This is a genomic window from Flavobacterium xylosi (assembly GCF_042787345.1).
GTDB classification, from domain to species: domain Bacteria; phylum Bacteroidota; class Bacteroidia; order Flavobacteriales; family Flavobacteriaceae; genus Flavobacterium; species Flavobacterium xylosi.
Genome location: NZ_JBHZPZ010000015.1, coordinates 1 through 57,671 on the forward strand (window position 1 = coordinate 1; position 57,671 = coordinate 57,671).

The 57,671-nt window shown below is 35.3% G+C and carries 43 protein-coding genes, 2 tRNA genes and 2 pseudogenes (1 of these 47 running past the window's edge); 28 read left to right on the forward strand and 19 right to left on the reverse strand.

Annotated features, from left to right (window positions below):
* The 4 genes and pseudogenes from ACFX5E_RS16260 to ACFX5E_RS12420 all read left to right on the forward strand — a co-directional run.
* Positions 1–109: pseudogene (locus tag ACFX5E_RS16260) on the forward strand (IS30 family transposase); the annotation flags it as partial.
* A 115-nt stretch (positions 110–224) separates the two neighbouring features.
* Positions 225–1,052 (forward strand): alpha/beta fold hydrolase, encoded by an 828-nt coding sequence (locus tag ACFX5E_RS12410; protein ID WP_379855465.1) that lies wholly within the window; start codon positions 225–227, stop codon positions 1,050–1,052.
* Positions 1,053–1,244: 192 nt separating this feature from the next.
* Positions 1,245–1,589: pseudogene (locus tag ACFX5E_RS12415) on the forward strand (MerC domain-containing protein); the annotation flags it as partial.
* Positions 1,590–1,640: 51 nt separating this feature from the next.
* On the forward strand, positions 1,641–1,859 hold the full coding sequence (locus ACFX5E_RS12420; RefSeq protein WP_379855545.1) for a GDCCVxC domain-containing (seleno)protein: 219 nt from the start codon (positions 1,641–1,643) through the stop codon (positions 1,857–1,859).
* Positions 1,860–2,022: 163 nt separating this feature from the next.
* On the opposite strand, the gene ACFX5E_RS12425 is transcribed toward ACFX5E_RS12420, so the two are convergent.
* Positions 2,023–3,831, reverse strand: a complete 1,809-nt coding sequence (locus ACFX5E_RS12425; RefSeq protein ID WP_379855466.1) for a hypothetical protein — start codon at positions 3,829–3,831, stop codon at positions 2,023–2,025.
* A 188-nt stretch (positions 3,832–4,019) separates the two neighbouring features.
* On the opposite strand from ACFX5E_RS12425, the gene ACFX5E_RS12430 reads away from it, so the two are divergent.
* Complete coding sequence (locus ACFX5E_RS12430) at positions 4,020–4,490, forward strand: hypothetical protein (RefSeq protein ID WP_379855467.1); 471 nt, start codon at positions 4,020–4,022, stop codon at positions 4,488–4,490.
* A gap of 66 nt (positions 4,491–4,556) precedes the next feature.
* Here ACFX5E_RS12430 and hemL read toward each other — a convergent pair whose 3' ends face one another.
* From hemL to ACFX5E_RS12455, 5 genes are all read right to left on the reverse strand, one after another.
* Complete coding sequence (hemL, locus tag ACFX5E_RS12435) at positions 4,557–5,843, reverse strand: glutamate-1-semialdehyde 2,1-aminomutase (protein WP_379855468.1); 1,287 nt, start codon at positions 5,841–5,843, stop codon at positions 4,557–4,559.
* Positions 5,844–5,911: 68 nt separating this feature from the next.
* Positions 5,912–6,835: a glucosaminidase domain-containing protein gene (locus tag ACFX5E_RS12440; RefSeq protein WP_379855469.1), complete on the reverse strand. Its 924-nt coding sequence runs from the start codon at positions 6,833–6,835 to the stop codon at positions 5,912–5,914.
* Positions 6,828–7,706 (reverse strand): 1-aminocyclopropane-1-carboxylate deaminase/D-cysteine desulfhydrase, encoded by an 879-nt coding sequence (locus ACFX5E_RS12445; protein ID WP_379855546.1) that lies wholly within the window; start codon positions 7,704–7,706, stop codon positions 6,828–6,830. The genes ACFX5E_RS12440 and ACFX5E_RS12445 overlap by 8 nt, the downstream gene beginning before the upstream one ends.
* Before the next feature lie 447 nt (positions 7,707–8,153).
* Positions 8,154–9,989, reverse strand: coding sequence for a T9SS type A sorting domain-containing protein (locus ACFX5E_RS12450; RefSeq protein WP_379855470.1), 1,836 nt, complete (start codon positions 9,987–9,989; stop codon positions 8,154–8,156).
* Between the two features lie 1,200 nt (positions 9,990–11,189).
* The gene (locus ACFX5E_RS12455) at positions 11,190–11,528 is read right to left on the reverse strand and encodes a hypothetical protein (protein ID WP_379855471.1); all 339 of its coding nucleotides are present in this window, start codon (positions 11,526–11,528) and stop codon (positions 11,190–11,192) included.
* A gap of 400 nt (positions 11,529–11,928) precedes the next feature.
* Here ACFX5E_RS12455 and ACFX5E_RS12460 point away from each other — a divergent pair, with 400 nt between their 5' ends.
* The 10 genes from ACFX5E_RS12460 to ACFX5E_RS12505 all read left to right on the forward strand — a co-directional run bounded on the left by ACFX5E_RS12460 (position 11,929) and on the right by ACFX5E_RS12505 (position 32,196).
* Positions 11,929–16,707: a DUF8202 domain-containing protein gene (locus ACFX5E_RS12460; protein ID WP_379855472.1), complete on the forward strand. Its 4,779-nt coding sequence runs from the start codon at positions 11,929–11,931 to the stop codon at positions 16,705–16,707.
* A 564-nt stretch (positions 16,708–17,271) separates the two neighbouring features.
* Complete coding sequence (locus ACFX5E_RS12465) at positions 17,272–22,866, forward strand: GEVED domain-containing protein (protein ID WP_379855473.1); 5,595 nt, start codon at positions 17,272–17,274, stop codon at positions 22,864–22,866.
* A gap of 243 nt (positions 22,867–23,109) precedes the next feature.
* Complete coding sequence (locus ACFX5E_RS12470) at positions 23,110–23,298, forward strand: DUF5522 domain-containing protein (RefSeq protein ID WP_379855474.1); 189 nt, start codon at positions 23,110–23,112, stop codon at positions 23,296–23,298.
* A 17-nt stretch (positions 23,299–23,315) separates the two neighbouring features.
* On the forward strand, positions 23,316–25,352 hold the full coding sequence (locus ACFX5E_RS12475) for a urocanate hydratase (protein WP_379855475.1): 2,037 nt from the start codon (positions 23,316–23,318) through the stop codon (positions 25,350–25,352).
* 49 nt (positions 25,353–25,401) lie between these two features.
* Positions 25,402–25,938, forward strand: coding sequence for a DUF4136 domain-containing protein (locus ACFX5E_RS12480; protein ID WP_379855476.1), 537 nt, complete (start codon positions 25,402–25,404; stop codon positions 25,936–25,938).
* Positions 25,939–26,065: 127 nt separating this feature from the next.
* A complete protein-coding gene (locus ACFX5E_RS12485) occupies positions 26,066–26,461 on the forward strand; it encodes a group III truncated hemoglobin (RefSeq protein WP_379855477.1) in 396 nt (131 codons plus the stop codon).
* A 59-nt stretch (positions 26,462–26,520) separates the two neighbouring features.
* Complete coding sequence (locus ACFX5E_RS12490; RefSeq protein WP_379855478.1) at positions 26,521–27,651, forward strand: esterase-like activity of phytase family protein; 1,131 nt, start codon at positions 26,521–26,523, stop codon at positions 27,649–27,651.
* A 194-nt stretch (positions 27,652–27,845) separates the two neighbouring features.
* Positions 27,846–28,418, forward strand: a complete 573-nt coding sequence (locus ACFX5E_RS12495) for a helix-turn-helix domain-containing protein (RefSeq protein ID WP_379855479.1) — start codon at positions 27,846–27,848, stop codon at positions 28,416–28,418.
* Positions 28,419–28,524: 106 nt separating this feature from the next.
* Complete coding sequence (locus ACFX5E_RS12500) at positions 28,525–30,003, forward strand: serine hydrolase (protein ID WP_379855480.1); 1,479 nt, start codon at positions 28,525–28,527, stop codon at positions 30,001–30,003.
* Positions 30,004–30,438: 435 nt separating this feature from the next.
* On the forward strand, positions 30,439–32,196 hold the full coding sequence (locus ACFX5E_RS12505; protein ID WP_379855481.1) for an aromatic amino acid hydroxylase: 1,758 nt from the start codon (positions 30,439–30,441) through the stop codon (positions 32,194–32,196).
* Positions 32,197–32,293: 97 nt separating this feature from the next.
* On the opposite strand, the gene ACFX5E_RS12510 is transcribed toward ACFX5E_RS12505, so the two are convergent.
* The 4 genes from ACFX5E_RS12510 to alaS form a co-directional block, all read right to left on the reverse strand.
* The gene (locus ACFX5E_RS12510; protein ID WP_379855482.1) at positions 32,294–32,914 is read right to left on the reverse strand and encodes a DUF4230 domain-containing protein; all 621 of its coding nucleotides are present in this window, start codon (positions 32,912–32,914) and stop codon (positions 32,294–32,296) included.
* A 2-nt stretch (positions 32,915–32,916) separates the two neighbouring features.
* Positions 32,917–33,873, reverse strand: coding sequence for a GSCFA domain-containing protein (locus ACFX5E_RS12515; protein ID WP_379855483.1), 957 nt, complete (start codon positions 33,871–33,873; stop codon positions 32,917–32,919).
* Positions 33,874–34,018: 145 nt separating this feature from the next.
* Complete coding sequence (locus tag ACFX5E_RS12520) at positions 34,019–34,783, reverse strand: hypothetical protein (protein WP_379855484.1); 765 nt, start codon at positions 34,781–34,783, stop codon at positions 34,019–34,021.
* A 379-nt stretch (positions 34,784–35,162) separates the two neighbouring features.
* Complete coding sequence (alaS, locus tag ACFX5E_RS12525) at positions 35,163–37,805, reverse strand: alanine--tRNA ligase (protein ID WP_379855486.1); 2,643 nt, start codon at positions 37,803–37,805, stop codon at positions 35,163–35,165.
* 194 nt (positions 37,806–37,999) lie between these two features.
* Between alaS and ACFX5E_RS12530 the strand changes: the two genes are divergently transcribed.
* The 9 genes from ACFX5E_RS12530 (at position 38,000) to ACFX5E_RS12570 (ending at position 46,059) form a co-directional block, all read left to right on the forward strand.
* Positions 38,000–38,977 (forward strand): M23 family metallopeptidase, encoded by a 978-nt coding sequence (locus ACFX5E_RS12530; RefSeq protein ID WP_379855487.1) that lies wholly within the window; start codon positions 38,000–38,002, stop codon positions 38,975–38,977.
* Between the two features lie 99 nt (positions 38,978–39,076).
* Positions 39,077–39,409 (forward strand): MerR family transcriptional regulator, encoded by a 333-nt coding sequence (locus ACFX5E_RS12535; RefSeq protein ID WP_379855489.1) that lies wholly within the window; start codon positions 39,077–39,079, stop codon positions 39,407–39,409.
* Between the two features lie 60 nt (positions 39,410–39,469).
* A complete protein-coding gene (locus ACFX5E_RS12540) occupies positions 39,470–40,063 on the forward strand; it encodes a LemA family protein (protein ID WP_379855490.1) in 594 nt (197 codons plus the stop codon).
* A gap of 148 nt (positions 40,064–40,211) precedes the next feature.
* A complete protein-coding gene (locus ACFX5E_RS12545) occupies positions 40,212–40,649 on the forward strand; it encodes a TPM domain-containing protein (RefSeq protein WP_379855491.1) in 438 nt (145 codons plus the stop codon).
* On the forward strand, positions 40,649–41,464 hold the full coding sequence (locus tag ACFX5E_RS12550) for a TPM domain-containing protein (RefSeq protein WP_379855492.1): 816 nt from the start codon (positions 40,649–40,651) through the stop codon (positions 41,462–41,464). Before ACFX5E_RS12545 ends, ACFX5E_RS12550 begins: the two co-directional genes overlap by 1 nt.
* A gap of 113 nt (positions 41,465–41,577) precedes the next feature.
* Complete coding sequence (locus tag ACFX5E_RS12555; RefSeq protein WP_379855493.1) at positions 41,578–41,991, forward strand: RrF2 family transcriptional regulator; 414 nt, start codon at positions 41,578–41,580, stop codon at positions 41,989–41,991.
* A gap of 244 nt (positions 41,992–42,235) precedes the next feature.
* Positions 42,236–44,779, forward strand: coding sequence for a TonB-dependent receptor (locus tag ACFX5E_RS12560; RefSeq protein ID WP_379855494.1), 2,544 nt, complete (start codon positions 42,236–42,238; stop codon positions 44,777–44,779).
* A gap of 186 nt (positions 44,780–44,965) precedes the next feature.
* The gene (locus ACFX5E_RS12565; RefSeq protein WP_379855495.1) at positions 44,966–45,709 is read left to right on the forward strand and encodes a DUF2490 domain-containing protein; all 744 of its coding nucleotides are present in this window, start codon (positions 44,966–44,968) and stop codon (positions 45,707–45,709) included.
* Between the two features lie 113 nt (positions 45,710–45,822).
* The gene (locus tag ACFX5E_RS12570) at positions 45,823–46,059 is read left to right on the forward strand and encodes a hypothetical protein (protein ID WP_379855496.1); all 237 of its coding nucleotides are present in this window, start codon (positions 45,823–45,825) and stop codon (positions 46,057–46,059) included.
* Between the two features lie 102 nt (positions 46,060–46,161).
* Here ACFX5E_RS12570 and ACFX5E_RS12575 read toward each other — a convergent pair whose 3' ends face one another.
* Positions 46,162–46,953, reverse strand: a complete 792-nt coding sequence (locus tag ACFX5E_RS12575; protein ID WP_379855497.1) for an SDR family oxidoreductase — start codon at positions 46,951–46,953, stop codon at positions 46,162–46,164.
* A gap of 79 nt (positions 46,954–47,032) precedes the next feature.
* Positions 47,033–48,343: a ribosome biogenesis GTPase Der gene (gene der, locus ACFX5E_RS12580; RefSeq protein ID WP_379855498.1), complete on the reverse strand. Its 1,311-nt coding sequence runs from the start codon at positions 48,341–48,343 to the stop codon at positions 47,033–47,035.
* Positions 48,344–48,450: 107 nt separating this feature from the next.
* Here der and ACFX5E_RS12585 point away from each other — a divergent pair, with 107 nt between their 5' ends.
* On the forward strand, positions 48,451–48,948 hold the full coding sequence (locus ACFX5E_RS12585; RefSeq protein WP_379855499.1) for a hypothetical protein: 498 nt from the start codon (positions 48,451–48,453) through the stop codon (positions 48,946–48,948).
* 215 nt (positions 48,949–49,163) lie between these two features.
* On the opposite strand, the gene era is transcribed toward ACFX5E_RS12585, so the two are convergent.
* The gene (gene era / locus ACFX5E_RS12590; RefSeq protein WP_379855500.1) at positions 49,164–50,045 is read right to left on the reverse strand and encodes a GTPase Era; all 882 of its coding nucleotides are present in this window, start codon (positions 50,043–50,045) and stop codon (positions 49,164–49,166) included.
* A 117-nt stretch (positions 50,046–50,162) separates the two neighbouring features.
* On the opposite strand from era, the gene ACFX5E_RS12595 reads away from it, so the two are divergent.
* Positions 50,163–50,235, forward strand: a tRNA-Met gene (locus ACFX5E_RS12595).
* 32 nt (positions 50,236–50,267) lie between these two features.
* Positions 50,268–50,340: transfer RNA gene (locus ACFX5E_RS12600), tRNA-Met, on the forward strand.
* 502 nt (positions 50,341–50,842) lie between these two features.
* Here the strand turns inward: ACFX5E_RS12600 and ACFX5E_RS12605 are convergent.
* The 3 genes from ACFX5E_RS12605 to ACFX5E_RS12615 all read right to left on the reverse strand — a co-directional run bounded on the left by ACFX5E_RS12605 (position 50,843) and on the right by ACFX5E_RS12615 (position 53,083).
* Entirely contained in the window at positions 50,843–51,790 is a 948-nt protein-coding gene (locus ACFX5E_RS12605) for an ABC transporter ATP-binding protein (protein ID WP_379855547.1), read from the reverse strand.
* A 105-nt stretch (positions 51,791–51,895) separates the two neighbouring features.
* On the reverse strand, positions 51,896–52,591 hold the full coding sequence (locus tag ACFX5E_RS12610) for a YiaD family glycine zipper/OmpA-like lipoprotein (RefSeq protein ID WP_379855501.1): 696 nt from the start codon (positions 52,589–52,591) through the stop codon (positions 51,896–51,898).
* 18 nt (positions 52,592–52,609) lie between these two features.
* On the reverse strand, positions 52,610–53,083 hold the full coding sequence (locus ACFX5E_RS12615; protein ID WP_379855502.1) for a lipocalin family protein: 474 nt from the start codon (positions 53,081–53,083) through the stop codon (positions 52,610–52,612).
* 179 nt (positions 53,084–53,262) lie between these two features.
* Between ACFX5E_RS12615 and htpG the strand changes: the two genes are divergently transcribed.
* Entirely contained in the window at positions 53,263–55,164 is a 1,902-nt protein-coding gene (gene htpG / locus ACFX5E_RS12620) for a molecular chaperone HtpG (protein ID WP_379855503.1), read from the forward strand.
* 144 nt (positions 55,165–55,308) lie between these two features.
* On the opposite strand, the gene ACFX5E_RS12625 is transcribed toward htpG, so the two are convergent.
* The 3 genes in view from ACFX5E_RS12625 to ACFX5E_RS12635 are tightly spaced (at most 36 nt apart) and all read right to left on the reverse strand, a layout consistent with a single transcriptional unit that may run on beyond the window.
* Positions 55,309–56,274, reverse strand: a complete 966-nt coding sequence (locus ACFX5E_RS12625; RefSeq protein ID WP_379855504.1) for a sodium-dependent bicarbonate transport family permease — start codon at positions 56,272–56,274, stop codon at positions 55,309–55,311.
* Between the two features lie 36 nt (positions 56,275–56,310).
* Positions 56,311–57,663, reverse strand: a complete 1,353-nt coding sequence (locus tag ACFX5E_RS12630) for a dihydroorotase (protein ID WP_379855506.1) — start codon at positions 57,661–57,663, stop codon at positions 56,311–56,313.
* 3 nt (positions 57,664–57,666) lie between these two features.
* Positions 57,667–57,671, reverse strand: partial view of an L-threonylcarbamoyladenylate synthase gene (locus ACFX5E_RS12635; RefSeq protein ID WP_379855507.1) — the 3' end only. It continues 955 nt past the right edge of the window; the window shows 5 of its 960 coding nt (coding positions 956–960); its start codon lies beyond the right edge, outside the window — the gene reads right to left on this strand; the stop codon is at positions 57,667–57,669.

Consider the following 57,671-nt stretch of genomic DNA (forward strand, 5'->3'; position numbering starts at 1 on the left):
TGAGAAAATTATAGAAATACAAGAGAAATTAAACAATAGACCAAGAAAAAGATTTAATTTTGAAACACCTAATTATATGTTTAATCAAAAAGTTGCATTTATAACTTGAATCCTGCTGTTATAAAGTATAATTCAAATTGACACTCCATCGGTAATTGGCCTGGATTTTTGAATTGGATAAATGTTGATTGATTGGAATATGCAAGTAATCTGACAAAGCAAAAATGAAATTAAAATTATTACCATTATTACTGACAATATTCTTATCTATAAATGGGATTTCGCAAATTAAATATGGTTCAAATAATGGAAAATATTTGACAATTCGTGGAACTAAACTTTATTATGAAGAATATGGAAAAGGAATTCCTTTACTTCTACTTCACGGAGGTTTAGGAAGTATTACTGATTTTAAAAAGTGTATTCCTAATTTATCAAAAAAATATAAAGTAATTGCTTTTGATGCACCTGGACTTGGGCGTTCAGAGTTCGCTGATAGCACAATGACTTATAAACTTATGGCTCATTATTATTCTGAAGCAATAGATTTATTAAAATTAGATAGCACTTATGTAGTTGGTTGGAGCGATGGTGGAAATGTGGCATTACTTCTTGCAAAAATTAGACCTGACAAGATTAAGAAAATTGCTGTTTCTGGTGCAACTTATAAACTTGAAGGAACAACAAAAGAATCATTAGAAGAAATTAATAAATTTTCAGATACAACTTGGGTAATAAAAGAACTAAAACCATGGATAAAACAATATAAAGAAAAATCTCCAACAGGAAATTGGAAAAAATACATAACTGAGGCAAAAAGAATGTGGTTTGAAGAAATTTACTTCCAAAAATCAGTTTTAGTTGAAATAAATACACCAACATTACTTGTTTATGGAGACAGGGATATGTACACAACCGAACTTGGATTAGAATTACACAGAGCAATCAAAAAATCACAATTGTGTATTTTACCAAATACTTCTCACGACGTCTTTTGGGAAAAACCTGATTTAATAAATAAAATATTGATAGACTTTTTTAATAAAAGATAGTAATAAAATCAATACCCATGTCACGGATTTAATTGCGGATTTGCAATCCGTGACATCAAACATAAGCCACAACAAGAATTAATTAAAGTTAATATTTCTTAATATTTTTAAAATAAAAAATAACTTTACGGGCACGGATTGCAAATCCGCGCTCTCGGTTCTGGAGCGACAGAAACATTAAAAATAAAAAAAATGAAATTTAAAATAAACGATAATATTGACATTGTAGGAACTGTTGGACTTTTCCTTACTGCCATTTTTTCTCCTTGTTGTTTTCCTCTTTTTGCATTTGGTGCTTCAGCACTTGGTTTTGGTAGTTTAGAATTATTTGGAGGTTGGACATTGTGGATTTTCCAAGCAATGGTTCTTATTTCAATTGGAGGACTTTATGTTTCTTATCGAAAACATCTTTGTTTATATCCCCTACTAATTGCTATTCCCAGTGGAATTTTGATATTCTTCGCTTACTATTTTAGTAAATACGAAAATTCAACTTATCTAATTTACGCGGGCATGTTTGGACTTTTCATAGCGACAATTGTAAATTATTACCAAAATAAACTTCACGGAAATTGTAAAACTTGCGGAATATATGACGGAAAAACTGTCGAACTAAAATCAACAATTACCTGCCCAAATTGTGGACATAAGAAAGCGGAGATAATGCCGACAAATGCATGTGAATTCTTCTATGAATGTGAAAATTGCAAAACAAGATTACGACCACTAGAAGGAGATTGTTGTGTATATTGTAGTTATGGAACAGTAAAATGTCCTCCAATTCAAGTTGGCTCGAGTTCTTGTTAAAAAAAATAGTTCTTGTAACTAAAGGCAGTGCTTCAGATGTGGATGTCAGTTTTTAATTTAAAGTTGACTTAAAACTGACTAACCATACATGAAAAGCCCTCTCCACCTTTCAATAAACGAATGTGAAGAGGGCTTGTTTTTTTAAACTGCATTGAAATATGTTTTATGCCAATTCCGGAATTTTAATACCAAACAATTCCTCTTTGTAAAAATGCAATAAAGATTGTGTATTTTGATGCTTGTTCTCCGCAGCATCTGATAAAGAGAATAACGATTGATAATACGCGATTCCTTCGGCTAAATTATTCTTGAACAAGTTCCATTTTTTTATTTGCGGCGCCGTAATTTCGGCAGAAACCGTTGCAATTTCGTTCTTCAAATAATCCAGATACATTTTCAATTCTTTGACAAATAAATGAGGACGATTTGTGACCGTCAACACCGAAGTGTTTCCATAAATGTGTCGCACCATTTCAGAAAGTGAAACTTCATGGTCAAAATACGCCATATTAGGCCCAGGACAAATGACAACACCTTGCGCCTGCCCTTTTATCTTAATATCATTTTCCAAATAAGAAGCATTGGCTAAACCAACACAAAGACAGGATTTTTCAGTGATTTTGATTTTGGCATTTTCGAACATTTCAGCCGTTAACGTATCTTTCTTACCAACTAATTCCTCTAATTTTAAATCTTGGAATTTTTTGGAAGCAGAACAAATTCCTTTAGCACCATATTCTTTGCTTAATGCCAAAAACTTTTTCGGGCAAGAACTTCCCGCATTATTATCGTGAATACGTTTTTGTTTCAAGTGCTCATTGGTTGTTCCTCTCAAGGTATTAAAAGGAATTCCCAACGGAGAAATATGGCTCAGGTACAAATCTTCTTCTTTGGCTTTTGCCAATAATTTACGCGTGGCTTCATCTACAGAAGTGGCTTCGGGAACCAATAAAAACGGTGATCCCCAACCCACAGAATCCACCTCATAATAATCCAATAAAAAGTTGTGTTCTTCGGCTGTCCCTACTCCGCCCTGAACCGTTATTTTTAAATCCAACGGCTGCTCCGGAACGTGCATTCCCTTTTGCGCTAAAGCTTTTACCATCAAATCATGTGCGGACTGAATCAATTGTTCTTTTTTCTGTTTGAATTCTTCCAAAATAGGACCTAACAAATACCCATCAGTCGCAAAAGCGTGTCCGCCACAGTTCAATCCGGATTCAATTCGGTATTCTGAAACCCAAAGTCCTTTTTTGGCCAAGAAGTTCCCTTGAATCATTGCCGAACGGAAATCACTCACTTTTAGAATAATTTTCTTCTTTAAAGTGTTATTGCTATCCGGGAAAAAGACCTCGAAATTTTCGAAATAACTGTACAATCTCGGATTCATCCCTGCCGAAAGTACAACTGATGAAGTTAATTTGCTATTAGCAAAACCACGAAGTGAAGCATGAGCGTCATTAAAAGCTGCTGGTAATTGTTCGTCTTTAATGAAATTATCCTTGTCGATTTTGGTCATGATATTTACATCAATCTCACCGGCGCTCAGGTTATTTTCAAGATAATTTTTGATATTTTCCTTAAAGGCAATTCCGTCATCCAGTAGATTTTTAAGTCCTTTTTTAATTTCCGACTTGTTGGGCAACATGGCAATATAATTCTCTAATGCCAATTTACTTTCAGCCAGTTCATTCTTGAAATTTTCGAATTTGTCTTTTACGATTTTATCTACTAAATTCAGGTACGACGTAATGCGCTCTGCACGATAATCGTGCATTTTTTGAGAAATCTCCTGATACGGAAGGCTGAATTTTTCGCTGTAAAAAGCGTTCATTTTTTCTATAAGATCATCATCTATAATCGAAATCACAGAGGATATCCCATACTTTGCCACTCGAATCGGACTGTCTATCGTGTAAGCAAGTCCCATCACGGGTATGTGGAATGTATGTAACGGTTTAGTTGTTGTCATGCTTTAAATAATTTATTGAATAGGCAACAAATATCGCAAAAGGGAATAGTTTAAAAGCTGATAAATATCATGCTTAATAAATTATTTCACTGCAAAACAAAGCCTTGCTTCAAATGACAATTTTTTGTTAACAGTTAAACCTTAGTCAACTATCCGCATCTTATAACTCTAATTTAAAAACATTAAAAATGAAAAAATTAATAATTGCCGCATTATTGGTTGTTGGGATGACAAGCTTTGCTCAGGACAAAAAAGAAATGGGAACAAGACCTGACAGAGCTGAGATGGAAAAATTTACTCCAGAACAACGAAATCAATTAATGTTAAAAAAAATGACATTAGAATTAGATTTGAATGCTTCACAACAGAAAGAAATGAGTAAAATCATTGCTGAAAAAAGTACCAAAAGAGAAGCAAGAATGAAAGAAATGAAAGCTAGCAAAGATTCTACTACAAAACCCACTTCTGATGAAATGTTTGCAAGAAAAAACAGAATGTTAGATGAGAAAATTGCCATGAAGGAAAGAATGAAAAAAATTATTACTCCAGAACAATTTAAAAAATTGGACGAAATGAAGGGAAAAAGACAGCAAGGAATGAAAAAAAGAATGATGCACCATAAAGACGGAAAACCAGCAAATATGGATGACAAAAAATAATCCATTCTCTTGAAATACTTCATCTTATTTCATAAAAAAAGACCCAAATTTGGGTCTTTTTTTTGTTTAAAATGTTTTAGAAACTTTATCTACCGCCTGAATGGTAAAATCTAAGTCTTCATAGGATAATGCATCCGTTATAAACCACGTTTCGTATGCCGATGGCGCAATATAAATCCCCTCCTGCAATAATCCGTGGAAGAATTTTTTGAAGGTTTCATTGTCTCCTTTAGCGGCCGATTGAAAATCAATTACAGGCGCCCCATCAAAATGAACTGAAACCATAGAACCAATTCTGTTTATCGTAAAAACAACATTATTAGCTTTCAATACTTTTTCCATTCCGGCAGCCAAATAAGCTGTTTTTTCTTCTAATCTCTTAAAAATGGCACGGTCCTCATCTAATGCTTGTAACATTGCCAATCCAGCAGCCATTGCCAATGGATTTCCTGACAAAGTTCCTGCTTGATAAACTGGACCTAACGGCGCCAGATAATTCATAATTTCTTCACGCGCAGCAAATGCTCCTACCGGCAAGCCTCCGCCTATTACTTTTCCGAAACAAACAATATCCGCATTGATATTAAATAATTCCTGAACACCACCAGCGGCAAGTCTGAAACCGGTCATTACCTCATCAAAAATCAATAGAATTCCATTGTCAGTACACAGTTGACGTAATCCTTCCAAGAAGCCTTTATTTGGCGGAATACAACCCATATTTCCTGCAACTGGTTCTACGATAATTGCGGCAATTTCGTTTTTATTGGCCTCAATCAGTGTGGCTACATTTTCTAAATCATTGTATTTTGCCAACAAGGTATCTTTTGCGGTACCAGCAGTAACTCCCGGACTATTTGGTGACCCGAAAGTAATTGCCCCACTTCCCGCCTGAATCAGGAAAGAATCGGAGTGCCCGTGATAGCAACCGGCAAATTTTATTATTTTATCTTTTTTGGTAAATCCTCGTGCCAGTCTTACGGCGCTCATACAAGCTTCAGTACCTGAATTTACGAATCTTATCTTCTCAATATTTGGAACCATAGAAACGGCTAAAGCAGCAATTTGTGTTTCTAATTCGGTCGGCATCCCAAACGAAGTTCCTAACTTGGCTTTTTCAATTACGGCTTGTACAACCGGTTCAAAGGCATGTCCTAAAATCATTGGCCCCCATGAATTGATGTAATCGATTAATCGATTTCCATCTTCATCATACAAATAAGCACCCTTGGCACTTTTGACAAAAATAGGGGTTCCACCAACTGCTTTAAAGGCTCTTACGGGTGAATTTACTCCTCCTGGAATTACTTTTTCTGCTTCAGCAAAAAGCTGACTACTTCTTTTATATAACATTTTAAAATTTGGATTTTATATTTGGCTCCTTATAAAGAAGGAAGCGACAGGTTTACAATATACTGCTACTAAATTTTCAACTGTTGCCCAACTGAAAGTGTATTGGCTACCAGATTGTTTTTTTCTTTTAACTCATTAATTCCCAAATTGAATTTTTTGGAAATAGAATATAACGTATCTCCTTTTTGAACTTGGTACAAAGTTACCTCATGAGTTGTATTTTTTATGGTCTCGATAGGAATTTTTCCGGTCAATTGCTTTTCCAATAGTATATTCTTATTTCCTAAAACCTGATCATCATATTGGTTTAAATTATACCGTTCGATATAAGAAATTAATTTATTTGGATATTTGGGGTCTGTGGCATAACCGGCTGTTCTTAATCCTCTTGCCCATCCTTTATAATCCCCTTTTGACAAAGCAAATAAATTAGAATATCGTCCTCTAGTAGTTAAAAACAAGGCGTGGTCTTTGAAAGATTCCGATACATTATCATATTTCCTGAAGCATTCCTGAGCCGAATCATCATCGTGTTTTATCGTTTCTCCGGTCCAGTCTTGATGGCATTTTATTCCAAAGTGATTATTGGCATTTACCGCTAAATCACCTCTTCCGGCACCCGATTCCAGAATTCCCTGAGCCAAAACAATACTTGCGGGAATACCGTAAGTCCGCATATTATCCATAGCAACATTCTTAAATTGAGCAACATAATTGACCACGACATCACTACTGACAACGGTTTGTGAAGTTGAAACTATTACTTCAGTAACTTGATTAGGAAAGTCTTGTTTGGGTGAATTTGTTACAACCGGTTTTTTTAAAGCTGGTTTTGCAACGGATGGTTTTGTGACAATTGGTTTTTTAGCCGTACGAACTAATTCCGTTTTTGGCTTTGAAGGTATTTTCTTTGTCGTTACAATAACCGGTTTGGTGGCATTACAGCCAACCAAAGTTAGTATTACGAGAATCAGTATATATTTTTTAACCATTGATGTCTATTATTGGTAATTTTTTGTTTTTTAATTTCATATTCATCCCCTGAATTCCTTGAATTCCACCAGTATGAATGAGTAAAATTTTTGATTTTTCGGGAAAAAAGTTCTTGTGTATCAAATCAATAACGCCAAAAACCATCTTTCCAGTATAAATGGGATCCAAAGGAATGTTATTTTCTGCAAAAAACTGGTTAATAAATGCGATTAACTCAATATTAACTTTTCCATATCCACCAAAGTGATAATCCGTCACTAACTCCCAATTCTTATTTTTTACAATATTACGAATTTCCTCTATTAAAAAATCCCCTTTTAAAGCGGCGAATCCTAAAACTTTCTGATGCGGTAAAACACTGTTTATAATTCCACAAATAGTTCCGCCAGTCCCTATAGAACAGCCGATATAATCAAATTCAGCATCCTCTTCAGTCAAAATTTCCTCACAGCCTTTGATGGCCAACTCATTAGTCCCGCCTTCGGGAATAAGATAAAAATCACCGAATTTTTGTTTTAAATTTTCTAAAAACGAAATTTCTGTTTTTAATCGATAGGTTTCTCTGCTGACAAATTCGAATTGCATTCCGCAGTTTTCGGCAAATTGCAAGGTTGGATTTTCCGAAATTTTGTCCCGAAGTTCGTCCCCTCTGATAATCCCTATCGTTTTGAATCCTTTTTCTTTTCCTGCAAAAGCCACAGCGGCAATGTGATTAGAATAGGCCCCGCCAAAAGTGAGCAGCGTTTCCTGCTGTTCTTCTTTTGCTTGAAGCAAATTATACTTTAGCTTTCTAAACTTATTTCCTGAAACAAAGGGATGAATCAAATCTTCCCGTTTGATATGGACGGTAATACCGTTTGGAAAACACATTGTTAACTGTTGATTCAAATCAAATAATTTTGGACAAAGGTAAAATTTATATATAATAAAAGTGCAATCTTAACAGAATGCACTTTAGTTTTTATAACTGTCCGTTAAACGAACCATGATTATTTTTTATTATCATCAGCAATGAGATTAAGAGATTAAGAGTCAATGCTGTCAAAAAAATCTTAAAAAAATTACTGAATCTCGGTAATGCCGCATGATATTTTTATTTCTTTGTTTAAAAAAACGCAAAACCTCATTGTTAAAACAGAACAAAGCCAGCATCTCTTAACCTCTTTGTTTAAAAACTATAATGTTTTATTTGTTAAACTCAACGTTTACAGGGGTTTACAAAGTGTTTTTATGAGTTTTAATTTTAATAAAGATATTGGAATGTTTTTTTGGTATTAGTAACGGACAGTCATATTAGTTTTTGGTATTAAAACCCATTTAGTTTTTAATAATAATCTTTTTCCCTACTTCTATTTTGTCTTTAGTGGCAAGCTTAACGATATAAATACCGTCACTTAAATCGGAGGTCGAAAATTTATAAGAGGCATTTGTACCTAAATCTTTTTTGCTGAAAATTATTTTCCCGGCCACATCATACAAACTACAACTGGCAAGATCCATTAATAACGAATTACTGATTGTCAGACTTTTCTCGGTGTTGTTTTGATAAACCACAAAGTTTTCAATTACTTTTTCTTCAACACCCAAAGAAGCTTTATTCTTAAAGGTAAGTTCATATTGTTTATTATTGACTCCGGAAGGTAATGTCATTTCGTGAAAACTATTTTTGATGTCATAATATAAATCTTTAACCTTGTCGTGTAGGTAAACATTGGAAGCTTCAGTAAAATTTAAAATTTCTTTGACGGTGATTTTATAATTCGCTTCTCCGGTATTTCTGAAACCAAGAGGGATACTTTTATCGATATCAAATTTTACAGCATTAATGACATATTCTGAATCATCTACGACAAAATAAACATCCGCTGCCGCATCATCGCTTGAAGACAGCGCGTCCATAGCACGATCCACTCCGTCAGTAGCTTCCGGAATGAATGCCAAAGCTAATTGACGAACTCCTTCGTTATTCAATAAGGTATTAAAACGAATCTGAGGTGTTGGAGCAATACTTACTTTTGTATAATCAAAACCTGATACCGATTGAATCGCAGATAAATAGCCCGAAGTATTTTTTGTTTTGCTTTGATTTGCATTTTTTTCAAATTGAGAATAATTTGTCTGGCCTTCCTTTACGAAAACTCGGTAACTATTTTTCATTTCTACTGTTCCGTTTGCTGTTCCATCAATCAAGAAACCTTGCCCAACAGGACAAAAACGTCTTTCATAAGTTCCGCCTGTTCCTGTAGCCGACCCCTCATTTCCCGAACCATCATACGAATAAAAAGTCGCAGGTACATATATACCGCTGCTATTCAATGTACCCGGTGAAAAAGCGCCATAGCCCCCTTTATAATCCGCTATATAATGGGAATTTACTGTTTTATCCTGTTCCCAGAAATAAGCGATACCAGTAGTATTTGTAGCTCCAACTAAAAAAGCAGATAAATCTATTGCTGACGGATATGGATTCCCAGTTAGTGTAAATTGTTCAATGCCAACTGGAATGGAAATAGTTCCGTCATTTGGTTTTCCTCTAAAATCATAGCGCTGTTTACTTCCTGGATTATTTTGAACTCCATTTACGGTAATTAAATTGGTTCCCGAAGTTCCTTTCATGGTAAAACCTTCTCCGGCATTCAGATTAGAGCTTGACCCCACCGAAGTCCAATCTGAATAGCCTGCTGTAGCAACTAATTTATTAATCCAATAAGGGGCAATTGCAAATGGACTAGCCGAACCATTATAATTGTTTGCCGCTAAAATAGTTGGAGCGCTGCTTGCTGTCAAAGTGGTAATATCTTTAAGTTGTGTAATTCCGAAAGGCGCATTCCCTGCACTGGCCAAATTTCCCCCAACCGGTGAACACCAGTAATTGAACTGAAAATTATTGGTAGTCCCTTCTTGAAAAACAGATAAGTTCCCCAACCCCTTATTAGCTCCAGCTATTGCAGTACCTTGAAGCAACTGCGCATCTTGGCGTAAATAAAAATTACAGGTGGCCGCATTTAATTCCACGTCTTGTTGGACATAAACGACTTCGTTATTTACAAACACATTCGTATTTGCACTTACAAACAATTGCGCGTTTGCATAGCTATGAAATAAAAATCCAGCAACAAACAGGAATAATCGATTAAGTATTTTTGAGCTCATAGACATATGAATTAAATTAATTTAAAATTCTCTTATGCTTCGCTGTAATCGTACCTATTCAAAAAATAAATCTAAAAAACCAATTTATTTTTTATGATTTCAAATTTTCCAATTTATAATACTTTTCAGACATCTAAAAGTAAGCAGATTATCTTTAACTGAGTTGATGTATCAGTATATCTTTAAGGAGCGGAAAACTAATTTTAGGTAAAATTTACAAATAGGCAGTATTTTTTGTTAAAGTTACAACAAAAGTAGAATTGTAAGTGGTACAAAATACGTTAAAAGGCTAAAAAAATCGTTGAAATACACCTTTTTAAATAGATCATATGTATTTTCTTATATTTAAAATTACCTAAAAGAAGAGTAATCAATAAGAACCAAAGCTTTAAATTTTAACGATAAAAAACAGGATAAAACTTAGGTGTAGAATTAAGATTACAAATAATTGATGTTCCTTATTATTTGACTTATTAAATGAGATAATGATAAGATTTTAAATATAAAACATCTTTTATTTTGAATGTAACGCAAAAGGATTCAAAAAAAAATAATAGGACTGTCTGGTATATGTCCATAAAATAAATTGTGTCCAAAAAACTTAAAAAATGAAACATAGATATCCACCAATTAAAAAGATTTTACACAGATTTAAATTTTGCTAAAGTTAAAAAAATCAGTGCGAATCACTTTAATATTTACAATTTGTATTCTGATTGTCAATGATTTAAAAAAATAAAAATTGATTATTACCATTTTTGTTTAGAAATTACTGTAAGCAGTTAAGGCTAAAAAATAGAATCAAACAACTCAGATGAATGGCCGTTGGTTTTAACCAACAGAATTTGAAATTTTAGGCTAGTATTGGCTTTAGCCAAAATACAATGCTCATTTTGGCTAAAGCCAATCAGCATACTCATTCCGATCCGATGGTTAAAACCAGCGGCAATTGATAAAAAATCGTATAGTAATTTCAACGACTAAATGGTGTAAATTGGTACATATTGTCACAAAAAATGACTCTAGTTTATATTACGGTTAGAAAATATATCTATTTTAGCAAAGTCCCCACTATTCATAGACTGACTTTGCGACTCTGAGTCTTTGCGAGATTTACTTTCCCATAATCTTTCCGAAAAAGACAACAATATTTTCAAATGGCTTAACATTCCTTCAACATCACCTGCAACCAGTTAAAAGCTACTTTTTTAAGAGCAAATAATTCAAAAACCGCAAAAAAGAACGGCGCTTTAAATACTCTAAATTCAACTCATTGGCATAGGCTTCCCGTTCGAAGCTAATGTTTCTATACGCTAAATCCCCATTTTTATACTGAACCAGCCGAACCAAATACTCCAGAAAATACCAAATAAAAAAAGGAAGCACCAATAGTTCCAGTTGCTGCCGCAGATGAATTTTTTCATGATTCACAAAAACCAAATTTTCTTTATCAACCCGATATTTTACAAACACAAAGGGAAAAGCCGCTAATCCGCGATACCCTTTTGGAATTAAATATTTGGTTACAATTAGAAACATACTATTATTACGATTTACTTTAAAAATAAAAAAAGAAAAATAGGGAAAATATTTGAATTTATATTAGGTAGCAATTCATTTTTTTGAAGTGCTTAACATTTTACTTTTAGCAAAAATTCATATAATAAAAAAAACACTTTTACACCTCAATGCAGCTACTTAACTAATTCCTGCAACTAGCGTGTAAGTATTTGAAAACTAAATTATATCGAGCATTTTTAAAAAATAAAATTGTTATAAAACAAACAATTTATCGCTATTTATAAAAAAAAATAACATCAATTTAAAAATAATCGATTAACTACCTATAAATCAGTTAAACTACATAAAATATTTGGTAAATAGCTGGTAATTTTCTGATAAAAAAATCTATTTTTGAGTTCCAAATCCTACAAATAAAATGAAAGAAAGTTATTTATTCAAAAAAACTGATTCTGCAAAACCTACAGCGAATCTTGATACTACTTCTTATTCAATTATTGCAAAAAATAAAAAAAATTATTTCCTTTCTTTAATTTCCTCTCTGAGTTTGCTGCTGCTTTTTTTCTTAGGAAATAATATGAATGCGCAATCAACTGCTGTATTTACATCGTCCTCAACTTGGACTTGTCCAGCTGGAGTTACTTCGATAACAGTAGAGGCTTGGGGTGCTGGTGCTGGCGGAAGAACCGGCGGTGCCACTAAAGGCTATACAGGTGCTGGTGGTGGTGGTGGTGCGTATGCCAGATTAAACGCAGTAAGCGTAACACCCGGAAATACATACACACTTACTGTTGGTGGTGTAAGCGGATTTGATACGGCAGGTAATGAGTCAACTGCAACATTTGGGTCAAATACTATTAGAGCGGCAGGCGGTTCGATTGGAGCTGCGCCTGATACCAATGCGACAGGAGGTACCGGAGGTACAGTAGCTACAAGTATTGGAGATGTGCGGTTTGCCGGAGGAAATGGAGGAAATAGTTATGGATTTACTACTTCTAGTGGTGGTGGTAGTGGTGGTGGTGGTGGTGGTGGTGGTGGTGGTACAGGTATAGGTAACAATGGACTCACTCCAACTCTATATTCTACTGGGGGCAATGGAGGTGCTCTAGTTAATAATTTTGGTGGGGCAGGAGGAAAAGGAGGGAATGACGGTGGCCCAGGCGCAAATGCATCTACCACAGGTTATGGTGGTGGTGGTGGCGGCGCTGGTGATAAAGGTGGCGGTGCTTATGCATATATAGGCGGATCAGGTCAACATGGAGCCATTATTATTACATTATTATTAGCAAATGGTCCTGGAGGAGTTACCCAAAATTTGCAGTTATGGTTGCGATCTGACTTGCTCGACGGCACCATAACTGTTGCTGATAACAGTCCCGTAACAACATGGCAAACACAAGCCTTAGGTGCCAATGCTATTAAGCCTGTAGCAACTGGTGCTCCAATATATAAAAATAATGCAGCTGCTAATATCAACTTCAACTCCGTAGTAGATTTTACAAATGATGGTTCAACGGCTGCCGGTAATTATCTTGACAATGATCCAACTAGAAAGTATCTAAAAGGCTCATCTGCATTTTACAGTCAAGATATGTTTGTGGTTATGGTACCGAACAATTCTACTACATCAGCTTCAGCACGAATGGATATTTTTTGTGGAGACAGAAGCCCTACCGTTCAAGAAACTGATTTAACAGGTATTGGTTTTGGAAACTATACCGTAAGATTTAATAATGAAGTTTTAACTTACGCATTAGGTACTTCTACCGGGCTTGGCAATGGTTATGGAGTTGCACACATTAGCACAAGTGCTTCATATAATTCTCCAGGTATTATAAATACGCGAAATAATAGTGACACAAACGGACAAGAGCTATTCTTTAACGGTAATAACGTTGTCAATAATTCGCCCCCTCTTTCAGGATTTGCCAACGTTTCCAATAGCCAATACTGGATAGGACGAAGTGAAGGTATTGATGGTAGTTTAAACGCAAAAGTGGCGGAAGTCATTACTTATAACTCACGAACCACGGACGCACAAAGAAGTAATATTCGGAGCTATTTAGCCATAAAATATGGGATTACCTTGGGAGTCAATGGTACTTCCATGAACTACACCAACTCAGCAGGAACTACTATTTGGGACGCTACAGCAACCGGATATAATTTCGACATTGCTGGAATTGGTAGAGACGATTTGTCGAAATTAAACCAAAAACAATCCAGGAGCTCAAATCTATCTACCGATGTCACTATCGGTTTAGGCCAAGTGGCAAATACAAATACTGCCAATACAAATTCGTTTACCTCCAATAGAGACTATCTTGTCTGGGGTTGTAATAACTTAACATTCGAATCTTCAGGCACTACTACAAATGTAAATTTAGGAGGTATTTCAACCTCTTTCATAGCTGGAAACAGAAAATATAAAATCGTTGAAACAGGGATTGATACCGGCGAAGTAGTAGTTTCTTTACCTAAAACAACTTTAACTTCATCTTTTGCAAAAACTGCTACGCAAGAATATGTTTTGATTGTTTCATCAACTGCAGCTTTTGCAGCTGCTGATATAATTGATATCATTCCAATGACTGATACAGGAACAAATTTGGAAACTTGGTACGATTTCGACACAACCAAATTTTTTAGTTTTGGTATAGCGAATCAGGTAGAGAATAAATACCGTGTTGATAACCAAGCGGGAGATTTTATTGTTGGAGAAAGAAATATTAACCTTGGTACTTCATTTACAGTTTCGGGATGGATCAGAACTATCTCTGCAGGGACATTTGTTTCAAAAACAAATGCTTATCAATTTTATGTTGATGCTTCTAATAAAGTTGCTGCCAGTTGGAATGGAAGTAATAAAATAGTCAGTAATACCCCCGTCAATGATGGAAAATGGCATTATGTCGCGATAACTTATTCTGGCGGAACAGCAAATCTTTATATTGACGGAGTTCTTGACAATACCGTTAATTCACTGCCAGACCCCATTTCTAATACCAGTAACTTTTCAATTGGAGCGGTTTATACAAACAAATCAGCTATTACAAATTTATTTAATGGGGATATTGATGAAATTCGAATATGGACTACCCCTTTAAGTATCACTCAGATTCGTTACATAATGAATCAAGAAATTGAAAAATCAGGATCCATTTCAACTTCTGGAAAAATTATTCCAAACACGATTCCAAAAAATGAAGTTTCATCTGTACTATGGAGTACTCTGCAAGCCTATTACGATTTAAATACGTATTATGGTACTGCAATTAAAGACAAATCAGATAGTAATCGTTGGGCTAGAATTAAATATTTAACAACAGACAAAATAACGGTTGCAACCCAAACGGCTCCTTTACCATATCAAAGTATTGCGAACGGCGATTGGACAACTTCAGGAACGTGGGATAACGGATCTACTCAAAATTTACCCTACAGTATGTCATTAGTTACACCATCTATTCCTATAGACTGGAATATCGTTAAAACGAGTCATACTATTTCATCCACAGGAAACAAAACAGTACTAGGATTACTTGTAGATGCTGGTATAGCAAGCATAATAAGCGCAACAAACAATTCAAAAATCGAAGTTTCCCATTACTTAAAATTAGACGGAAAAATAGATTTAGTGGGAAGATCACAATTGGTACAAACCGAAGGAAGTGATTTAGCCCCAACCAGTGCTGGCTGGATCGAGAGAGACCAGCAAGGACAGTCAAAAATATACAATTATAATTATTGGAGCCCACCAGTAAATCCTATCAATAATTCAGCTAATAACACCAATTATACCGTAAAAGGGATACTGAAAGACGGCACAACTGCCACACCGGAGGAGATCAAGTGGATCGGAGGCTATGATGGATTGGCTACTCCTTTACCTATAAGTTTAGCCAGTTATTGGCTGTATACATTTAATAATGGGGCGGTTTATGCAGATTGGGTTAAGATAAACGAATCAACATTCTTACAAGTAGGCAAAGGGTTTACATTAAAAGGAAGCGGCGCAGGAAGTCCTCAAAATCTAACTTTTGTAGGCAAGCCAAATAATGGTACCATTACTACTACTGTTGGACCGGACCAATTATCTCTTACTGGAAACCCTTATCCATCAGCAATAGACGCTAACGCATTTATAACTAATAATAATAGCTCAATAGACGGAACAATTTATTTTTGGGAACATTTCGCTTCTAATTCTTCACATTATTTAGCAAGCTATCAAGGGGGTTATGCCGAGAGAAATTTGACCGGGGGCGTTGCCGCTTTAGCATACGGCGGTTTAATTAGCTCATCAGGCACACAGTCAAAGGGTTCTCCAAATAAATTTATCCCTGTTGGCCAAGGATTTTTTGTGAACGGAAGCGCTACTGGAGGAACAGTTACTTTCAGAAATAGTCTAAGAGGTTTTGAAACGGAGGAAAACATCCTTAATACCTCTAATATATTGTATAAAACAACCACTAAAAAACCAAACCACTGGAACGACAACAGTATTGACCCTGTAGAACAGGATACTTATAAAAGAGTTCGTTTAGGTTATAATTCCGCTAACGGTTACCATCGCCAGGTATTGTTAGGCTTTATGGAAGAAAACGCAACAAGTGGCATAGACTATGGTTATGATGGACTAATGATGGACGATTTCCCTAATGATATGTATTTATTGAATAGTGAAAACCAATTAGTAATTCAAGGAGAAGGCTTTTTTGATGAAAATGCTTCCTATCCCATTGGTGTGAAAACGGATTCTATAGGAAAGGTTTCCTTTACAATTGATGAATTAGAAAATTTTGATGATAACCAAAAGGTTTTCATTTATGATAAATCAGATGATACCTATCATAATATAAAAGATACTTTTTACGAAGTAGAACTTCCCGCAGGAACTATCGAGGACCGTTTTTATCTTCGTTTCACTGACAAAACCTTAGGAACAAATACATTTAGTTTATCTAAATCTGATGAGGCAATTGTAATAGTAAATCAAAACGTAACCGTTCAATCTTCAAACCAACTGATAAAAAATATTGCCGTATATGATTTATTGGGTAGAAAAATTGACAGTTATAAAAAGGTAAATGCTTCAAAATATACCTTGAGTCATTTAAATAAAACAACTTCAGGCTTAATTGTAAAAATCACTTTAGAAAATGACACTGTAGTTTCTAAAAAAATAATATACTAATTAAAAAGCATTCCAGTAAAAACCACTCCTGACCGAGTGGTTTTTTTTTGAAACATTTTTAAAACATGCGAAAGCAACTGAGACAATTTTATCTGATTAAAAAAAAACGGAACGAATTATTCTAACTTCCCACTTATTGTGAATGCAAAAAACACCATTGATTTCTTTGGATAAAATATTTAGCAGGAATAAAACAACCCTCGTTAAAAAATTTATAAATTAAATACTAGTAAAATAATTCTGTTTTATAAAAAAATTATTCGCTTGTTTAGAATGTACAAACAGACATATTCTCAATGATATAGTGACAGAATAACCAAAAAATCATTAATCAGAATAACAAAATAAATTTATAGAAGACGAAATTGCCACTGTATGCCTGATAACTTCCTATAACCATCCAATTTTGCAACATTTTCAATAAAAAACGACAATCACTTCACTATCATTGACTAAGTGTATAAAAAGTCAGATAAAGTACATAAACAATCCAACATTTATGACTGAAAATATGTTTTCGTAACAAAAAAAAATTATTTTTGCCGCTTTAATACCACAGCCCTTATGGAAGAAAATTACTCAATCAAAAATACCACTGACCTAAAATTCTCAGCAAATATCGCTGTCAATTCTTCCAAAATCATTGTCAAAAAGAGAGCATCTTATGCGCAATCTCTATTTTTGCTTTTGAGTTTGATTGTGATGTTTTTATTGGGAACTAATATGAATGGGCAGACGACTTTATTTAGCTCAGGTTTTGAGACAGGTAATTCTACATTTACTTCAAGTTCAACTTTAGGAACAATTACGCAACCATTTACAGGAAACACTAATTCTGGTACTAAATCAGGCCAAATTGCAAGTCCATCAGGAAACACATATAGCGGCTCAATTATAACTCCATCTATCGATTTTGTTAACGGTAGATGGTATACAATCACAATTTGGGCTAATGTTAGCCAATGGCAAGGTATATTAAAAATTGCTAAATCAAATACTGCAACAAATACTGCAATGTCTGGCGCTCCTGTAGGGGATCAATTGTTATGGTCAAGTTCAAACAATGTAACATCTAATTCATATAATCAGTACTCAGTTACTTTTAAAGCTACAGTAACAGAATCTAAATTTGTTGGTTTTTATATGAGTACAACATCTTCAGGTAATGCTAAAACAGGTATTATGAACATTGATGATATTAGTATAGTTGAAAATACAAATCCACAGCCTGAATATTATTGTTCTGCAGGTGGTAATTCAACAGCAACTTCATACATCTCTAATGTTAATTTAAACACTTCAATAAACCAAAACAGTACAGCTTGGGGTGGTTATAGAAATTACTATCCAACTGTTTCAACAAATTTAATACAATCAAATACTTACACTATTAGTATTAAAGTTTCGAACAATTCTACTACTAAAAAAAATATCTCAGCATGGATTGATTGGAATAATAATGGGGTTTTTGATGTCGCAACAGAAACAGTGCTATCAACGACTTCAACTATCGCATCAAACCAAACTGTTACTCTTACAAATAGTTTCACCGTTCCAGCAGGAGCTGTTGTAAATTCAACCGTTTTAAGAGTTGAACTTGCCTTTGACTCTCAAGGTGCAGCTACCCCATGTAATACCAATAGTCTTACAGATGTACAGGATTATAAAATCAATATTACATCAGGAGCATCCTGTGTGTCACCTACAGCCCAACCCACAGCTTTATCTTTAACCCCTACAAGTACTTCAATAGGAGGTCTTTTTACATTAGCGAGTCCAACCGCGGATAATTATCTGGTTGTAGTGAACACCTCTGGCGTTATACCTGTTCCAGTTAACGGTACAACTTACACTGTAGGCTCAACCGCATTAGGAGGTTCTAATATTGTGGTGGATACGGACGGCAACAATACCTTTACAGCGAACGGACTTTCAGCATCTACGCTCTATTATATCTATGTGTTCTCCTTTAATTCTAATTGTACTGGCGGACCACTTTATAGAACAATTTCACCATTAATAGGAAATATATCAACATTAGTCCCTTCATATTGCGCCCCAACGGGTAACTTAAATTGTAGTCTTAGTGATTTCATTAGTAACGTAAGCTTCAATACCTTAAACAATCCTTCAACATGTAGTGCCGGAGCCTATACTAACTATTCAGCCACAGGGACACAGACCACTACAGTTCTTAAGGGGTCCAGCTATACCTTTAGCTTAAGTGTTGGAGCGGGAACTGGTTATCATGGCGCCGGTGTATGGATAGATTTAAATCAAAATGGATCTTTTTCCGATGCAGGTGAATTTTTTCTGGTAAGCAACACCATAAATCCAAGTACAACAACAACAATTACCATCCCTATACCTGCCGGGGCAATTACAGGAACTACAAGAATGCGTGTCCGCTATGCGTACAGTACGACTGTTACTTCGGGCGCGGGGATGAGCTGTTCAATGTCTGGCACATACGGAGAAACTGAAGATTACACCATCAATATTACAACTCCTCCGGCCTGCGTTACCCCAACAGCACAACCAACAACATTAAATCTCACACCAGGGGGAACTTCCATTTCTGGAACTTTCACTTATGCAAACCCTGTCGCTGACAGCTATTTATTAATAATGAATACCACGGGTAGTGTTCCTACAGCACCAGTAAACGGCACAACGTACTCCATTGGAGGAACTGTTGGAGCAGGAAACATTGTTATAAATAACCAAAATGACAATTCTTTTGTTGCTACAGGATTGACCCCAAACACTAGATATTACTTCTTTGTTTATTCGTTTAATTCCGCTTGTTTAGGAGCACCTTTTTATAATACAACCTCACCATTAACAGGGAACGTTTTGACAACTGGATTTTCATTTTGTTCAGCTACATCAAATACAAGCACACGATATATAGAAAGCGTTCAAACAGTGGGTAACCTAACCAATATGACCAATTTAAACACGGGTCGATCAATACCGGGATATGCTGATTATACAACAACACATCCTGCTACTACGCAAATACCAGGAGGCGGTATAAACCTCGACATAACTCTAGCTACATCAAGACAATACCTGAAAGCTTGGGTAGACTGGAATAATGACGGCACACTAACCGACTCTGGAACTGAATTAGTTTACACCTCAAGCGGTGTTTTATCTATCGCAACTTCTTTTGGTTTCGTAGTTCCCTTAGGAACGGCTCCGGGAAATTATAGATTAAGAATACGTTCCTTTGAAGCTTCTCAAACTTTTTCTCCATGTGGAAATTTAGCTACGGGAGAAACGGAGGATTACACAATTACAGTAGTTCCTGATTGTCCGGCAATCATTTCTTCAGTGACTGATAGTTCAAGATGTGAAACTGGAATTGTAAGTTTATCGGCCATAGCATCTGGAAGTCCTACACAATACCGTTGGTATAATGCTCTTACCGGAGGTTCCCTTATAGGTACCTCAACAACTGGAAACTGGAACACGCCATCTATAAGCATCACAACAAACTATTTTGTCACCGCATTTAATGGTACTTGTGAATCATTAATACGAACAAAAGTTATTGCTACAATTAACGGATCATCCATTATAAGTATGACTCCATCAATACCTGAAGTTTGCGGTGAAGGCAATATAGTGACCATCACAGCATCCGGCGACAATATGGTAGATAATTTAATTAATGAAAATTTTCAAGGCGGACTAGGTACTCTTACCTCCGTTATTATTGGTGATGCTGGTGACGTAAGCACACAATGGCAAAGTAAAACGAGTACATTTGTTCCTACTTTGAGTGTTTGGAAACCTGCCATCAGTTCCCGATCCATTAACGATAAATTTGCGTTTTGTACTTCAGATAAAAACTTATTAGTAAATACATCATTAGAGTCCGCAAATTTCAATACGATTCCATACTCTAATTTGACATTAACTTTTAGACAATATTACTCCTACTATGGAATTCCTTTGGATTTTGCGTATGTAGAAGTTTCAACCAATAATGGAGTAGCTTGGACTGCTGTTAAAACTTATGTTGAAGATCGTGCTATTGCCACTAATTTTGAAACGGTAACAATCGATTTAACACCTTATATTAATAATGCCAATTTTAAAATTCGATTCAGATACAATGCACAATTCTGCGACGGTTGGGCGATTGACGATGTACGCTTATTTGGAACAAAATTAATGAATACTACCTTTTCTTGGGGAGCAGGAAGTGTTGATGCTTATGTCGACTCAACTTGTGAAACACCCTACACGAATCAGTTAGTAAGTACCGTATATATCAAGCCAACAAGTACCCAACTCTCATCTACATCCTGGTCATTTACCGCAACAGCAACGCTCTCAAACGGATGCCCAGTATCAAAAGACGTTACTATATATAACAAAACAAAACAATGGTTAGGGACAAACTCAAACTGGAGCGATTCCAACAACTGGAAACCATCGGGGGTTCCAGATATAACGAATTGTGTGTTCATACCTAACAATTCCATCATTTCTGGAAGTGATTACAATGCTTTCGCAAAAAATCTAACAGTAAAATCAGGTGGAAACTTAGAGTTACAAACAACTAATAACATCACCGTTGCAGACTGGGTTAATGTAAATACCGGAGGAATTTTTAACGTAAGAAACAATTCAAGTTTAGTACAAATTAACAATACGACTAATACCGGAATTGTTAATGTAGAAAGAAACAGTACGCCAATAAAAAAACTGGATTACACCTACTGGAGCACTCCCGTAACTCCGTTTACTTTAGGACAATTCTTTACTGCTAACTCTTATATGTATTCTTGGATTCCTACAGTTGCTATGAGTAGTGGAAACTGGCAGCCAGAGAGTAATGCTACGGTGATGACTCCTGGAAAAGGGTACATCATAAGAACGCCTTGGGGACATACTGAGAATACAATTTATACTGCAAGATTTATTAACGGAACTCCAAATAATGGGGACATAACTACTCCTATTTCAAAAGGAACATTGACAGGTGTTGTAGATGATAATGCTGAAAATGACGAATGGAACCTTATAGGAAATCCGTATCCCTCCGCACTTGACGCCGCAGCATTCTTAAACCTCCCTGCAAACGTTCCTGTAATCGATGGAACCCTATATCTTTGGACACATAATTCACAACCTAACGCTGCCACTATTGATCCATTTTATGGGGATTATGTACTAAATTATACCGAAAGCGATTACGCAGCATGGAACAAAACAGGAGGTGTAGGTACCGCTGGCACAGTAGCTGGAGGGCTTGGAACAAATGCTGGCACGGGAAACACACCTACAGGTTATATCGCCAGTGGCCAATCATTTTTTGTAAAAGCTGCAAATATTATGACAAATGGAACAAATGCAAATGCAACTTTCAACAACAGTATGCGTGTTGGTGTCGAAGGAAAAAATGGTGATTTCTTTAAATTGACTAAAAACAACAAGGAGGAAGCCATTCCAAAAACTGTTACAGACATAGAGAGACACCGTATTTGGATAAACCTAACCAATAATTCGGGCGCTTTTAGTCAAACATTGGTCGGGTATGTTGCGGGTGCTACACAAGAATTAGACAGGAGTTTTGATGGAGAATCTTTGGGAGGAAATGATGTTACTTTCTACTCCATAATACCCGAAGCTGAATTAACGATTCAGGGACGTGCATTACCATTTAATGAAAATGACCAGGTCACTTTAGGTTATAATTCCGAAATCTCCGGAGAACTGTCAATTAGAATTGATCATATTGATGGGCTTTTTGATGCTCAAAACATCTATTTAGAAGATAAAGAACTAGGTGTAATTCATAATCTAAAAGAAAATCCATATGTTTTCAAAACAGAAAAAGGAACTTTCAACGATCGTTTCTATCTCCGTTTCACCGACAAAACATTAGGCACAGATACCTTTTATTTATCTAAGTCTGATCAGGTAAATGTGGTTGTAAATCAAAATGTAACCGTTCAATCTTCTAACCAACTGATAAAAAATATTGTCGTATATGATTTAGCAGGAAGAAAAATTGACAGTTATAAAAAAGTAAATGCTCTAAAATACACTTTGAGTCATTTAAACAAAACTACCGCAGGTCTGATCGTGAAAATCACTTTAGAAAATGACACCGTAGTTTCCAAAAAAATAATATACTAGTTAAAAAATAGCACTGTAAAAGCCACTTCTGACCGAGTGGCTTTTTTTTGGAAAAATTCAAAAGCATCCTCGGCAATAAAACGATTTTATTCGATTCAAAAAATAGAAAGGGATTCATTCTAACTTAGATTATAAAATTTATAAATTTGTACTAATAAAATAGTTCTATTTAATGAAAAACTCAATCGTTTGAGTAAATCGTACAAATCGAAATATTCTAAATAATTAGAACACCCCCAAAACATGATTAATCAGAATAAAGAAAATAAATTAATTGAAGGCGAAGATTTCTATTACACGCCAGAAGGTTATAAATGCTTTACAGAAAAACACCATTTAAAAAGAGGGTATTGCTGTAAAAGTGGCTGCCGTCATTGTCCGTATGAAAGCTCTCCAACCCCCAAAGGGGGAAAAAGAAGAGATTATGAATAATAAAACGTAACATTAATATGAATAATTCACCTCAAATAACTCCTAACACAATTCCCCCTTTGGGGGCCAGCGGGCTTTTCCAAGAACAAATCAAACAAGGAATCCCTACTATACTACCTCAGCCTAAACCGTATGAGACCGACATTAATCATGCTCCAAAACGGAAAGAAATTCTATCAGCAGAGGAGAAAAAATTAGCACTTCGTAATGCCTTGCGTTATTTCGAACCCGAACATCATGCCGAGCTAATACAAGAATTTCGTCAAGAATTAGAAACATACGGTCGCATTTATATGTATCGCTTTCGTCCGGATTATGAAATGCGTGCGCGTCCAATTAATGAATACCCCGGAAAATGCGAACAGGCAAAAGCGATAATGCTGATGATCCAAAATAATTTGGACTATGCCGTGGCGCAACATCCCCATGAATTGATTACGTATGGCGGCAATGGAGCCGTTTTCCAAAACTGGGCACAGTATCTATTGACGATGAAATATTTATCAGAAATGACCGACGAGCAAACATTAACCATGTATTCAGGTCACCCAATGGGATTATTCCCTTCTCATAAAGAAGCGCCACGCGTTGTCGTTACAAACGGAATGGTAATCCCTAATTATTCTAAACCGGACGATTGGGAAAAAATGAATGCTTTGGGCGTTTCGCAATACGGGCAAATGACCGCAGGAAGTTACATGTACATTGGTCCGCAAGGAATTGTTCACGGAACAACCATTACCGTTTTGAATGGTTTCCGCAAAATAAAACGCAGTCCTTCAGGTGGTTTATTCGTAACTTCAGGATTGGGTGGTATGAGCGGCGCACAACCAAAAGCAGGAAATATTGCCGGTTGCATCACCGTATGTGCGGAAGTAAACCCAAAAATTACCCATATTCGTCACAGTCAAGGCTGGATCAATGTAGTGATTGAAAATATTGATGAATTAGTAAAGAGGGTCGCTTTGGCGAAAGCCAATAAAGAAATCGTTTCTATCGCCTACCTCGGAAACGTGGTGGATGTTTGGGAAAAATTTGACCAAGAAAATATCCATATCGATTTAGGATCCGATCAAACTTCTCTTCATAATCCTTGGGCGGGCGGCTATTATCCAGCTGACGTTTCCTTTCTAGAAGCCAATGAAATGATGGCTAATGATCCTGATTTATTCAAAATTAAAGTTCAGGAAACATTGCGCCGACATACCACGGCAATTAATAAACACACTGCAAAGGGAACCTATTTCTTTGATTACGGAAATGCTTTCCTGCTGGAAGCTTCGCGCGCCGGTGCTGATGTTATGGCAGAGAACCATATTGACTTTAGGTATCCAAGTTACGTTCAGGATATTATGGGTCCTATGTGTTTTGATTATGGTTTTGGCCCATTCCGTTGGGTTTGCGCCTCAGGGAATCCAGAAGATTTGGTCAAAACAGATTTCATTGCCTGTCAGGTTTTAGAAGAAATGGCCAAAACGGCACCAGTCGAAATCCAACAACAGATGCAAGATAATATTCATTGGATAAAAGGCGCACAGGAAAACAAATTAGTTGTAGGTTCCCAAGCCAGAATCCTTTATGCTGATGCCGAAGGGCGGGTAAAAATTGCAGCAGCCTTTAATCAGGCTATTGCCAAAGGCGAAATAGGAACTGTGGTTTTAGGTCGGGATCATCATGATGTCTCCGGAACTGATTCGCCCTACAGAGAAACTTCAAATATCTATGACGGCTCCCGTTTTACTGCTGATATGGCGATACAAAACGTGATTGGAGACAGCTTTCGTGGCGCTACTTGGGTATCTATCCACAACGGTGGAGGAGTTGGTTGGGGCGAGGTAATTAACGGTGGATTTGGTATGGTTCTTGATGGTTCAAAAGAAGCTTCAAGACGTTTAGAATCAATGCTTTTTTGGGATGTCAACAATGGAATCTCCAGAAGAAGTTGGGCACGCAATGAAGGAGCATTATTTGCAATAAAAAGGGCAATGGAGAAGCAACCTTTGTTGAAAGTCACCATCCCTAATATAGTAGCAGACAATTTATTGGATTTTTAAAAATTTGAACGTATCTTTAATAACCATTTAGTAATCAAATAAGTATACCATGAAAACAATAAAACTCCTTCCTGTATTTCTACTTTTAGTGTTTACCGCTTGCAGTTCTGTAAGAGTGTATTCTGATTATGATAATAATGTAGATTTTAGTCAATACAAAACGTATGCTTTCCATAAAAAAGGCATTGATAAAGTTGAAATTTCAGAATTGGATAAAAAAAGAATACTCAACGCCATAGATCTCGAGCTAAGTCGTAAAGGAATGACTAAAAGTGAAAATCCGGATTTGTTGATTAACATATTAACTAAAGAGAGAGAACGAATTGATGTAAATCAGTATAATGCCGGTTGGGGTTATGGTTGGGGATGGGGATGGAATCCATTCATGTGGGGAGGAAACAACACTTTTGTATCATCCTCAACTGAAGGAACATTATTCATTGATTTAATTGACGCTAAGAAGAAAGAATTAGTTTGGCAAGGAGAAGGCATTGGTTATTTGACTGAAAACCGCAGTGAAAAAGAAAAACGAATCAACGAATTTGTTGCTAAAATTTTAGAGCAATTTCCACCTGTTAAAAAATAAGCAGTTTTCAGATTACAGTAAACAACAACAATAGTATTTGATATAATTTAAAAAGCAGCGAGAACCTTTTACAATAGTATTTGATATAAATGGCCTACCTTTGCGTAGGCTTTTTTATACCCAAATTATGACAATCCTTACAGACATTAGAACCCTAGAAGATATAAAATTACTTGTTGATACTTTCTATGCTAAAGTGCAAAAAGACAAGTTTATTGGTCCCATATTCAACGAAAAAATAGGCATTCGCTGGCCAGAACATTTAGAGAAAATGTATCGTTTTTGGCAGACCATTTTACTAGAAGTACACACCTATTCCGGCAGCCCTTTCCCACCGCACAAGCAATTACCAGTTGCCAAAGAACACTTTGACCGCTGGATGGAAATTTTTATTGAAACCACCGATAGCTTATTCATAGGCCCATTGGCAGAAGAAGCTAAACTACGCGCTAAAAACATGGCTGAAATGTTCAATTACAAAATTGAGTATTTCAGAAATGCAGCAGGAAATCTTAAATCTTAATTCCAAGATTTCAAATGATTTTCAAATCTATAATTGTCTTAAATTTCCACAATAGAACTATGCGTAAAATAATTTTCCTTGTCTTTATACAAACTGTTTTTCTTTCCTGTTCCAATTTAAAACAGACAACTGAAAATAATACAGCTCCAAAATTAAAACTAGTCAGTTCTATTGAAATTCCTTTTGACAAAACTTTTCAAGACACCAAGATTGGTGGCTTATCCGGAATAGATTATGATAAAAAAAAGGATATTTACTATCTTATATGCGACGATAGATCTGTGTTTAACGATTCGCGATTTTATACCGCAAAAATTCGTTTGGTCGAAGATAAATTGGAAAGTGTTGATTTTACAAATGTCATTACTTTAAAAGACGAAGCAGGAAAAAACTATGGTAATTGGAATACCAGCCCAACTACCTCCGCCGATCCGGAAGATGTGCGATATAACCCAAAGACAAACACTTTGGTTTGGAGCAGCGAAGGCGCACGAGTGATAACTGCAGATAAGGAAGTTTTACAAAATCCTTCCTTGAATTTTATGTATATAAAAGGTGATTTTCTTGGCCATGTAACAATCCCTGAAAATTTAAAAATGCAGAAACTGGAAAAAGGGCCTAGAAATAATGGAACTTTAGAAGGTATTACTTTTGATAAAAACTACAAAACCATTTATACTAACATTGAAGAACCGCTTTTTGAAGACGGCGACCAAGCCAGTACCAGCAAAGGAGGTCTAATTCGGCTGTATCAATTTGACACCAAAACAAAAGAGAATACCGCTCAATACGGATATCAATTGGAGCCTATTGAACGTGAACCCAATCCGAAAGGCGCTTTTGCCGTGAATGGTGTTTCTGCGATTCAATACTATGGTAAAAATCAGTTATTAGTTGTGGAACGCTCCTACTCTACCGGGACGCAAGCCTGCACGGTAAAAGTTTTTTTGTGTGATTTTAAAAAAGCAACTAACGTTAAAAATTACAACTCATTGCAAAATCAAAAGATTGAATTGGCTTCTAAAAAACTGATTCTAAACATGGATGATTTGGGGATTTTTATTGATAATATCGAAGGCCTTACTTTTGGTCCAAAATTGGTAAATGGTCATCGCTCCATAATTTTTGTTACCGATAATAATTTTTCAGATAAACAAAAAACGCAAATTTTACTTTTTGAAGTGGAGTGAAAAGAGTTCTTCTTTTAAGTATAGAAATCCGTAACTGTTGGTTGCGGATTTTTTTATTCATCTTTTTTTAAAAGCTTTGGCTATAAAAAAGCTTTTTCAGAAATAAATTATAATTTTATGAAATTAAAAAAAACGAAGAACCATTTTGTATAAAACCCAAATTGGATTGAATTGCAGCAATTTTAATTAAACGTATGTCAAAACTTAAAAACATAAGAATTTTACAAAATCTAACTCAGGAAGAATTAGCTGAACAATCTGGGGTTTCAGTAAGAACGATTCAGCGAATTGAAACAGGGAAAGAGCCCAAAGGGTATACGTTACGAATTTTGTCAAAAGCATTAGCTGTAGCAGAAAGCCAATTGCAAAATCAAGAAACGGAATTAGAAAACACCACTGTTACTGAAGAAAAAGAAAAACCGGAAGAAGCGATCTTGATTAATTATTCCACCTTAAAACTAATCAACCTTTCCTCCATTCCATTTATAATACTTCCACCATTTAATATCATCGTTCCCCTTATTTTGATGATTACAATGAAACAAAAAAACACATTCACTAAACAACTAATTTCCGTTCAAATACTTTGGACCATAATGGCACCTATTGTATTTATGTCAGGTATTTTTTTAAAGCTTGGACGTCAGTTCACATTAATCCTTATTATACTCATTGCTTTGTCTAATGTTTTTATCATCCTTAGAAATGCTTTAGAAATAGACCGGAATAAAAAACTTCATTACAAGCTGAATTTTAGCCTATTGTAAAAGCTGTCATGTTGTTGTCGGGTTATTGTCGGGTAAATATTTTGTGTAAAAAAGATACATTTCTAAACTTTGCCAAAGTATAATTTTAGCAAAATCCAACAGTATAATGACAAAAAAAATACTTTTCAGCTTTCTCCTTCTAATCACTATTTGCGCCAACAGCAATGCGCAGGTTTATAAAAATTCAGCACTTTATAAAACAATTCTATCCAAAGATAGTTTGCTGTTCAATGTTGGTTTTAACACTTGCGACATCAAACAATTTGAAATTTTGTTGAGCGACAACCTAAAATTTTATCACGACAGAGACGGGATTTCTGATAAGACAAAATTTCTTTACGACTTAAAAAACGGACTTTGTAAAAGTCCAGAAACGAGACAAGTAAAACGGATTTTGGTAAAAGAAAGCACTGAAATTTTTCCGCTATATAGAAATGGAGTGCTCTACGGAGCAGTTCATAATGGCGAACATCTATTTTATGAAGAACGAGAAAGCCAACCTGGAATTGCGAAGTTCTCTAACGTTTGGCAATTGGAAAATGGAGAATGGAAATTGACTACTTCATTTAGTTTCGATCATCAACCTTACGACAATAATAAAACAGAAAATCCAATTTTTGATACCGATATTGAAATTGAAAAATGGTTGAAACAAAATAAGATTCCAACAATGGGATTGGGAATTATTGAAAATGGAGTAGTGACACAAGTAAAAGTTTTTGGAGAAATCACCAAAGGCGTTACAGCTCCTTACAATACTGTTTTTAATGTGGCTTCTTTAACCAAACCGGTGACTGCCATCGTTGCGTTGAAGTTGGTTAGTTTAAGCAAATGGAATTTAGACGAACCTGTTTACAAATACTGGACCGACCCAGACATAGCCAATGACCCACGCAATAAAAAATTAACTACAAGGCTTATCTTAAGCCACCAAACTGGCTTCCCTAATTGGCGTTGGATGAATGACGATAAGAAGCTCCACTTTCAATTTGACCCAGGAACAAAATACCAATATTCGGGAGAAGGAATGGAATATTTGAGAAAAGTATTGGAAAAGAAGTTTCATAAATCATTGCAAAAGTTAGCAAACGAACTTATTTTTCAACCGTTAAAAATGACTGATACCAGATATGTTTGGGATAAAAATGTTGATGTATCAAGATTAGCAATTGGTTATGACAAAGACGGAAAGCCCTACGAAACCGTAAAAAACAATAAACCCAATGCGGCAGATGACTTGCTAACGACTATTGAAGATTACGGAAAATTTTTAGTAAGTGTATTAAACAGTGATGGATTAACAGATAAAGTATTTGAAGAAATGACCTCAAACCAGGTCCCGAGTTCAAAAGGAAAACATTTTGGTTTGGGATTCGAAATTTATGATTTGGACAATGAAGCATATGCCTTATCTCACGGCGGTTCTGACAATGGTGTACAAACTCTAGTGTTTCTTTTACCCAAAACAAAGCAAGGAATTATAATTTTTACCAATTCGGACACAGGCGCAAGCGTATTTGAAAGTTTGCTAAAACATTATTTAGGAACCAATGGACAAAAAATTGTAGATATTGAAACGAAATAAAAACACACTAATTGACGCTTGTTAATAATGCGGTTCTCATTAATCTATTTCTGTTATATAGTACAGTTGCCATTCGATGCAATTTGTCAATGCGAAGAATGAAGCAATCTAATCTAGTGCTTCCATTATAATAGTTTTCTTTTGTGTTTGTAGACTGTTTTATTGTGATTTCTTCGTTCCTCGCAGTGATGGAACGCAGCTGAATCATCTTAAATCAAACCTAGTCTCAAATTAATCCCCAACTTCCTTAGCCGCGATTGCAATGAAAAGCTTTTTGAAAAAGCCGTTTTGATTTTTCTTGTTGCCGCAGAGCGACCGGAGGAAGCTCCTGCGGGAACTTTAGAAAAACAAACGGGTTTGCAAAAACTTGTAATGAAAAGCGGGAAATAGCTCCTGAAATTCGTACTTTTGCAGTTGAACTACAACGTTTTCGATATGAACTCAACTATAGAAAGTAATCCGTTATTAGACCGATTGCCAAAACACTTAAAGCAATTTATTAAGCCTCAGGATTATAGCGATTATACGCCGATAAATCAAGCGGTTTGGCGCTATGTGATGCGCAAAAACGTGAATTACCTTTCAAAAGTGGCTCATAGTTCATACTTGGAAGGATTGAAGAAAACGGGAATCGAAGTTGATAACATTCCAAGCATGTACGGCATGAACCGTATTCTGACTGAAATTGGATGGGCAGCAGTTGCCGTAGACGGATTTATTCCGCCCAATGCTTTCATGGAATTTCAGGCGTATAATGTGCTCGTAATTGCTTCAGACATTCGTCAGCTCGAACATATAGAATACACACCTGCACCGGATATTATTCACGAAGGTGCCGGTCACGCGCCCATTATTGCCAATCCGGAATATGCGGAATACTTGCGCCGTTTTGGTGAAATAGGCTGCAAAGCGATTTCGTCGCACAAAGATTACCAAATGTACGAAGCCATCCGACTGCTTTCTATATTGAAGGAAGCCGAAGATACGCCGCAAGCCGATATTGATGCAGCCGAAAAAGCGGTAGAAGATTTGCAGAATAACATGGGCGAATTATCGGAAATGGCTCAAATCAGAAACCTGCATTGGTGGACCGTGGAATATGGTTTGATAGGAACAGTTGACAATCCAAAAATTTATGGTGCCGGACTACTTTCATCAATAGGAGAAAGTGCCTGGTGCATGACGGACAACGTGAAAAAAATCCCTTACGATATATCAGCGGCCAACCAAAGTTTTGATATCACGAAACTGCAACCGCAACTTTATGTAACACCTGATTTTGCTTATTTGAGCTTGGTTTTGGAAGAGTTCGCCAATAAAATGGCGTTGCGCACCGGAGGATTATCAGGAATTAACAAACTGATTCATTCGAATGCTTTAGGAACCATTGAATTGAGTACCGGGATTCAGATTTCGGGAGTTTTCACCAATGTCATTGAGGAGCAAGGGAAACCCGTTTATATCCAAACTAAGGGCAAAACGGCTTTATCATACAGAGAAAAAGAATTAGTGGGTCATGGAACAATCAAACATCCAGAAGGTTTTGGAAGTCCTATCGGGAAACTAAAAGGAATAAATCTCGCCATTGAAGACATGAGTCCAAGAGATTTAAACGCCTATTCCATTACTGAAAACAAAAGTGTAACCTTAGAATTTGAAGGAGATATTACGGTAAGAGGAGAAATTATTACCGGTTCCAGAAACCTGCATGGCGAAATTATTTTAATCAGTTTAAAAAACTGTACCGTAACACACCGAGAAACTATTTTGTTTCAACCGGAATGGGGAATTTACGACATGGCTGTTGGCAAAAAAGTAATTTCGGCTTTTTCAGGTCCTGCTGATGTGAATAGTTTTGATTTGATTTCGCATGTTCCAACAAGTAAAACCATTAAAGCAAAACATACCGCAGAACGTGATGATTTAGAGGTTTTATATCAGACGATTCGAATGATCAGAGAATCTAACGACATACAAACTTATTTGGCACCAATCTTCGAAAAACTACAAGCCAATCATTCTAAAGACTGGTTATTAGCTGTTGAAATTGCAGAACTTTTGAAAGAGAGAAATGAACTGCAATTATTGCAGGAAGTGATGGCTTATCTTGAAAATCTCAAGAAAAAAAGACCCGAAGTAGCGCATTTAATTACTGGTGGTTTGGATTTGATTTTTGACAAAGAGAAAGCTTAAGATTACTTCAAAGAGTAACGAGAATTCAAACACAAATTTCACGAATTTTCACGAATTAATTTGTGCTAATTCGTGAAATTCGTGTTTAAAATTTTATCTAAAGTTTTATTTTTTTTCCGAAATCTTTTTCGCTTTCAATTACTTTTCCTTCGTATTGCAATTTCCAACCCACGGTATTGGTTAGAATTAGTATTTTTGACAATTCACTTATCAATCGATTTTGAGCATTCGTTTTCAATGATGATTTTTCAATTTTCTTAGCCAGATTTGCTTTTACTGATTTGTTGATTTTATTGTAATCATCACCCGTAAAAGGGTTCAGTTTACTTTGCTCCACATTATAAAACTGAATATCCGGGCTTATTTTTATCTCTTCTTTTGGAATGCTGATAATCGTGATGGTTTTGTTTTTTTCATCGATGTTGTATTTCATTTTGTGCAAATCATACGCAACAGTCACATCGGCATTGACAATTACAAGTGCTTTTTTCTCGAAAGAAAGCATATCCAATAAGTATTTTTGCTGATTTTTATAGGTGATGACTTCCGAGAAATGTCCTTCCGTAACTACCAATTTTCCAACGTTTACAATTTGTTGTTGAATAAGATTCGTATTATAAGTGATATCCTCATCATCATTTTTCTTAAAATCGCAGTATTTGAACAATAAAAATATTCCGCCAATAACTGCTATTCCTATAAGTATTCTTTTAAGCATAATTAAAATTTCATAAATGAATATTGATTTTCCAATTTAGTGATTTTTTCTCTAAGTTTGGATTCAAACTTCAAATGACTTTCGGAATCAGGGTTAAAAGGCTTGTGCAACAAACTCTTTTGAATACTCTCCACTTCATCCATCGCAGAAAAAACAGTTTCAGAAATGGAAGTTTCCTTGAAACGTTCCCAAATATAATCAATTGCCACTTGATTGGGATGCAACATATCCTCGGCATAGAAACGGTAATCCCGAAGTTCATCCATCATGATCTCGTAGGAAGGAAAGTATTCAGTGATCAGTTTACAGTAATCAGTATTAATAACACTGTGAATAGCCGAAATCAAGTTGGCTTTGCTCCATTGGTTTTCGACAAAACCATCCTTGATGTGTCGTACTGGTGAAACCGTGAAAATAATTTTGCAATCCGGATTTACAGCATGGATTAATTTAACTGTATTTGTAACACTTTTTTTTATTTTCTCAACAGAAAGCAACTCTTTCTTGAACTGCTTTTGTGGCACTTTATGGCAGTTCGCCACAATAGAATCGCTTTTTATATTTCTATACACCCAAGAGGTTCCATAAGTGATAATGAAATGTGTTGATTCTTTTATTTGTTGATTTATTGATTTGATAATCGCATTCAAATTATATATTAATTCCTTTTTATTTGAATTACTCAAATCAGAATGCACATCAAAACAGTGCCAGCGTTCATTGTGAAAAAAAATATCGTTATCAGTAAATTGCTTCCCGGAAACAGCAAAATCAATTAGCTTTTCAATCGCCAACGGATGGAATAAAATCCCAACTGGATTACAGCTATTTTGAAACTTAAAATAGTCCAATTTCTCGGCCATATTTACCGCAAAACAAGAACCCAAAGACATAATTTTTGAATTATAGTCTATGGGATAATTACTTTTAGAAATGGCGATTTGGGTTCTGAATTGCATTGTTTTTAATTTACTACAAATTTGAATAATTTTAGCGAATTAAATGGGGTTTAGTTCTTTTTTCATTGGTATTAAAAAACCTAAAATAAAAAAACCCTTTCAGATTTTAAAACTTTGAAAGGGTTTCTATAAAATAAATATTTTCTCAATAGAAGTATTCTGTTTTCAAATAACCAGTATTTCCATTCTCTGAAACCTGTTCGAAGGGATAATTGTCTAAATCGTATGTATATGATTTTTTATAAAATCTAGCGGAAGATATTATTTGATCGTCTTGAGAGACACTTGTAATCACAGTACTTATAAGATTATTATTAGAGGACATTTCTTCATTGTAATCTAACAATTTTTTATATCCCGAAATATTATACAACGGATTGTGTTTCGAATCATAATCAAAACTGATACTGTATTTTGATAAAACACCTGGTGCAGTATTATCCAATATCCTTTCCTCTTTGATGAGATTTTCGTTTTCAAAATACAATACTCCATGATATTCTTTTACTTCCTGATTTCCGGAACCAATCTCAAATTTTACATAAGAAACTGTTTTATCTGAATTATGAATGTATTTTACTCTGTAATTACCTAAAGACTCAGCTTCAACTAATTTCCCCTCAAGATAACTATATTCAATAGTCTCCTGAAGTTGATTTGTTTTATTTAACATTACAACTTTCGTAATTAGACCATCTGTATAAGTAAAATCAGTACGTTTCTTATCTCCGTCAATATTAACTATCTCATTCCCATCATAAGTAAATAAAGTTGTTTCTGAAATGCCTTCTTCTGAGGTCTCAACAACCTTCTTTAGCAACTTTACACTATCGTCATTATCATTTGAACATGAATAAAGTGTCAATAAAAAAATCGATAATAACCAAAATATATAATTTGTTTTTTTCATACAGTAAATAAATCGCATCCATCTTTAAAATCCTTTGGTGCTATATCGACCAAACCTAGAAAAATAAAACAAAAGCCACAATATTCATCGGTACAATCCCTATATTTCGGTTGAACTACTATTTTCAAACCTCTCGATAAGACTAAGTGAAGCCCTGTAAATAGCGTGTTGAACAAAAAAAATAAACCCTTTTAGAACTTATGTCCTAAAAGGGTTTCTATATTATTAAAAATAAATTTGTTCTACTTTACAAACTCAATTGCTTTTTCCAAAGCTTGTTGAATTCCTGCGACATTCTTCCCTCCTGCTGTAGCAAAAAACGGTTGTCCGCCACCACATCTTGGATGTATTTTTCCTAAAAATCAAATATGAAAAATTATTAATTACGAATCAAAATGCTAGCAACACTATTTAATGCTTCAGTAATTCCAGCTACATTTTTTCCTTTTCCAGATGCAAAAAAGGGTTGTCCACCACCATTTCCATCAATATATTGTCCTAATTCTTTGATTACTTTATTTGCGTTTAAACCTTTTTTCTCAACCAATTCTTTAGAAATATAACAATGAATATTTGGCAAACCATCTTCAACAGAAGCTAAAACAACAAATGAATTTGGCTTTTCGTTTCCCAGTGCTTGTGTTAAATCTTTAGTAGCACTCATAGATAAATCCACACGCTTATCTAAAACATTAACGCCGTTAATTTCATGAAATTCCAAAAGCAATTTATTTTTTAATCCATCGATTTTTTCCTTTAACAATTGCTCCATTTGTTTTTTTAACTTGGCATTTTCTTCTTGCATCGAATGAACGGCTTTCAGAATATCTTGAGGATTTTTCAAGGCTGATTTCACTTCATTCAATGTATTTTCATACGAAGCAAAATGTGCTTTTACCGCATCACTAGTAATTGCTTCGATACGACGAATTCCTGCAGCAACCGCTCCTTCAGAAATGATTTTGAAATGCCAGATTTCAGCCGTGTTTTTCACGTGAATTCCACCGCATAATTCCATGCTTTCGCCAAATTTTATGGCACGCACATTATCTCCATATTTTTCACCAAATAACGCCATTGCGCCTTCTTCTAAAGCTTGTTGAATTGGAATATTTCTTCTTTCAATTAATGGCAATTGCTCTTGAATTCTTGCGTTTACAAAATCCTCTACTTGTTGCAATTCAGATTCTGTCATTTTAGCAAAATGCGAAAAGTCAAAACGCAAGTAGTTTGGATTTACTAGCGAACCTTTTTGTTCTAAATGTGTTCCAAGAATACTTCTCAACGCTTGGTGCATCAAGTGCGTAGCCGAGTGATTTCTGGAAGATAAACTTCTCAAATCCTGATTTACTTTAGCCACAAAACCAGCGTTTACATTTTCTGGCAATTTTTTTGCAAAATGTAAAATCAGGTTATTTTCTTTTTTAGTATCGATGATTTCGATGGTTTCATTTGCAGAAACCAACGTTCCTTTATCACCAACTTGTCCACCACCTTCTGGATAGAATGGGGTGTTATCTAAAACGATTTGGTATAAAATCCCGTCTTTTTTACTATCCACTTTACGGATACGAGTGATTTTTACGTCACTTTCGGTTTGATCGTAACCCACGAATGTCTCTACATTTCCAGAAATTAAAACTGACCAATCTTCGGTAGAAACTTCTGATGCAGCACGGGAGCGATTTTTTTGTTCTTGCATAGCAGCGTTAAAACCAGCTTCGTCCAATTCGAATCCTTTTTCTCTAAGAATCAATGCGGTTAGGTCAATTGGAAATCCAAAAGTATCGTATAATTCAAATGCTTTTGTTCCAGAAACTGTTGCTCCTTTAGTTTCGGCAACTACATTTTCCAGCAACTGTAATCCTTGGTCTAATGTTCTCAAGAAAGAAGCTTCTTCTTCACGGATCACATTAGTAACCAATTGTTGTTGCGATTTGATTTCCGGGAAAAACTCCCCCATTTGATTGGCTAAAACGGCAACCAATTGATTGATGAAAGGTTCCTTAGTGTTCAAGAAGGTAAATCCGTAACGAATTGCACGTCGTAAAATTCTACGAATTACATAACCGGCACCTGTGTTTGACGGCAATTGTCCGTCGGCAATAGCAAAAGCTACGGCACGAACGTGATCAACTACGACACGAATAGCGATATTGGTTTTGTTTTGCTCTTCCCTAATATTCAAAACTTCGTTTGAAGTGTATTTTAATCCTGTAATTTGTTCTACTTTTTCAATAAGTGGCGTAAACACATCGGTGTCATAATTAGACGTTTTCCCTTGTAATGCCATACACAAACGCTCAAATCCCATTCCGGTATCAACGTGTTTTGCAGGTAGTTTTTCCAGAGAACCATCGGCTTTACGATTGAACTCCATGAAAACATTATTCCAGATTTCCACTACTTGCGGATGGTCATTGTTTACTAAACTTTTACCTGAAACTAAAGCTTTCTCTTCTGCAGAACGAATGTCAACGTGAATTTCTGAACACGGTCCGCAAGGCCCTTGATCTCCCATTTCCCAAAAATTGTCTTTCTTGTTTCCAAGAATGATTCGGTCTTCGTCAATTAATTCCTTCCAAATATCCCAAGCTTCCTGATCGAAGGGTACGTTTTCTTCCGGATTTCCTTCGAAAACGGAAACGTACAGATTTTCTTTTGGGATTTTATAGACTTCGGTTAATAATTCCCAAGCCCAGTTGATGGCTTCTTTTTTGAAATAATCACCAAAAGACCAGTTTCCCAACATCTCAAACATGGTGTGGTGGTAGGTATCAAAACCTACATCTTCTAAGTCATTATGTTTTCCTGAAACACGAAGACATTTTTGTGTATCGGCAATTCTATTGCTTTTTGGCGTGGCGTTCCCAAGGAAATATTCTTTAAACTGTGCCATTCCTGAGTTGTTGAACATCAGGGTTGGATCATCTTTTAAAACTATGGGTGCAGATGGAACGATTAAGTGTCCTTTTGAGGCGAAAAAATCCAGAAATTGTTTACGTACGTCTTGTGATTTCATATTTTTAATTAGAAAATTTGTCAATTAGATAGTTTGCCAATTAGATAATTCGTGTCTTTGACACTATCTAATTTTCAAATTATCTAATTAACTAATTATTTATTTTTTTTGAAAAAAGAGCAGAACAAATGAAACATTTATTAAATTTGTTCGACTAACCTTTTACTAGGTGCAAAAATAGGGTATTTTAAAACATGGCGAAAGTAAAATATTATTACGATTCCGAAAATCTAGCATACCGAAAAATAAAAGTAAGAAAAAGAAAGAAATTTGGTGTTGCAGTCCTATTTTTAGTGGCTTCGGCATTGTTTGGATTTATATGTTTCGTTGTATTATTGAACACTCCCTATTTTGAAACACCAAAAGACCGTTTGCAAGCACGTGAAATTGACAATTTGAAGTTGAACTTTTCTATTTTAAACAAAAAAATGGATCAGATTGATGATGTGGTTGCGGCTATTGAAGATCGAGATAATAATTTATATCGCGTATATTTTAACAAATCAGCGATTCCTGACTCGGTACGAAAATCGGGTTTTTCAGGAAAGAACCGATATAGGGCTTTAGAAGGATATGATAATTCACAACTGGTAATCAATACGACAAAAAGAGTTGATGTACTTAGTAAAGAATTGGCAATTCAGTCAAAATCATTGGATGCTATTTTGAAATTGGCAGAAGCCAAAGGTGATTTTTTGTCAGCTATTCCTGCCATTCAGCCAGTACGAAATGAAAATTTAAAACAAATGGCATCTGGATTTGGATACCGAACGGATCCTTTTACAAAAGCAAGAAAAATGCATGAAGGCATGGATTTTACAGCTAAAACAGGATCGCCCATTTATGCAACCGGCGACGGATTTGTAGCAAAAGCAGACAATACCGCCTCAGGATATGGAAATCATATTGTTATTCGGCATGGATTTGGATACGAAACTTTATACGCACATTTGAGCAAATATAAAGCGAGAGCGGGACAACGCGTAAAACGGGGCGATGTTATAGGATATGTGGGAAGCACGGGAAGATCCGAAGGACCGCACCTGCATTATGAGGTTCACAAGGACAAAAAAGTGGTTAATCCACTTAATTTTTATTACGGAAATATTTCGGCAGTTGAATATGTTGTCATCGCACAATTGGCAAACCAGGAAAATCAATCATTAGACTAATAGAAAAATAGTATTCAGTGTTCGGTTCGCAGTGTTCAGATAAAAGATAAAAAATAGTATACAGTGACAATTCAACTGGATAAAAAATAAAAAACAGATATGCATATTGAATTATCTATAGACAAAAGATATTACAGCATTGGCGAAGTAGCCAAAGCATTTGACGTGAATGCATCGCTGATTCGTTTTTGGGACAATGAATTTGATATTCTGAAACCAAAGAAGAATGCAAAAGGCAATCGAATGTTTACTCCGGAGGATATCACTAACTTACAACTCATCTTCCATTTGGTAAAAGAAAGAGGTTTTACGCTGGAAGGTGCTAAAACGCATTTGAAAGAAGGTCAGAAAAAAACCTTGGATAAATTTGAAATTATCCGAAAACTGGAAACAATTCGAACACAATTAACAAATATTAAAAATCAACTTTAGATTGTTGATTGCCGATTTTATAAAATAACGATTAAACACTAAACTTTAAAATAAACAAAAATGGATTTTAAAAAATTTTTACCTTGGATTATCGCAGTAGTTGTAATTATTGGAATTTACAGCTGGGTTAAAGGAATAAACAATACTGCCATAACTTATGAGCAAAACATCAATGAAGCTTGGGGTAATGTTCAAACTTCTTACCAAAGAAGAAATGACCTTATTGGAAATTTAGTAAATACTGTAAAAGGTGCAGCCGATTTTGAAAAAAGCACTTTGACTGCCGTAATTGAAGCACGTGCCAAAGCAACAGCGATAACAATCGATCCAAAAAATATTACTCCGGAACAGTTAACACAATTTAATCAGGCTCAAAGTGGCGTGAGTAGTTCATTGTCTCGTTTACTGGTATCGGTAGAGAGATATCCTGAATTGAAAGCCAATCAAAATTTCCTGAAATTACAGGACGAATTAGCGAGTACTGAAAATCAAATTCTAACGGCTAGAACTCGTTTTAACGAAGCAGTTAAACCTTACAACACTCATATCAAAACGTTCCCTAATTCTTTATTTGCCGGTATGTTTGGATTTAAAGAAAAACCATATTTTGAAGCTGCTGTCGGCGCAGACAAACCTGTTGAAGTAAAATTCTAAAGTTAGATTATTAGACTTCGTAGATTTTTAGAAGTCAATATAAATCAAATTTAAATTGAAGAAACAACCTTTAAAAATTAACGGTTTTTGATAACAGATTTAAAATTCTGAAATCAAAAATCGTTAATCTTAACTCAAAAATATTTCAATGTCAAAAGTAGAGGATTTTTTAACCAAAGAAGATGAGCAAGAAATTGTTGATGCTATTCGCATGTCCGAAAAAAATACTTCTGGCGAGATTAGAGTTCACATAGAAAAAACAACTTCCATGGATGCGTATGACCGCGCCAAGGAAGTTTTTCATGAACTTAAAATGGATCAGACCGAACTTCAAAACGGTGTATTAATATACTTAGCTGTTGAAGATAGACATTTTGTGATTTGTGGTGACAAAGGCATTAATGATGTGGTTCAGGATGATTTTTGGAATTGTACCCGTGATATCATGGTGGCTGAGTTCAAAAAAGGTGATTTCAAGCAAGGTCTTATTGATGGAATTACCAGAGCAGGTGAACAATTGCAGAAATATTTCCCTTGGCTGGAAGGTGACACGAATGAATTATCAAACGAAATATCTAAAGGATAATGCTATTACAAAAAAAGAATACCCTAATTTCCCTAAAGCTATTTGTTTGTTTTTTATTCACACAAATTAGCTTTGCTCAATTTACCATTCCTGAAAAACCGAGTTTACAAACTTCGGTTTACGATTATGCAAAAGTTTTAAGTGCAACCGAAAAAGCACAATTAGAAGAAAAACTCGTTAAATATTCCGATTCTACTACAACCCAAATTGTGATTATTACCATTGAAAGCCTTAAAGGGGAAGACATAGGTATTCTTACTCCAAAATGGGGACAACAATGGGGAATTGGCGGAACTGCAAAAAACGACAACGGTGTCCTTATTTTGTTGGCTAAAGCCGAAAAAAAAATATGGATTTCAGCAGGCTATGGTCTTGAAGATAGATTAAGTGCCGGAATTGGGGGAGAAATTACCCGAAATATTATAATCCCCGAGTTTAAAGCCGGAAGTTATTACAAAGGACTTGACAAAGGAACCGATGCCTTAATTGATGTTTTTAAAGGAAAATATAAAGGGGAACGAGTTAAAAAAACCAAAGATAAAGGATTTCCTATTTTACCCTTAATCGTTATTATCATCATTATACTGGTGCTGATATCCCGAAACAAAGGGGGTGGCGGAAATTCCGGTAACAGAGGCGGTGGGATAGGCCCAAGTCTACTGGATGTCATTATTCTAAGCAGTCTTGGAAGAAACAGTGGCGGCGGAGGATTTGGCGGTTCTTCTGGTGGTGGATTTGGCGGCGGCGGCGGAGGTTTCGGCGGTGGATTTGGTGGCGGAGGTTTCTCTGGTGGAGGATCTGGAGGAGATTGGTAATATTCAGTTTCCATCTTGATAAAACAAGTACATCCGAAATTTAAAAAATTAAAGGCTCTTTTAAATATTTGCAGCATCTAATCTATTCAAAAAACATAAATCAATTACAGTAAATGCTTTCACATAAAGCCAAATATGCACTAAAAGCCCTATTATATTTAGCGCAACAAGAAGAAACCCATGTTTCTCGAACTATTGAAATTGCGGAGGCGGCCTCTATTCCAAAAAAGTTTTTGGAACAGATTCTGTTGGATTTAAAACGTGGCCATTTCGTAGGAAGCAAACAAGGAAAATTTGGCGGTTATTATCTTTTGAAATCAAAAAACGACATTACTTTAGCAGACATTCACCGACTTTTTGATGGTGCAATTGCTTTACTTCCTTGTGCATCATTGAATTTCTACGAACGCTGTTCTGATTGCGTCGATGAATCGGAATGCCTACTACGACACGGATTGATTACCATTAGAGAAGAAACTTTAAAAGCCATGCAAGGTATCACTATTGCTTCATTGGTAAAAAAATAAAAAAATATACTTTAAACCCTACTAGTTTTATAGAATTAATTATACATTTGTTTCGAATTTAATACATCATTAACAACCCAAATTTAAATGTATGAAAACGTACCGAAGTAATCTTGCTTTTTTGAATAAGCAATCCCGAAAAAATCAACTAATTATAATTGAAAAAAAGAATCCCCAAAGGATGTGTATGTGCTAGAAAAAAAAATTTCAATTTAATTCTACTAATTACATATACTTAATATAAATGAAAAATTCGATAAAAAATATACTTACAATACTATCAGTTTTAACATTCTCAATATCATTTGGACAAAATATTGAAGGCGTGATTAACACAAACCAAAACATTCCATTAGAAGCCGCAAATGTTGTAATAAAAGGAACAGCTTCTAACACAATTTCAGATTCTAGCGGGAAATTTACAATAGACACAAAAGGAAAACTCCCTTTAACTCTTTTAGTTGAATATGTTGGATATAAAACTGCAGAAATAGAAATTACTTCTTTACCAATACCTTTATTGCAAATAAATCTTAACGAAGAAAATACTTTGATCGAAGTTGTAGTTTCTTCAAGACGCCGAATAGAAAAAGTACAAGATGTGCCAATAGCAATATCAGTAATAACAGGAAAACAGGCAGAACAATCTGGGGCTTTCAACGTTAATCGCATAAAAGAACTTGTCCCATCAGTTCAATTGTATTCGTCAAACCCCAGAAATACGGGAATTAATATTCGAAGTCTGGGTTCTCCTTTTGGACTTACAAATGATGGAATCGATCCAGGTGTTGGTTTCTATGTTGATGGCGTTTATTATGCACGTCCAGCCGCAACTACTTTAGATTTTATCGATATAGAACAAATTGAGGTATTGCGTGGCCCGCAAGGATCATTATTTGGTAAAAACACAACTTCCGGTGCCTTTAACATTACTACTCGTAAACCAAGTTTTACTTCAGGTGCTAACTTTGAATTGAGTTACGGAAATTACAACTATTTGCAAGCTAAAGCTTCCATTACTGGAGCTTTGAGTTCAAAAATCGCTGGTCGTATCTCTTTTTCAGGTACACAACGTGATGGACTAATTGATAATGTTGCAACAGGAAGACCTACAAACACATTAAACAATCAAGGAATCAGAGGACAATTACTTTATACAGCTTCAGAAAAAACCAATATCATATTAGCTGCAGATATCACAATACAACGTCCAGACGGATATGCACAGGTAGTTGCCGGTGTCGCACCTACACAAAGGGCGGCTTACCGTCAATTTGATGCTATTATTGCTGATTTGAATTATCAATTACCGAGTTTAAATGCTTTTGACCGTAAAATTGACCACGATACGCCATGGCGTTCCGGACAAGACATGGGAGGTCTATCTCTTAATATTGATACAAAAATTGGAAACGGAACACTTACCTCAACAACCGCTTGGCGTTTTTGGAATTGGGATCCATCAAATGATAGAGATTTTACAGGATTACAAGTATTAGCAAAATCACAAAACCCAACCAGACAAACACAAATAACGGAAGAAGTACGTTATGCAGGTCAGCTTACCTCTAAATTAAGTGGTTTAGTAGGTGTGTTTTTTATTGACCAAACATCACAAACAGATGGAACTGAAGAATCTGGTACTGCACAATGGAGATTTGCACAAAGCACTACCAGTAATTTATGGAAAACACCAGGTCTATTTGAAGGATACGGTATCAAAACTGATGCCCGTATTAGAGCTTCCAGTGCAGCAGTGTTTGGTCAGTTAGACTGGACAATAACAGAACGTTTACATGTATTACCGGGTTTACGTTATAATTTTGACAAAAAAGATGCTGATTACAACCGAACCACGTACGGAGGACTTCAAACGAATGACCCAGCATTAATTGCCTTGAAAAAACTAGTTTATACAGATCAGTCATTTTCCTCTAACACAGATAACACTGACTTTTCTGGAAACATAACCGTTTCTTTTAAAGCTTCTGACAAGATTAATGCATATGCGACTTTTGCAAAAAGCTACAAACCCGTTGGAGTAAACGTAGCTGGATTACCTACTCTTGCCGGGCAGCCCATTCTTGAACTTGCCGTAATTAAACCGGAAGAAGTCCATCATTATGAAATTGGAGTAAAAACAGCACCTTTTAAAAACTCAATTTTTAATTTAACCTTCTTTAATACCAATATCAAAGATTTTCAAACCAATGTACAGGCAGCTGAATTAGGAGTAAACCGCGGCTACCTTGCCAATGCAGATAAAGTACAGGTCAAAGGTATAGAATGGGATGCCAGTTTTGTAATTAGCAAACATTTAACCATCAATGGAGCAGCTACCTATACAGATGCTAAATATGTTAAATTTACAAATGCTCCCCTTCCGCTAGAAGAAACAGGAGCGGCAGTATCATTCAAAGATGTTTCCGGAACTGCATTACCGGGTGCTTCAAAATGGGCAGGATCTTTAGGAGGTGAACTATCCGATAAAGCCAAATTCTTTGGAAGTACAGGGAAAATATTCCTTGGAATTGATTCTTATGCACGCTCTGAATTCTCTTCAAGTCCATCTGCTTCAAAATATTTAGTCGTTCAGGGATATGCGCTCTTTAATGCTCGCTTAGGTTTCCGTGCAACAGATGGTCTGTCTGTACAATTCTGGGGACGCAACCTTTTAAACAAAGATTATTACGAACAACTATTGCCTGCTGGCGGAAATTCAGGGCAATATGCAGGTGTATTAGGCGATCAAAGAACGTACGGAATTACATTGAAATATTCATTATAGGAGTAATCTCCTCTTTAAACCATAAAATTAAAAACAGCATTATTAAAACTTAGGTTTTAATAATGCTGTTTTTTTTATTCAATATTCACTCGTTCAGCGATTGAATACCATGAAATATTTAAAATAATTACATCCCATAGATGTAATAGAGTTTTTGTAAATTTGCCAAAATTGCAATAAAACTCCGTGAAAAAATTTAGAGTCATTTTATTCTTACTCCTTTCTGTTCTTTGCCAAGCGCAAACGGAGAAAAAAAATATTGATCATCAAAGTATTCTTTGGACTCGTTATTACAATCAATTGCTGCTATCCGAAAAATGGTCTTTGCATTCTGAATTTGACAACCGACTTTTTCTAAAACCAGTGCAAGAAAACTTATATGTCATCCGAATTCAAGGTCGCTATAAAATCAATGCTCATTTAGAGACCGGTGCTGGCTTTGCTTATTTTTCTGTTGACACACAAGTCCCTGAAATAAACAATGATTTCAAAATACCTGAATACAGAGGACAGCAGGATCTTACTTGGAAACAAAATGCAGGTAAAATCACTTTCAATCAACGTTTTCAATTGGAAGAGCGATTTATTCACAATGCAAATAAAGTAGAGTTGCTTCCTGGCACTACATTTTCGTGGAGATTCAGATACCGACTTCTAGCTGATTATACTTTTTGGAAAAAAGAAAAACAATTATTAAAAGCAGTAGTATCCGATGAAATAATGTTCAATTTTGGAAAAAAAATCATCAATAATACGTTTGACCAAAATAGAATTTATGCTGCCATACATTATGGGCTGAATAGCAATTTAGCATTTGAAATCGGTTACTTAAACAGCTTTCAAAGACGAGCTAGTGGCATTGATTATTTCAACAGAGACATTATCCGCTTCAGCATTTTTCATAAAATTAAAATCTCAAAAAAGATATAAAGAGCGTTTATAATTTCAACCGAAAAATAATTATAGATGTTTTAAATATTGATTTTCAATATATTAACTAAATTTTTAGAATTCGTGGCGTAACTTTATTTAAAATTATAGCCATGAAAAATTTTGCAATTAAACTCGTGTGGTTTACCACCATTTATGTTTTTGTCTTTGCCGGTTTATGTCAAACTAATGTTACTTTACCGGTAATAATGACCTTGTATTGCGTTGGTATACCGTTAATCCTATTTATGGTTTACACCGTTTTAACTGATGATTATAAAACTACAAAAACATTTAAGGATTGGTACGGTGATCATCCAATGGAAACTTTAGAGGAAGAGGAAGAATAGTACTATTCACTAAGATTTGATTTAATCTAAAAATCCCGATAACTCGGGATTTTCTATGCGTTTCAATACTATAAATATTGATTGGCAGTACTGAAATTCAAACTATTTGACCTTACTTCTCAAGACAAAATGGTGCAGTATTTTAGGGAAAAACCGTTTCAAATAAACGCCCAAAACTTCTTTTCCTCCAATGTAAGCTTCAAAGGTATCCGACTCCACAGCATTGACTAATTTTTTCGCAAAAGTAGCAACAGGCATACCATTTGATGTGGCTTCATCGTCTATATTTTGTTTTGATCCATCAGCAGTAAGTGCATTAACAGCCACATTAGTTTGGATAAAACCTGGACAAATTAAGGTGACATTGATATTGTCTTTTTGATGTTCCATCCTTAATACGTCAAAAAAACCATGCAGAGCATGTTTAGCGCCGCAATAGCCCGAGCGATATGGAGAACCAAACTTCCCCATCAAACTGGTAATCGTAACAAAATGTCCTTTCTGATTTTTGATGAAATGCGGTAACAAAGCCTTTGTGACAGCAATCGTTCCTAAATAATCCACTTCAATCAATTTTTTATCCACTTCAAAATCAGTTTCCGCTAAAAGCGAGCGTTGACTTACTCCTCCATTATTTATAAGAATATCAATTTTTCCAAAAAAAGAAACAGCCCTTGCAACATGTTCTTTGGCGTTATCAAAATCAGTTAAATCAAAAGGCAAAATCACAACTTCCGCAGTTGAACAGTTTGATTTTACATATTCTAAAGCTTTTATATTACGGGCTGAAAGAATGAGTTTACAATTCCTATGAGCCAATTCATAAGCCAAAGCCTCCCCTATCCCGCTTGAAGCCCCAGTAATCCATACCACTTTGCCATTTATTGAATTCATTTTTTTCATAAAAATAAAAAAAGTTTATCAAGTTATTACTAACTCAATAAACTTTATAATCTAATTAGGGAAATAAAGACTATTTCTCTCTTATATAAATATCGATTGGCACTCCTGAAAAGTCCCAGTTTTCTCTAATTTTATTTTCCAGATAACGTTTGTAAGGTTCTTTTACATATTGTGGCATATTGGCAAAAAACACAAATTGTGGTGTTGGTGTTGGCAATTGCATGCAATATTTAATTTTCACATATTTTCCTTTTGTTGCCGGCGGCGGATACGCTTCGATAACTTTCAACATAAATTCGTTGAATTTTGAAGTAGCGATACGTTGTTGTCTGTTTTCGAAAACTTTCACTGTAGCTTCCAAAGCTTTCAACAAACGTTGCTTCGTTAAAGCCGAAACAAAAAGAATAGGCACATCCGTAAATGGCATTAATTCTTCTCTAATTTTCTCTTCATAATCACGAGTTGACATCGTTTCTTTTTCGACTAAATCCCACTTATTTACTAAGATGACAACACCTTTACGGTTTTTCTCTGCCAACCAAAAAATACTTTGATCTTGGCCTTCAAATCCACGTGTTGCGTCAATAATCAAAATACAGATATCAGCATGTTCAATTGCACGAACCGAACGCATTACAGAGTAAAACTCCAGATCTTCCTTGACTTTCGCTTTACGACGAATTCCTGCTGTATCAACCAAGTTAAATTCGAAACCAAAACGGTCAAATTTTGTATCAATAGAATCACGGGTTGTTCCCGCAATATCAGTCACAATATAACGCTCTTTACCAATTAAAGCATTGATAAAACTCGATTTTCCAGCATTAGGACGACCTACAACTGCAAAACGAGGCAATACAATTTCTTCCTGAGTTGGCTCTGGTTTTATTGGGAAAGCATCAATCAATGCATCCAATAAATCTCCGGTTCCACTTCCAGAAATACTCGCAAAAGTGTAATATTCGCCTAAACCAAGGTTGTAAAACTCAATTGCATCTTTCTCACGCATTGCATTATCCACTTTATTTACAGCAAGTAAAACCGGTTTCGTAACTTTACGCAACAATCTCGCAACCGCGTCATCCATAGGAGTAATCCCCTCCTCAACATCAACCACAAAAATGATCACATCGGCTTCATCTATGGCAAGTTCTACTTGTTTACGGATTTCTCCTTCAAAAACGTCATCAGAACCACGTACATATCCGCCGGTATCAATTACAGAAAACTCTTTTCCGTTCCACTCGCTTTTACCATAGTTTCTATCTCGGGTCACCCCAGATACTGAATCTACAATAGCTTCTCTTCTTTGTATCAGCCTATTAAAAAGGGTTGATTTCCCTACATTAGGTCTTCCTACTATCGCAACAATGTTATTCATAATACTAATTTCAAATATTTTGCAAAGGTAGTGTTTAATACCATGATTATCAATTTTTTTGGTATATTAGCCAAACCTTATCGTTTAATTCTTACAATATTATTTTTATGGATAGCAATAATGAACTAAGACTCCGTTTACGATTTTACAAAGATGTTTCTGAAAACGTTGACAATTTGTGCCTTAAATTCAAGAATCAAACACAAAAAATCTCCGGCGATTATTCGATAAAAATCGAAAGATCCCATATTTGGCTGGATATAAAAGGCCCGAAAAAAGCGTACTATTCCCCTCACTTACACTTGGAATTAGAACCTAAAAGCGACACCGAAACACACATAAGAGGTTTGTTTGGCCCTGACCCTACTTTATGGACCTTTTTCATGTTTCTCCATTTTATAATTGCCGGTGTTTTTATAATTTTTGCAGGAATAGCTTATTCTAATTATGTTTTAAAAAACTCCATAACATTCGATTTGATAGTGATGGCTCTTATGGTTTTTTCTTGGTTTTTAATGTATCTCATCGCAAAACAAATCAGGCAAAACGGAAATAATCAAATGAATGAATTAGAAAATTTGTTCTTACAAATTATAAAATCTTAGTTTTATCGGGAGCAATTCCAGCACTTCTTTACAACTCCTCGTTCGAAAAGCTTTTTTTCTAATGCGTTTTTAGGAGCTTTCTTTGGTCGCTCTCAAAACACAAGAAAAAACAGCATTCTCACTCCGGGGTTTCCATTTCGATCTGGGCTAAAAAAAAATCAATATTAGAAATTGAATTCCAATATTGATTTTAAAAATTTTAATTTATTCAGGATTTACTGATTGTAACCAAAACGCTTTAACATATTAGCGTTGCTTCTCCAGTTTTTATTCACTTTTACATACAACTCAATATGAATCTGTTTTCCAAAGAATTTCTCTAGATCAGCACGGGACTCCATTCCTACTTTTTTCAAAGCAGCTCCTTTATGTCCAATAATGATTCCTTTTTGAGTTTCACGCTCCACCATAATCAAAGAACGAATTCTGATGATGTTTTCATCTTCAAAAAATTCTTCCGTCACGATTTCTACAGCGTACGGAATTTCTTTGCTGTAATTCAACAAGATTTTTTCACGGATAGTCTCGTTTACAAAGAAACGTTCCGGTTTATCGGTCAATTGGTCTTTTGGATAATATGCCGGTGATTCCGGTAACAATTCTATTATTCTTCCAAAAACTTCCGGCACATTAAAATTCTTCAAGGCTGATATTGGGAAAATTTCTGCATTAGGAACTTTCGCTGCCCAAAAAGCAACTTGCTCTTCTAACTGCTCTTGGTTTGAAGTATCAATTTTGTTCAATAAAAGCAGAACTGGTATTGTAGCGTGAATAATTTTATTAAAAAAAGCTTCATCTTTCAAATCCTGCTCTCCTATTTCGACCATATAAATCAAAATATCCGCATCTTCGAACGCCGATTTAACGAACTTCATCATCGATTCCTGCATTTCGTAGGCCGGTTTTATGATTCCGGGAGTATCAGATAAAATCATTTGAAAATCTTCTCCGTTAACAATTCCAAGAATTCTATGACGAGTTGTTTGTGCTTTAGATGTAATAATTGACAATCGTTCTCCAACAAATGCATTCATTAAGGTTGATTTCCCAACGTTTGGATTCCCTATGATATTTACAAAACCTGCTTTATGTGACATTTCTATTATAATTTATTTTGCAAAGGTAGTTATATCAAGTCAATAGATGAAATAAAACATTTTTAAAAATTTTTATTGGAAATACAGAAATTCGTTGTACATTTGCACCCGAAACAACGCGGGATAGAGCAGTAGGCAGCTCGTCGGGCTCATAACCCGAAGGTCACAGGTTCGAGTCCTGTTCCCGCTACTAAGAATTTTATTGAAATTACAAACGCACATCGCGGGATAGAGCAGTAGGCAGCTCGTCGGGCTCATAACCCGAAGGTCACAGGTTCGAGTCCTGTTCCCGCTACTAGAAAGCTTCAGAGAAATCTGGAGCTTTTTTTATTTTAAAACCTTTATTATAAATGATTTTTTATTCTAAAAATCCTCAAAAGAATTATTCAAACCCTCGCTTTTAGATTTTTTGGTAGTATGACCATTAAAAGTATAATTTTTACATTTCTGACACTTATAATAATGAAACCCCTTTTTCTCTACTACATAACTTGTAAGCAAACATCCGTATTTACATTTTAGAAAGCCTGTTAAGGGTCTAGAACCAAAAAAACGCTAGTATTGAAACTATCCTATTTTTTGTTTGACATACTTTCTAACGCCTATAACGAAAGCAATATCAATAAGTTAAGGATTTTACTAAGACTGCCGAGCTACTTGTGTGACAGAACGTACGGAATGCCATACGTTTCGTGACCCTATGTTTGACGCGTAGAAATTTTCTTTGACTATTTCGTGATTTTATTTTCAACAGAAGAAAGAGAAAAATCTGTCATCTAAAAACTGTTATCTGCTATTTATGCTAACATCAATGTGACTTCCTGATTGAATTCTAATTCCGAATCATGTTCAAAGAAAATAGCTCTTCTTTCAAATGCCGCTTTAATTAAATAATGACTTCCTTTAAAGTAGGACTGTTTCACAACCACTTTCATCCTTCCGTTATCTACCACTTTTAATTGGTGCGGATATAATAAAAGAAGTTCGTCCTGCTCCTCCTCAAGCTCTATTAATTGAGATAATTTCAACTCATTTACTTCTCCAAAAAGAGAAGCAGCATATTTATTCGCTGGATTTTCATACAAGGCTTTTGAATCTCCTTTCGCAATCACATTTCCATTTTGCATCACAATTGTTTCATCAGAAAAGGACAAAGCATCTGTGCTGTCATGAGTAGCAATAATACAGGTAACTCCCTTTTCTTTTAAATAACGGAATAAATTTCGGCGTAAAGAATTTTTTCTGAAAGTATCAATTTGGCTAAAAGGCTCGTCCAATAAAATTATTTCCGGTTCTACTGCTAAAACTCTTGCCAAAGCCACTCTTTGTTGCTGCCCGCCGCTAAGGAATTTTGCTTTTACTTTTGCAAACTCGGTCATTTCTACCATTTCTAATAGTTCTTGAACTCTGGCTTTTTTAGTATTGGCATTCGTATTCGACAAAAACTTACCTACGTTTTCTTCAACGGTTGTGTAAGGCATCAGGTCAAAATCCTGTGCTAAATATTTTATGTAATCCTCGCCCGGAATAAGATTGTACTTAGGTCCTAAAATTGGTTTCTCGTTATACAAAATGGCTCCCTGATCCAGATCGTACAAGCCGTAAATAAGTTTCAGCAGCGTACTTTTACCGCATCCGCTCTCGCCAATTACGGCTATATTTTGCCCTTTGGTGATTGTAAAACTAACATTCTTAATAACCGGATCTTCAATATAAGTAAAAGAAATGTTTTTAATTTCAAGCATCATTGTGATTTAAGAGCGCAAATTTACACTGTTTAATTTAAATAAAAAGCCAAAAAAAAAGCTGTTTCATTACGAAACAGCTTTTCTTTTTAGTATATTAGAACGTTAGTTTTTCACTTCCGCTTTTGCTTCTTGTATCATTTTTTCATTTGCAGTAATAGCAAATTCAACACGACGGTTTTGACTTCTACCATCAACCGTTTCATTTGATGCAATTGGGTCAGCAATTCCTAAACCAGTTGTTTGAAATCTAGCTGAAGAAACTCCTTTACTAGCTAAATAGCTTCTAACTGATGCCGCTCTCGCTGCAGAAAGTTTCAAATTATAAGCAGCAGTACCCGTATTATCAGTGTATCCGTAAATAATGATATCAGTATCAGGATATTCTTTAAAAACCGGAACTAATTTATCTAAATTAGCTTTTGCAGTAGTAGTTAAAGTAGATTTGTTTGTATCAAAACGCACTGCATTTTCATTCAAAACTAATTTAATACCTTCTCCTACACGAACCACTTCAGCTCCAGGAAGCGCAGCATCGATTTCTCTTGCTTGTTTGTCCATTTTATTACCAATAACACTACCGGCAACTCCACCAACAACTCCACCTAATACAGCCCCAAGTGCTCCTTTTCCACCTTTTCCAAGGTTGTTCCCTAAAATTCCTCCTATTACGGCACCACCAACAGCTCCTATTCCAGCACCTTTTTGTGCATTATTCGTGTTTTTTAATGCTTCACAACTTGTAAACATTGAACCCATAATCATTAGTGTTGCTAATGCAACTATTGAAATCTTTTTCATATCTGTCTTTTTAATTAATTAGTTTTTTTGAAATTGGTAAACTACATCAGTCATTTTACCAGCTACATCAATTTTATCAACTAATTGAAATGATGTTGGTGTTTGGTTTGCTAACATAAGAATGTATCCCTCTTTAACTTTTTTGGCTTTTATACCTGCATTAAGTACTTTCAATACAAATTGTTTATCTTTATTTACAAACCATGTAATTGGTGAACTAAATGAAGTACAACCCGCTTTTGCCAAAGCCATGCTTCCTTTATTATTGTTTGAAACAAATTTCCAGGTACTTCCTACAAAACAATCGGAATCAGCAATTTGAAATGAATTCACTTTTACATATTGAGAACCAGGATAAGTTACAGAACTGATTACCCAATTTCCTTTCATAGCAATTTGTGCTTTCGAATCTATATTTGTACTTGTTGCTGATGTTGACTTACAGGCAAACATCAAAACAGACAATGCACATAATAAAATAATTTTTTTCATCTTTTAAATATTTGATATTAATATTAACACAAAGATACAAAGTATGTAAAGGAAAATAGTTTCATAATAAAATCATTTTATTTCATAATTAACAGTTCCGCCAATTTGTCACTTCATTTGCAATTGGTACTCTATTTGAAAGAATATTTCAATCAAATTAAACTTAAATATTTACAAATATGACAACAGGTAAAATTAATGTTTCGGTAGAAAACATCTTTCCCTTAATCAAGAAATTCTTATACAGCGATCACGAAATTTTCTTACGTGAATTGATTTCAAACGGAACAGATGCCACTCTAAAACTGAAGCATCTTACAAGTATTGGTGAAGCCAAAGTGGAATATGGCAATCCTATTATCGACATCAAAATTGATAAGGAAGGCAAGAAATTGCATATCATTGACCAAGGTTTAGGAATGACGGCGGATGAAGTAGAGAAATACATCAACCAGGTTGCTTTTTCAGGTGCTGAAGAGTTTTTGGATAAATACAAAGACTCCGCTAAAGATTCTGGAATTATAGGTCATTTTGGTCTTGGTTTTTATTCTGCATTTATGGTTGCTGAAAAAGTGGAAATTATAACTAAATCTTTTAGAGACGAACCTGCAGCTCACTGGACTTGCGACGGAAGTCCTGAGTTCACATTAGAGAATGCTGACAAAACAACACGCGGAACAGAAATTATCTTGCATATCGCTGAAGATTCTTTGGAATTCTTAGAAGACTCTAAAATCAATCAGCTGCTTAATAAGTACAATAAGTTCATGCCTATTCCAATTAAATTTGGAACAAAAACGGAGAAAATTGAACAAAAAAAGGGTGAAGAAGTTGCCACAGAAGATAAAGACAAAACTTTTACGGAAGTTGAAGTAGACAACATCATCAACAACCCAAATCCAGCTTGGACCAAACAACCAACGGAATTATCAGCGGAAGATTACAAGAATTTCTACCATGAATTGTACCCAATGCAATTTGAAGAGCCGTTATTCCACATTCATTTAAATGTAGATTACCCGTTCAACTTAACCGGTATTTTGTATTTTCCAAAATTAGGTTCTGATTTACAAATTCAGAAAGACAAAATCCAATTGTACCAAAATCAAGTGTACGTAACGGATAATGTAGAAGGAATTGTTCCTGAATTTTTAATGATGCTAAAAGGTGTCGTAGATTCACCGGACATTCCATTGAACGTATCGCGTTCTGGATTACAAGCCGATGCTGCAGTGAAGAAAATTTCCAATTATATCACTCGTAAAGTAGCGGATAAATTAAAATCCTTGTTCACTGAAAACCGAGAAGATTTCGAGAAAAAATGGAACGATATCAAAATCGTTTTAGAATACGGAATGCTTTCTGAAGATAAATTCTACGAAAAAGCAGGGGCGTTTGTTTTGTATCCAACCGTTGACGGCAAATATTATACACTTGAAGAATTAAAAGAAAATCTTGCTGCGAACCAAACGGACAAAGACGGAAAATTAGTGGTTTTATATGCCGGAAATAATGATGCACAGCATTCTTATATCGAAATTGCGAAAGACAAAGGATATGAAGTTTTGTTACTGGATTCTCCAATTATCTCGCATTTAATTCAAAAAATTGAAGGCGATAATAGCAACATGACTTTTGTACGTGTCGATTCAGATCATATTGATAATTTAATCAAGAAAGAGGAAACGACTATTTCTAAATTATCTGAGGAAGAACAAACCAACTTGAAAACCGTTTTGGAAGCTATCGTTCCTAAGCAAACCTATTCGGTTCAACTGGAAGCTTTAGACAGCAATGCTTCGCCATTTATTATTACGCAACCCGAATTTATGCGTAGAATGAAAGAAATGAGTCAGTCTGGTGGTGGCGGAATGTTCGGAATGGGAAATATGCCGGAAATGTACAATTTGGTGGTAAACACCAATTCTGAATTGGCGACAAGCATTCTAAACAACAAAGACAAATCGGCTCAGGAAAGTTTGGTAAAACAAGCACTTGACTTAGCTAAATTATCGCAAAACTTATTAAAAGGAGAAGCGTTGACTGCTTTCGTGAAAAGAAGTTTTGAAATGATTAAATAAGATTTAATACATTATAAATTAAACCTGCAAGCCAAAACTTGCAGGTTTTTTTGCTTCAAAAACTTAACATTTATACTAATTCTTGTTATTAACTATAGTTTCTGAAACAATTAATATGTACACCACATTGGACAAAGCGACTGTCTAAAGGTGGCACAATACAATTGAAAAATAAATGGGCATTCCAAAAGTAATATTGAAAGGAAAAGTTACCGCCAAAGCCATGGGTAAAAAAATACCGGGATTCGCCTTTGGCACTGCAATTTTCATAGCTGCCGGAACCGCTATATAAGAAGCACTCGCCGCCAAGACTGCAAAAATAAAGCGATTCCCAATATCTTCGGTAACGAATTGACTTAAAAAAGCGACGATACATCCATTGATGAGCGGAAAAACAATCGCAAAAAAGATGCTGAACCAGCCACTTTTGAAAAAATCATTTAATTTTCGGCCACTTACAATTCCCATATCCAATAAAAATAGAGCTAAAAACCCTTTGAAAATATCCGTTGTAAAAGGCTTTATTCCTAATGCCTGTTGCTCGCTGGCTAAAAATCCAATAACTAAACTTCCTAGAATCAGCAGCACGCTGCCATTGGTAAAAGAATGCCTTATAATAGTGCTCATCTTGGTTTTCTGGACTTCTTCCTTACTAAATAAGCGGATTAAAATTACCCCTATAATAATTGCTGGAGCTTCCATCAGCGCCATGACAGCAACCATGTGACCGCTAAAACTATACTTTTGAATTTCTAAAAAAGAAATAGCCGTTACAAAAGTTACCGCACTCACTGACCCATAAGCCGCAGCTATAGCACCAGAATTCTCAATACTAAACCTCTGCTTTAAAATAAAAAAAGTATACAACGGAATCAATACCGCAATTAATACTCCAAAAACAATGGACCAAAGAATGTCTATAGTAAAATGACTGTGAGCCAATTCCTGTCCGCCTTTGAAACCAATTGAAAAAAGAAGGTAAAGCGATATAAATTTAGAGGTATTCTCTGGAATTTCTAAGTCGCTTTTCACATAAACGGCTACAATTCCCAAAACAAAAAACAACAAGGCTGGATTCGTTAAATTTTCGAACAACAAACTGAAATTCATATTTGATTCTATTTAAAAATTATTTTTGTATTTAGATTATCGAATCTTTTCAAACCGCAATCTTTTCCCCTTTATATCGGTCTTAACATTTCCTTTTTCATATACTAAATTTCCATTTACAAAAGTAGAATTGATACTGCTTTTAAAAACCTGCCCTAAAAAAGGTGACCATTTGCATTTATATAAAAGAGAATTCGTCGTTACTTCCTGTTCTTTATTTAAATCAACTAAAACTAAATCAGCAAAATAGCCCTCCCGAATATAGCCCCGCTCTTTGATTCGGTATATTTCGGCTACATTATGGCTCATTTTTTCCACTACTTTCTCCAAAGGAATTTCACCACGATGAAATAATTCTAAAATTGCCAAAAGGGCATGTTGTACCAAAGGTCCGCCTGAATGTGCCTGAAAATAATTTCCTTCTTTTTCCGCAATAGTATGAGGAGCGTGATCCGTAGCAATAATATCGATAGAATTGTTTAGTAGTGATCGCATTAAGCCTTTTCGATCCTGATCCGTTTTAATAGAGGGATTCCATTTAATTTTGGAACCCAATCTTTCATAATCTGCATCCGAAAACCAAAGATGATGCACACAGGCTTCCGCTGTGATTCGTTTTTCTCTTATCGGCGTATTATTTTCGAATAATTTAGCTTCCGCCAAAGTTGAAATATGAAAGAGATGCAAGCGTGTATGGTGTTTTTCAGCAATAGACAGTACTCTTGCGGTAGCTTTCAGGCAAGCTTGTTCATCCCGGATCAGGGAATGATAAAAAAAAGGAATATCCTCCCCGTATTGAAGCTTGAACTTCTGGGTATTCGCTTTTATAATCGCATCGTCTTCACTGTGCAGGGCGATAAGTGTATCCGTTCTTGAAAAAAGTTGCTCTAAAAAGTCTGGATAATTAGCCAAGATACCTTCATCATTATTAAAATAAAGACCATCATCCGTTATACCACATACATTTTCAGTATCTGTTTTTAAAGCTTCCTCTAAATTGTTCTTAGAAATCCCCATAAAAAAAGAATAATTGGCTATTGATTTCGCGGCGCCCATCTGGTACTTTTCTTCTAATAATTCCTGAGTAAGCGTATTAGGAATCGTATTTGGCATATCCATAAAGGAGGTGATTCCGCCAGCCACAGCAGCGATAGATTCCGTGAAAATGGTGCCTTTATGGGTAAGTCCGGGGTCTCTAAAATGAACTTGATCGTCAATTACTCCCGGAAGGAGATAAAGTCCTGTTGCATCAATTTCAATATATTTTTTTGCGGGGTTTAACACAATCGAAGATGCTACCTTTTCAATTCTTTCCCCTGATATCAGCACCTCCAAATTGAGTATTTGTCCCTCATTGACCACTTTTGCATTTCTAATAATAGTATCCATATCTTATT

What these genes read in the sequence shown, in the direction of transcription:
- ACFX5E_RS12475 (WP_379855475.1), top strand. Translation starts at nt 23,316, where the DNA reads ATGAATAATTCACCTCAAATAACTCCTAACACAATTCCCCCTTTGGGG.
- ACFX5E_RS12605 (WP_379855547.1), bottom strand. Translation starts at nt 51,790, where the DNA reads ATGCTTGAAATTAAAAACATTTCTTTTACTTATATTGAAGATCCGGTT.
- ACFX5E_RS12610 (WP_379855501.1), bottom strand. Translation starts at nt 52,591, where the DNA reads ATGAAAAAGATTTCAATAGTTGCATTAGCAACACTAATGATTATGGGT.
- ACFX5E_RS12455 (WP_379855471.1), bottom strand. Translation starts at nt 11,528, where the DNA reads ATGTTTCTAATTGTAACCAAATATTTAATTCCAAAAGGGTATCGCGGA.
- ACFX5E_RS12555 (WP_379855493.1), top strand. Translation starts at nt 41,578, where the DNA reads ATGCTTTCACATAAAGCCAAATATGCACTAAAAGCCCTATTATATTTA.
- ACFX5E_RS12510 (WP_379855482.1), bottom strand. Translation starts at nt 32,914, where the DNA reads ATGCTTAAAAGAATACTTATAGGAATAGCAGTTATTGGCGGAATATTT.
- ACFX5E_RS12425 (WP_379855466.1), bottom strand. Translation starts at nt 3,831, where the DNA reads ATGACAACAACTAAACCGTTACATACATTCCACATACCCGTGATGGGA.
- ACFX5E_RS12495 (WP_379855479.1), top strand. Translation starts at nt 27,846, where the DNA reads ATGTCAAAACTTAAAAACATAAGAATTTTACAAAATCTAACTCAGGAA.
- ACFX5E_RS12515 (WP_379855483.1), bottom strand. Translation starts at nt 33,873, where the DNA reads ATGCAATTCAGAACCCAAATCGCCATTTCTAAAAGTAATTATCCCATA.
- ACFX5E_RS12615 (WP_379855502.1), bottom strand. Translation starts at nt 53,083, where the DNA reads ATGAAAAAAATTATTTTATTATGTGCATTGTCTGTTTTGATGTTTGCC.
- ACFX5E_RS12430 (WP_379855467.1), top strand. Translation starts at nt 4,020, where the DNA reads ATGAAAAAATTAATAATTGCCGCATTATTGGTTGTTGGGATGACAAGC.
- ACFX5E_RS12585 (WP_379855499.1), top strand. Translation starts at nt 48,451, where the DNA reads ATGGATAGCAATAATGAACTAAGACTCCGTTTACGATTTTACAAAGAT.
- ACFX5E_RS12500 (WP_379855480.1), top strand. Translation starts at nt 28,525, where the DNA reads ATGACAAAAAAAATACTTTTCAGCTTTCTCCTTCTAATCACTATTTGC.
- htpG (WP_379855503.1), top strand. Translation starts at nt 53,263, where the DNA reads ATGACAACAGGTAAAATTAATGTTTCGGTAGAAAACATCTTTCCCTTA.
- ACFX5E_RS12540 (WP_379855490.1), top strand. Translation starts at nt 39,470, where the DNA reads ATGGATTTTAAAAAATTTTTACCTTGGATTATCGCAGTAGTTGTAATT.
- ACFX5E_RS12440 (WP_379855469.1), bottom strand. Translation starts at nt 6,835, where the DNA reads ATGGTTAAAAAATATATACTGATTCTCGTAATACTAACTTTGGTTGGC.
- ACFX5E_RS12570 (WP_379855496.1), top strand. Translation starts at nt 45,823, where the DNA reads ATGAAAAATTTTGCAATTAAACTCGTGTGGTTTACCACCATTTATGTT.
- ACFX5E_RS12630 (WP_379855506.1), bottom strand. Translation starts at nt 57,663, where the DNA reads ATGGATACTATTATTAGAAATGCAAAAGTGGTCAATGAGGGACAAATA.
- ACFX5E_RS12560 (WP_379855494.1), top strand. Translation starts at nt 42,236, where the DNA reads ATGAAAAATTCGATAAAAAATATACTTACAATACTATCAGTTTTAACA.
- ACFX5E_RS12625 (WP_379855504.1), bottom strand. Translation starts at nt 56,274, where the DNA reads ATGAATTTCAGTTTGTTGTTCGAAAATTTAACGAATCCAGCCTTGTTG.
- ACFX5E_RS12410 (WP_379855465.1), top strand. Translation starts at nt 225, where the DNA reads ATGAAATTAAAATTATTACCATTATTACTGACAATATTCTTATCTATA.
- hemL (WP_379855468.1), bottom strand. Translation starts at nt 5,843, where the DNA reads ATGTTATATAAAAGAAGTAGTCAGCTTTTTGCTGAAGCAGAAAAAGTA.
- era (WP_379855500.1), bottom strand. Translation starts at nt 50,045, where the DNA reads ATGTCACATAAAGCAGGTTTTGTAAATATCATAGGGAATCCAAACGTT.
- ACFX5E_RS12450 (WP_379855470.1), bottom strand. Translation starts at nt 9,989, where the DNA reads ATGAGCTCAAAAATACTTAATCGATTATTCCTGTTTGTTGCTGGATTT.
- ACFX5E_RS12575 (WP_379855497.1), bottom strand. Translation starts at nt 46,953, where the DNA reads ATGAATTCAATAAATGGCAAAGTGGTATGGATTACTGGGGCTTCAAGC.
- ACFX5E_RS12485 (WP_379855477.1), top strand. Translation starts at nt 26,066, where the DNA reads ATGACAATCCTTACAGACATTAGAACCCTAGAAGATATAAAATTACTT.
- ACFX5E_RS12505 (WP_379855481.1), top strand. Translation starts at nt 30,439, where the DNA reads ATGAACTCAACTATAGAAAGTAATCCGTTATTAGACCGATTGCCAAAA.
- ACFX5E_RS12480 (WP_379855476.1), top strand. Translation starts at nt 25,402, where the DNA reads ATGAAAACAATAAAACTCCTTCCTGTATTTCTACTTTTAGTGTTTACC.
- ACFX5E_RS12520 (WP_379855484.1), bottom strand. Translation starts at nt 34,783, where the DNA reads ATGAAAAAAACAAATTATATATTTTGGTTATTATCGATTTTTTTATTG.
- der (WP_379855498.1), bottom strand. Translation starts at nt 48,343, where the DNA reads ATGAATAACATTGTTGCGATAGTAGGAAGACCTAATGTAGGGAAATCA.
- ACFX5E_RS12470 (WP_379855474.1), top strand. Translation starts at nt 23,110, where the DNA reads ATGATTAATCAGAATAAAGAAAATAAATTAATTGAAGGCGAAGATTTC.
- ACFX5E_RS12535 (WP_379855489.1), top strand. Translation starts at nt 39,077, where the DNA reads ATGCATATTGAATTATCTATAGACAAAAGATATTACAGCATTGGCGAA.
- ACFX5E_RS12490 (WP_379855478.1), top strand. Translation starts at nt 26,521, where the DNA reads ATGCGTAAAATAATTTTCCTTGTCTTTATACAAACTGTTTTTCTTTCC.
- ACFX5E_RS12545 (WP_379855491.1), top strand. Translation starts at nt 40,212, where the DNA reads ATGTCAAAAGTAGAGGATTTTTTAACCAAAGAAGATGAGCAAGAAATT.
- ACFX5E_RS12550 (WP_379855492.1), top strand. Translation starts at nt 40,649, where the DNA reads ATGCTATTACAAAAAAAGAATACCCTAATTTCCCTAAAGCTATTTGTT.
- ACFX5E_RS12530 (WP_379855487.1), top strand. Translation starts at nt 38,000, where the DNA reads ATGGCGAAAGTAAAATATTATTACGATTCCGAAAATCTAGCATACCGA.
- ACFX5E_RS12465 (WP_379855473.1), top strand. Translation starts at nt 17,272, where the DNA reads ATGGAAGAAAATTACTCAATCAAAAATACCACTGACCTAAAATTCTCA.
- ACFX5E_RS12460 (WP_379855472.1), top strand. Translation starts at nt 11,929, where the DNA reads ATGAAAGAAAGTTATTTATTCAAAAAAACTGATTCTGCAAAACCTACA.
- ACFX5E_RS12445 (WP_379855546.1), bottom strand. Translation starts at nt 7,706, where the DNA reads ATGTGTTTTCCAAACGGTATTACCGTCCATATCAAACGGGAAGATTTG.
- alaS (WP_379855486.1), bottom strand. Translation starts at nt 37,805, where the DNA reads ATGAAATCACAAGACGTACGTAAACAATTTCTGGATTTTTTCGCCTCA.